Here is a 57671-nt window from a genome sequence, read left to right on the forward strand (position 1 = left end):
AACCGTTCCGGTCCCGACGCCACAACCGCTGGACACCTCGCCGCAATAATAATTGCGAGGCAATAAAAAACCCGGCATGTCCGGGTTTTTTATTGCCTGGCGTTTATCCGCGTCACTGATTCCGCGTCTTGGCCTCGGCCGCCTTGGCGGCGCGCAGCCGACGAATTTCTTTCGGATCGGCCAGCAGCGGCCGATAAATTTCGATGCGATCCCCTGCCTGAACTGCACGACTGTCCGGATCGAGGATCACCTTTGCGAAGATCCCCACAGGACAATTGGCCAGATCCAGTTCCGGAAACTCCTCGCCGACACCCGACTTCTGCAAAGCTGCTCGCACTGTAGTCCCCGCAGGCACCGTCACAGCGAGCAGCACCTGACGATCAACGGCGGCATACACCACCTCGACCTCGATCATTGCCTCAACCATGCATCTGCCTGGCCCGCTGGCAGAACGCATCCACCAGCGTATTGGCCGCCTGATTGAACAACGGCCCCAAGGTCGCGCGAATGATCGGCCCGGCGTAATCGAACGACAGATCCAGGCTGATCTTGCACGCCTTCTCGCCCAGCGGCTTGAACACCCACACGCCGTGCAACTGAGTGAACGGACCTTTTTCAAGGTTCATTTCGATCGACTGTCCAGGCACCAGGGTATTGCGCGTCACAAAGTGCTGACTGAGCCCGCCCTTGGCTACGCCCACACTGGCGCGCATGTGCTCGGGGGAGCTTTCAAGGACTTCGGCCGACGAGCACCACGGCAGGAACTCCGGGTAACTCGCTACGTCGTTGACCAGGTCATACAGCGCTTGCGCGGGGTACGGCAGCAGGGCCGAACGTTGAATGTGTGTCGTCATGTCAGCGTCACTTCCACAGCTGGGCGGCAAACACTACGAGAATGCCGATGGGCGCCACATAGCGCATCAAGAACAGGGACAGGGCGAACAACGTCGGGCTGCGGATCGACAATTCGTCGCGTACCGCTTCCCGACCCATCACCCATCCCGCAAACACCACGAAACATAATCCACCGAGTGGCAACATGATTCGCGAGGTGAAGAAATCGATCACACCAAAGAAGTCCAGGCCACCGGCCGCACCCCATTGGTAGAGATGGAACATCCCGCCTTCGTTCACGAAAAACTTGGCTTGCTTCCAGATATTGAAGGAAAAGACCGTGCCCAGGCCGACAAACCAGCAAGTGAATGCCAACCAGAACGTCACCCAGGCGCGCCTGACTTTAGTGCGCTCAACCAGGTAAGCCACCATCGGTTCGAGCAAGGAAATCGCCGAACTCCAGGCGGCAATCGCCACCAGTACGAAGAACACTACGCCCATCAACTGGCCGAAGGCTACGTTGCCAAAGGCAAATGGCAGGCTGACGAACATCAGCCCCGGCCCTTCGCTCGGGTTCAGGCCCGCGGCAAACACAATCGGAAACAACGCCAGGCCCGCGACCAGGGAAACGAACGTATCCAGCAGCGCCACGCCGACGATGGTGCCGGAAATAGACGAATCCTTCGGCATATAGGCGCCATAGATCATGATCGAACCAACGCCCACGCTCAGGGAAAAGAACGCGTGTCCCATGGCCGGCAGCAAGCCGTCCAGGACTTTTTCCGGGTGGAAGTCGAACATGAAATGCACGCCCTCCATGAAATGGCCGGTGGTCATGCTGTAGCCCAGCAACACCAGAATCATCACGAACAGCAGCGGCATCATGATGCGCAGGCTGCGCTCGAGGCCGGCCACCACGCCCTTGGCGATCACGATGGCGGACAGCAGCATGAAAATCGTGTGCCAAAGTGTCAGGCGCCATGGATCGGCGATCACATTGCCGAAATACGCGCCAACCTGGTCTGCCGTCGCCCCCTGAAAATCACCGCGCCCCATGTCGATGATGTAATCCAGCGACCAGCCGCCGACCACACTATAGAACGACAGGATCAGCAGCGCCGTGATCATCCCGGCGAAAGCCCCCCAGGACCACTTCGCCGAATGCCCCGCTTCGAGCGCCAACACCTTCAAGGCATTGGCCGGGCTCTGCCGGGCGCGACGGCCGATCAGGGTTTCCGCCAGCATGACCGGCACACCGATCAGCGCGATACAGGCCAGGAACATCAGCACGAAGGCGCCGCCGCCGTAGACGCCGACCATGTACGGGAATTTCCAGATACTACCCAGGCCCACGGCCGAACCGGTCGCGGCGAGTATGAAGACCCAGCGGCTAGCCCAACTGCCGTGGACAGAAACCTTGTCTGTCGACATCGTTATCACGCCCAAGCGTTCAAAAAAGAGGCCGCATTGTCCGGGATTCAATCAACCTGCTCAAGCACGTAGCGATACCGTAGCCGACTAGCGAGTAACTCCCTATAATGCCGCCCCTATGGCTAAACAGAAGAAACACCCAACAGGGACCATCGCGCAAAATAAAAAGGCGCGACACGATTACTTCATCGAGCATAAGTTCGAGGCTGGTCTGGTCCTGGCCGGCTGGGAAGTAAAAAGTCTGCGGGCAAGCAAGCTGCAACTGGTTGACAGTTACGTGCTGCTCAAGGATGGCGAAGCCTGGCTGCTTGGCAGCCACATTACGCCGCTGATGACCGCCAGCACCCACGTCATCGCCGATCCGACCCGCACCCGTAAATTGCTGCTCAACCGACGCGAGCTGGAAAAGCTGGCCTCGGCCGTGCAGCAGAAAGGCTACGCCTGCGTGTGCCTGTCCTGGTACTGGAGCAAGCACATGGTCAAGTGCGAGATCGCTCTGGGCAAGGGCAAGAAGGAATACGACAAGCGTGATACCGAACGCGAACGCGACGCCGGTCGCGAGTTGCAGCGTGCGGTGCGGAACAAGGGCAAGGAAGATTGATCTTCCAGCCTTGAGGTCCCCATCGCGGGCAAGCCCGCTCCCACAGGGTTCCGGGTTTGCCGCAAACATATCGGCGTCCACGGACCTTGTGGGAGCGGGCTTGCCCGCGAATGCAATCGCATAAACGATACAAAACCCACTGACTACATCCCCTTGCGCCGCTCCGCCCGAGCCATGCGCTGCACTTCCTGACGCACCTCCTCCAGCACTTCCTGCACATACAAAATGTGCCGACTGGAGACTTCCCGCGCCTGCTCCGCCCTGCCTTCGATAATCGCCAGGTACAACTCCCGATGCTGTGAAATCAGCATGTCGCGGGTTTCGGTGCGTTGCTTGTACATCCCGCCGATGTTGGTCACCACATTGCGCTTGAGCAGATCGAACAGCCCGCGAATCGTGTGCAGCAACACCGCGTTGTGACTGGCTTCAGCGATCGCCAGATGGAATTTCGCATCCGCTGCGCCCTCTTCCGCACGGCTCACCTCATCGTGGCGCGTGTAGCAGTCCTGCAATTCGTTGAACGCCGTAGCCAGCCGTTCGCGATCGACATCCGTGGCACGCAACGCTGCGTAATAGGCGCAGGACGCTTCCAGGGTGTGACGAAACTCCAGCAGGTCGCGCTGGGCTTCAGGGTTGCTTTCCAGCAGATGCAGCAGCGGATCACTGAACGTCGATCCCAGCGACTCCACCACATAGTTGCCGCCGCCCTGGCGACTGACCAGCAAACCCTTGGCCGCCAGTTTTTGAATCGCTTCACGCAACGAAGGGCGTGACACACCAAACTGCTCGGCCAACGTCCGTTCGGCCGGCAGACGCTCGCCCGCCTTCAGCGTGCCCTCGAGGATCATCCCCTCGAGCCGCTCGACAATATCGTCAGACAAACGGCGCTGACGTATCTGATCAAACCCCATAACTCACTTCTCCACGATCCCGGCAGCTCGCCGAGCCTTCTATTCTGGCCGATCAGCGCTGAGTCGGCACCCTGGCAGATGGCATTGGACCGACCGCATCAGACGACCTGCGCGCCGGGTATTCGACAAAAGTTGCAGGGTGACAAATTGACACGCCGCCCATAAGGCTTTTACCCTAGCCAACAGCGATTGTAAATTGGTATTACCAATTAACCAAGAACGCTGACCAGTGCCTGACCAACAACAATTAGGGGCCACCCCATATGCAAACCTGGCAACAGCTCTATAGTCCGCTCGGCAGTCTCGGTCTTTCCGCGCTCGCCGCCGTTATCCCCATCGTATTTTTCTTCCTGGCCTTGGCCGTGTTCCGCCTCAAAGGCCATGTGGCCGGCAGCATCACCCTGGCCTTGTCCATTGCCGTGGCCATCTTCGCGTTCCAGATGCCGGTCGACATGGCGTTCGCTGCCGCCGGCTACGGGTTCGCCTATGGCCTGTGGCCGATTGCCTGGATCATCGTCGCGGCGGTGTTCCTCTACAAACTCACGGTCAAGAGCGGCCAGTTCGAAGTGATCCGCAGCTCGGTGCTGTCGATTACCGATGACCAGCGCCTGCAAGTGCTGTTGATCGGCTTCTGCTTCGGTGCGTTCCTGGAAGGTGCCGCCGGTTTCGGTGCGCCGGTCGCGATTACCGCCGCACTGCTGGTGGGACTGGGTTTCAACCCGCTGTACGCCGCAGGCCTGTGCCTGATCGCCAATACCGCACCGGTCGCATTTGGTGCCCTGGGGATCCCGATCATCGTCGCCGGGCAAGTCACCGGCATCGATGCGTTCAAGATCGGCGCCATGACCGGCCGTCAATTGCCGCTGCTGTCGCTGTTCGTGCCGTTCTGGCTGGTGTTCATGATGGACGGCTTGCGCGGCGTGCGGGAAACCTGGCCGGCAGCGCTGGTGGCGGGCCTGAGCTTTGCCATCACCCAGTACTTCACCTCCAACTTCATTGGCCCGGAACTGCCGGACATCACCTCGGCCCTGGCCAGCCTGATATCCCTGACCCTGTTCCTGAAAGTCTGGCAGCCGAAACGTGCCGCTGGCCAACACATCGTCGGCGCCGTCTCGGCTTCGGTGGTGAGCGCCAGCGCCGGCGGTTTCGGCCTGCCGCGCAGCACCGTGGCGTCGCCCTACAGCTTCGGTGAAATCCTCAAGGCCTGGTCGCCGTTCCTGATCCTCACCGTGCTGGTCACCATCTGGACATTGAAACCGTTCAAGGCAATGTTCGCCGCTGGCGGCTCGATGTACAGCTGGGTGTTTAACATCGCCATCCCCCACCTGGATCAGTTGGTGATCAAGGTCGCACCGATCGTGACCGCCCCGACGGCCCTGCCGGCGGTGTTCAAGCTCGACCCGATTTCCGCGACCGGTACAGCGATCTTCTTCTCGGCGCTGATCTCGATGCTGGTGCTGAATATCAATGTCAGAACTGGTCTGACCACTTTGAAAGAGACCTTCTATGAGCTGCGCTGGCCGATTCTGTCCATCGGCATGGTGTTGGCGTTTGCCTTCGTCACCAACTACTCGGGCATGTCCTCGACCATGGCCCTGGTACTGGCAGGCACCGGCGCGGCGTTCCCGTTCTTCTCGCCGTTCCTCGGCTGGCTGGGCGTGTTCCTGACCGGTTCCGACACTTCGTCCAACGCCCTGTTCAGTTCGCTGCAAGCGACCACTGCGCACCAGATCGGCGTCAGCGATGTGTTGCTGGTTGCGGCGAACACCAGCGGTGGCGTGACCGGCAAGATGATCTCGCCACAATCGATCGCCGTCGCCTGCGCCGCGACCGGGCTGGTGGGCAAGGAATCGGATCTGTTCCGTTTCACCCTCAAGCACAGCCTGTTCTTCGCAACGATCGTCGGCCTGATTACCTACATCCAGGCCTATTGGCTCACCGGCATGCTGGTGCACTAAGTACTACACGAAAAAAGCAAAAACCGACGCCGGACCACGATTCCGGCGTCAGCTATTCACAACCCGGTCTGTAAGGCTGCTGAAAGCTTGCCTCTCTATATTCAGCAGCCTCAACAGACGGATAACCGGGACCACCCGGAGACACGCCTGATGAGCGAGCTTTTTTACAACGCTGTGCCGAATGCGACCCGCGTCGCCCCGCCACTGTCCGAGCCTCGGCAATACCCCAGCGAGAAACCATCACGGGTCTACCTGTTCGGGACCTGCGTGGTGGATTTGTTCTACCCCGAAGCCGGGATGGATGCGATCCACTTGCTGGAACGCGAAGGCATTCGTGTCGAGTATCCGCAAGGGCAAAGCTGCTGCGGACAGCCGGCCTACACCTCGGGTTACACCGAGCAGGCGAGGACCGTGGCACGCTCGCAACTGGCGTTGTTTGCCGGGGATTATCCGGTGGTGGTGCCGTCAGGCTCTTGTGCGGGCATGTTGCGCGAACATTACGCCGACTTGTTCAAGGACGAGCCGGACACGCTGAAACAGGTTAAGGCCCTGGCCGCCCGGACTTATGAACTGGCCGAATTCCTGTTGTTTGTCTGCAAGGTGCAGCTCAAGGACAGTGGCGAGCCAGTCAAAGTCGCGTTGCACACCTCGTGTTCGGCGCGGCGTGAGATGAACACCCACCTGCATGGCCGCGAGCTGTTGGCGCAGCTAGGCAATGTGGAGCGAGTCGATCACAGCCACGAAAGCGAATGCTGTGGCTTCGGTGGGACTTTCAGCGTCCGTATGCCAGACATTTCCGGCGCGATGGTGGCTGACAAGACCCGCTCGTTGAAGGAATCCGGCGCGCATCAGGTACTCAGTGCCGACTGCGGTTGCCTGATGAACATCAACGGCTCGCTGGAGAAACAGCAGGAAGCGTTGCGCGGCCAACACCTGGCCAGCTTCCTTTGGCAGCGAACCGGAGGTGTTCTATGAACGCCTCCGCGATTATTCCTACGGTCGCCGTAGAAGAAGATTTTCGCACCCGCGCTCACGAGGCTTTGGGTGACAAGCAATTGCGAAACAACTTTCGCACGGCGATGGATTCGCTGATGACCAAACGGGCAGCGTCCTTCAGCGATGCCCATGAAAGAGAACACTTGCGAGCGCTGGGCAATGCCGTCCGCGCCCGTGCGTTATCCAAGTTGCCCGACCTGCTCGAGCAGCTTGAACAAAACCTGACCCGCAACGGTGTGACAGTGCACTGGGCGGAAACGGTGGACGAGGCCAATGGCATCGTCCTCTCGATCATCCGCGCTCACGAGGGGCGGCAAGTGATCAAGGGCAAATCGATGGTCAGCGAAGAGATGGAGATGAACCATGTCCTCGCTGAACAGGGCATTGAATGCCTGGAATCGGACATGGGCGAGTACATCGTCCAGCTCGACCACGAGAAGCCTTCACACATTATTATGCCGGCGATTCACAAGAACGCCGGTCAGGTCGCGTCCTTGTTCCACGACAAACTTGGCGTGGAGTACACCAAGGACGTTGACCAACTCATTCAGATCGGGCGCAAAGTCTTGCGCCAGAAATTCTTCGAAGCGGACATCGGCGTCTCCGGCGTCAACTTCGCCGTGGCCGAAACCGGCACCCTGCTGCTGGTGGAAAACGAAGGCAACGGACGCATGACCACTACGGTGCCGCCGGTGCACATCGCCGTCACCGGCATCGAAAAAGTCGTGGAAAACCTGCGCGATGTCGTGCCGCTCTTGTCGCTGCTGACCCGCTCGGCCCTCGGCCAGCCGATCACCACCTACGTCAACATGATCTCCGGCCCGCGCAAGGAACACGAACTCGACGGCCCGCAGGAAGTGCATTTGGTCCTGCTGGACAACGGTCGCAGCCAGGCGTTTGCCGACAGTGAATTGCGCCAGACCCTGAACTGCATCCGCTGCGGCGCCTGCATGAATCATTGCCCGGTCTACACTCGAATCGGCGGTCACGCCTATGGCGAGGTTTACCCAGGGCCTATCGGAAAAATCATCACCCCGCACATGGTCGGCCTGGCGAAAGTCCCCGATCACCCGAGCGCGTCGTCCCTGTGCGGTGCCTGTGGTGAAGTCTGCCCGGTGAAAATCCCGATCCCCGCCTTGCTGCGACGCCTGCGGGAAGAGAACGTCAAAGCGCCGGACAGCCCGCATCAAGTCATGCGCGGCCAGGGCAGCAAGTACTCGCGCAAGGAACGCTTTATCTGGAACGCCTGGGCCAGGCTCAACAGTTCGCCGACGCTCTATCGCCTGTTCGGCTTCTTCGCCACTCGCTTGCGCGCCCTCGCGCCGAGCAACGTCGGTCCGTGGACGCAAAATCACAGCGCACCGAAACCCGCTGCCCGCTCACTGCATGACATGGCCCGCGAGCATCTGGCCAAACAGGGAGACCGTTGATGAGCGCCAAGCAAACTATCCTCGCCAAGCTGCGCAAAAGTCTGACAGGCACCACGCCGGTGCCTGACGAGTTCGACGTCGAACTGGTGACCCAGCCCTACACCTACACGCCCGAACAACGCATCCCGCAACTGCGCAAACTGATGGAAGCGGTGCACACGGAAATCCATCTCACGACCGACGCCAGTTGGCCCGAATTGCTGGCCCAATTGCTGCGGGAGCGTCAGCTGCCGAACCTGCTGATCGCGCCGACTACGCCCCATGGTCAAAAGGTCACTCAACACTGGGCGAAAAATCCCGGGCTGCCGACACTCAAGTCCTACGACCGTCCGGTTGAAGAATGGAAAGCCGAGCTGTTCAACGACACCGCGGCCAGCCTGACCACCACCCTCGGCGCCATCGCCGCGACCGGCAGCCTGATCCTCTGGCCGACGCGGGAAGAACCGCGCCTGATGAGCCTGGTGCCGCCGGTGCATTTTGCCCTGCTCAAGGCCAGTGAAATCCGCGACAACTTCTATCAGGTGCAGCAGGAATTCCAATGGGCCCAAGGCATGCCGACCAACGCGCTGCTGGTGTCCGGCCCATCGAAAACCGCTGACATCGAACAGGTCCTGGCTTACGGCGCCCACGGCCCGAAAGACCTTGTGGTGCTGATCCTGGAGGACCAATGAGTCTACCGACGGCTTTTCTGCGAGATGCACAGCAACTGATTCCCCAGGCACGCCGTTTCGACGACCCGTTGTCGACCCTGGCCTTCGGCACTGACGCCAGTTTCTATCGGCTGATTCCGCAACTGGTGATTCGTGTCGAGTCCGAAGACGAAGTGGTGGCGCTGCTCAGGCTCGCGCAACGGGATCAGGTCCCGGTGACCTTTCGCGCCGCGGGTACCAGCCTGTCCGGCCAGGCCATCAGCGATTCGGTGCTGATCGTGCTGGGGGATAACTGGAATGGTCGCGAAATCCGTGATCAGGGCATGCAAATCCGCCTGCAACCGGGCGTGATCGGCGCTCAGGCCAACGCCTGGCTGGCACCGTTCGGCCGCAAGATCGGCCCGGACCCGGCCTCGATCAACGCCTGCAAAATCGGCGGCATCGTCGCCAACAATGCCAGCGGCATGTGCTGCGGCACCGCGCAAAACACCTATCACACCCTGGCCGGCATTCGCCTGGTGCTGGCCGACGGCAGTCGGCTCGACACCGAAGATGCGGCCAGTGTTGCCGCGTTTCGCGACAGCCACGCTTCGCTGCTTGAACGCTTGGGGGCTTTGGGCCGCGAGACCCGCGCCAACGCCGAATTGGCCGCGAGAATCCGCCACAAATACCGTCTGAAAAATACCACCGGCCTGTCACTCAACGCCCTGGTGGATTTCGACGAGCCTGTGGATATCTTGAGCCACTTGCTGGTCGGTTCCGAAGGCACCCTCGGCTTCATCAGCGCGGTGACCTACGACACCGTGATCGATCACCCGAACAAGGCGTCGGCGCTGATTGTGTTCCCGGACGTGGAAACCTGCTGTAACGCGGTGACTGTGCTGAAAAGCCAGCCGGTGTCCGCCGTGGAACTGCTGGACCGCCGCAGCCTGCGTTCGGTGCAGGACAAACCCGGCATGCCGGCTTTCGTACAACACCTGTCGAACAATGCCTGCGCGTTGCTGATCGAATCCCGCGCCGCCTCGTCCACCTTGCTGCACGAACAACTGACGCAAATCATGGCGTCGTTGACCTCGTTCCCTGTGGAGAAACAAGTCGACTTCACCGAAGACCCGGTGGAAAACGCCCGGCTCTGGGCGATCCGCAAGGACACCTTCCCCGCCGTCGGCGCCGTGCGTAAAACCGGGACCACGGTGATCATCGAAGACGTGACCTTCCCCGTGGAACAACTCGCCGCCGGCGTCAACCGCTTGATCGAGCTGTTCGACAAACACCACTACGACGAAGCGATCCTTTTCGGACACGCCCTGGAAGGCAATCTGCACTTCGTCTTCACCCAGGGCTTCAACAACCCGGAAGAAGTCGCACGCTATCAGGCGTTCATGGACGACGTGGCGCAGTTGGTGGCAGTGGAGTTCGGTGGTTCGCTGAAGGCTGAACACGGCACCGGCCGCAACATGGCGCCCTTCGTCGAACTGGAGTGGGGCAGCGACGCATACCAATTGATGTGGCAGCTCAAACGCCTGCTCGATCCCAACGGCATTCTCAACCCGGACGTGGTGCTCAGTGAAGATCCGCAGATCCACCTCAAGCACCTGAAGCCACTGCCGGCCGCCGACGAGATTGTGGACAAGTGCATCGAGTGCGGCTTCTGCGAGCCGGTCTGCCCCTCGAAAGGCCTGACCCTGAGCCCGCGCCAGCGCATCGTCATCTGGCGGGACATCCAGGCGAAGAAACGTGCCGGGGTGGACACCACAGAACTTGAAGCGGCCTACGAATACCAGGGCATCGACACCTGCGCCGCGACCGGTCTCTGCGCGCAACGTTGCCCTGTCGGCATCAATACCGGCGACCTGGTGAAAAAGCTGCGCAGCCGTAACGCGACCCATACGAAAACCGCCAACTGGCTCGAAGGCAATTTCGCCAGCGCACTGCAAGGCGCACGTTTCACCCTGCACGTGGCCAACGGCGCGCGGATGCTGTTGGGCGCGCCACGACTGGCGAAACTCTCGGCCACGCTGACGCGATTATCCAAAGGCCAGGTCCCGCAATGGACCAACGCCATGCCGCAACCGGAAAAGGCCATTCGCTTCAGCCCGAGCGTGTCGGACCAGCGCCCGCGGGTGGTGTACCTGGCGGCCTGCGTGTCACGGGTCATGGGGCCCGCGGCCGGTGATCAAGAGCAGATGTCGTTGTACGACAAAACCCGTGGCTTACTGGAAAAAGCCGGTTACCAAGTGGTGTTTCCAGACAACCAGGACAGCCTCTGCTGCGGTCAGCCCTTCGCCTCCAAAGGCTACGCCGAGCAGGCCGAACACAAACGCCAGGAGCTGATCGGCGCGTTGCTGCACGCCAGTCGTGGCGGGCTCGACCCGATCTACTGCGACACCAGCCCCTGCACCTTGCGCCTGGTTCAGGACCTGGGCGAAGTTCGGCTGGACCTGTACGACCCGGTGCGTTTCATCCGCACGCACCTGATGGATCGCCTGGACTTCACCCCCCAGGAAGCGCCGATCGCGGTGCATGTCACCTGCAGCACCCAGCACCTGGGCGAAAGCCAGGCACTGATCGATCTGGCACGCAAATGCAGCCGGAACGTGGTCATTCCCGAAGGCATTCACTGCTGCGGATTTGCCGGTGACAAGGGCTTCAGCACACCGGAGCTGAACGCTCACGCCTTGCGTACGCTCAAGGATGCCGTGCAGCACTGCAGCGAGGGGATTTCTACCAGCCGCACCTGCGAAATAGGCCTGACCCAACACGGCGGAATCGACTACCACGGGCTGGTGTACCTGGTGGACCGGGTCACCCGGGCGAAGGCGACCTGAAGAAAAAATAGAACCCTGACGCACCGCCGCAGTCCACTGATCAAGCCCCGCAAAACGCGGGTCTTCCCCACACTCGGCAGCCCGTCCTGATGGCCAGCGAGACTGGACCCTCAGCTCAAGGAGATACACATGAAACGTTCTGTACTGTTAGGTCTGTTCGTTACTGCTTCCATGATGGCGTCCACCTCGTTTGCCGCTGAAGACCTCTGTGCGGTCAACTTGAAAACCATCGAAAATGCCAAGGCACAGATTTCTCCAGAGATGACTGACCAGGTGGCGGCCTCCGTCAAGAAAGCCCAAGCCGACCACGCATTGGGCACCAAGAAAGGCACTGAAGATTGCATCGCCGAGACTACTCAGACCATTCAGGATATTCAGAAGTCCAGTGACGGTGGCAAACAATAACCCAGCAAAATGCCAACCTTCGGGTTGGCCTTATGGGAATTGTTGGCTCTACCCAGATACGAAGCACACCAAAACCCGCCAATTTGCGGGTTTTGTTGCATCTGGGGGTTGGGTAATCCTCTATAGTGCCATTGCGCCTATCAAACAGCTTTTTCATAGCCCCTTTTTCAACAACCGAATTCCTGCGCAGCGCCGTAGTCTTTTAAGTAGGCCCCATCAATCGTGGCTGGTTTTCCGACCTCGGCCGAGCCCCCGCCCATACGGCAGCACCGAGACCATCAGCTCAAGGAGATCTCCATGAAACGTACCGCACTCGCTGGTCTGTTCATTTCTGCTGCAATGTTGGCCGCTCCCGTATTTGCTGCAGACAACAACCTGTGTACGAGCAAGCTGCAAGAGCTCAAAAGCAAAGTGAATTCACTGCCAGCGAACTCCAACAGCACCACAATGGAGATCAAGCGACTGATGTCCAGCGCCGAAGCGTCCCAAGCCGCCGGGGACGACAAAAAATGCGTCACCGAGGCCACCCAGGCATCGGCACTCGCCGACCAAGTGCGCAACCAGCCCACCCCATAATCTGCGGTGGCCAACCTTCGGGTTGGCCTTCTCGCGCGCGTTGGCGTACACTACGCAGGCTTGTTGCTCACCATGATTCACAGAGCAACAGGCTCGGGGCCGTTTAGGATTCGACGCCGGTTGCGAAACTTTAGGTGCATGCCGAGTTGGTAACAGAACTCGTAAATCCACTGTTGCAACTTTCTATAGTTGCCAATGACGAAACCTACGGGGAATACGCTCTCGCTGCGTAAGCAGCCTTAGCCCTTCCCTCCTGGTACCTTCGGGTCCAGCAATCATCAGGGGATGTCTGTAAACCCAAAGTGATTGTCATATAGAACAGAATCGCCGTGCAGTACGTTGTGGACGAAGCGGCTAAAACTTACACAACTCGCCCAATGCACCCTGCCCTTCGGGTCGCTGAGGGTTAACTTAATAGAAACGGCTACGCATGTAGTACCGACAGCGGAGTACTGGCGGACGGGGGTTCAAATCCCCCCGGCTCCACCACTTCATCATCTAAAGACGTCCACGGACGTCTTTTTTTGTGCCTGAAATCCAGCGAAATCAAGGGTTTCCAGCGCTTCTGGGGGCCAACGAGGTTTTTGGAGTTCCAGACAGTTTGGTATCCCAGGTGGTATCCCGGGCTACCCGGTGCTATTTTTAGGATACCAAAACGGTGCCCGAGGTAGCTCCCATGCCTACTCAAGCAAGCCGTCTCTCCGATCGCCAGCTCAAGGCGGTCAAGGCAACTGGTAAAGACTTCGTCCTTAGTGACGGCGACGGCCTACAGCTTCGAGTACGCGCCAGCGGCTCGATGATGTGGAATTTCAATTACCGCGAACCGTTGACCAGAAGCCGAATCAATATGGCACTCGGTCCATACCCCGACCTCTCGTTAGCCAACGCCCGGAAGAAAGCCGCAGAAGCGCGTGAGTTGCTCGCTCTGGGTATTGACCCCAAAGCTCAACGCGATGAGGTAAGGCAAGCCAAACTCGCTGAGACCGAGCACACCTTCGAGAAGGTGGCCACCGCCTGGTTCGAGCTAAAGAAGGACTCCGTGACGCCGGCATATGCCGAAGACATTTGGCGCTCGCTAACGCTGCATGTTTTTCCCGACTTGAAAACAACGCCTCTCTCGCAGATCAGCGCCCCGATGGTTATCAAGCTCCTTCGCCCCATCGAAGCCAAAGGCAGTCTCGAGACAGTGAAGCGACTGAGCCAACGGCTCAACGAGATCATGACCTATGGGGTAAACTCCGGGCTGATTTTCTCTAACCCCCTCAGTGGTATTCGAGCGGTATTCAAGAAGCCCAAGAAAGAGAACATGGCCGCGCTACGACCAGAAGAGCTTTCCGAGCTCATGATCGAAATCGCGAATGCCAGCATCAAGCGGATCACCCGCTGCCTGATCGAATGGCAACTGCACACCATGACCCGTCCTGCCGAAGCGGCTACCACCCGATGGGCAGATATCGACTTCGACAAACGCATCTGGACCATCCCGCCGGAGCGCATGAAAAAGCGTCGTCCGCATACCATCCCACTGACCGAACAGGCACTCGCGTTACTGGAGGCGCTCAAGCCCCACAGTGGTCACAGGGAATACGTGTTCCCGGCAGATAGAAATCCGCGCACCCACGCCAACAGTCAGACCGCCAACATGGCGTTGAAACGCATGGGCTTCCAGGACCGCTTGGTCAGCCATGGCATGCGCTCCATGGCCAGCACCATCCTGAACGAGCATGGCTGGGATCCGGAGCTGATCGAAGTCGCGCTGGCGCATGTCGACAAGGACGAAGTCCGAAGTGCTTACAACCGAGCGGACTACATCGAACGCCGGAGACCGATGATGGCTTGGTGGAGTGAGCACATCCAGAAAGCGGCCACTGGCAACCTGTCGGTATCTGCGATCAATCAAACCAGGGACCACAACGTCGTGCCGATACGGTGAGCGCTCACCGGACGCAGCCGGTAACCGAAAATGACTCCCCAGATGGAGTGATGGTTGATTTGGCGACACCGGCGACACCGGCGACAACCCGCGCAAAACCTGGCCTGCAGCATGGCGACAGAAGTGGCGACTGTCGCCGTTGCAAGCCTCACTCTTGGGGCTTTCTCGGCCAAGCCCACGCGAGCGGGAAGGCTCCGCATTCCCACTCGCATGGGCTCCACGTAATTGAATCTCACTTGACCACCTAATTGGATTGCCACTGACCAGTTGTTTGCATTCGCGCTGACCAGCCGTTTGCAGTTGATGGGTGTCAGCGGGTGCCACTCAGCGCGAGTGTGTCAGCCAAGCACTGAAGGACTGCAACCGACCGATTGTGTTGAAAAAGTCGGCCGTGTTTTCGAAAGCAGAAAAGTACCCGTCGGAGATTGAAATCCTGAATGTCCGCAGAGCCTTCTAGGTGTTGCCGCTGACCGAAAACTGACCCAGTAAAGGCTGTTCTGCCGAAGAAAACCCAGTGCGAGTGGTCGACGTTTCGTAGATGAACTCTCGGGTGCACTTGGGTTTGTAGGTGTTGATCCTGCTGCAACGGGGTGTCCGGCCTAACCTTCCCGCAATCTTGTTGAAGATCTATATCTACGGCTATCTCAATCGGATTCATTCCAGTCGCAGGCTTGAACGTGAGGCCGAGTGCAACGTCGAGTTGATGTGGCTGACGGGGCATTTGGCTCCTGATTTCCAAAGCATCGCCGACTTTCGCAAAGACAACGGCAAATCCATTCGCAGCGTCGCCGTCAGTTCAGGCAACTCTTCTACAATCCTGACGTGCCTAAAATCATCGAGCCAGAGGGCATGCGCTTGTATAATAATTGTGCCCACCGGTTCGCCGTGAATGCCACGGTATCAGCCATTTCTAATGGCGAACCGTCTGCCGCCGGGACGGATCTATCTAAAGAGCTACATCACTAGCAATATGACCTTTTCGGTTGTTAAATAGCGCCGAAAGGTAGCCATAAGCAAACATCCCCAGAATCAGTAGCTGGAGCCAAATCCCTGAACCCGGCTCGCCATTGGTTAGTAGATGAAAATTCACTGTCGTCATGAGCGTAAAACCAGCGATGCCGATAAGAGCAAGCAGTGGGCATACGGTAGTTTTGAAGCTAAAAGCTCTACGCTTGATAAAAAAGTAAAGAACCGCGCCGCTAGTCAAACTCATAAGAATAAGCATTGCATATGTACCAACACCACCAACTTGGGCGTACAGGACAGAGGGGTCGGCTTTGATAAAAATCGTGGTAGCAATCGCCCAGCCCACTGTGCATGTTAAACTAGCTACGTGAGGTGACATGTGCTTAGGATGGACTTGGCTAAATTTACGGTGGATCGCACCGTTTCGACTTAACGAATAGATGTAGCGGGCTAACGCATTGTGCAGCGAAAGCAAACAGGCTATCGCAGAAAGGATAAGTACACCTCGTGTGATGTCGACGCTAGTTTTGCCCATATAGGTAGCCATGGCATTCAGAAATAGGCTTGATGCATCTTTAGATGCGGCAGACATAACCTCCTCTGTCCCATACGCCGCAATCGTCATCCAAGCGCTAAAAGCGTAGAAAATACCGATAAATAGTACCGCAGCATAAGTAACGAAGGGAATCGTCTTTTTGGCGTTATGTACTTCATCTCGGTAGACAGCTGTCGATTCAAAGCCAATAAAAATGATAATTGAAAATAGGAAGGCCACAGTAAAGTCCCCATCAAATAGGTGGGTAGGCGAAAGCGGCGCCAAAGAAATATTGGTTACTCCTTGTGTGATAGGGACAATTAAATTAAACGCAAGGACCAATGCAATCTCTACGAACATGGTAATAGTTAGCACCTTTGCGGATAGGTCAATCCGGAGGTAGGATAATACACCGCTGGTTGCAAAGGCGAGTACGCTGCCTATATACCAAGGTATACCTGTAATGCCAAATACGTCAGAAAGAAAACTCGAAAGCACTGGGCCAATTAGGGCAATGGTACAGAAACCTAGCGTAAAATAAGCAAATATGGCGACGAACGCCGTACCTTGTCCTATATTGACCCCGCATGCATGGGTCACATAAGCATAGAAAGCTCCAGGCCTATAAACATATCCAGACATCGCTACAAAACCAATACTAAACATCAGCATTAAGACTGTAGCGGCAAGAATGAGAGCGGGGGCGCCGATTCCGCCGCCTTGGATTACAAATGGAATCAAGCTGGTTACCGAAGTTACCGGTGCGGCAAATGCCAGAACTGAGCAAAGCAGCTCCCAGCTCGACATCTTTCCTTTTAGCTGCTTAGTCTCAGGTGCGTATTGTTCACGCTCTGCCATTGCATTTATGGGCAGTCTGGTCCCGTCTGAAGTTGTCATTAGCATCACCATCGATTATGCACGAAAACTGGCAGCGTTGGTATGTGGAGTAAACCGCTTTAGAAGAATAGTTGTATAAGCGAACCATCATGCCGTCAGATGACTATCCGTGCTTTTGCTCTACGCCACATCAACCTTAGGGATGAGATGACTTACAAGATGACCTATCCAGCTAGCGCTGCCCATTTTCTATTGCCTACAGCCGTACAGGCGTTCAACTTCATTGCACACCGCTTAACAGTGCAATTGCCTTAGCTCTACTTTCAACTTGAAGTTTTTGAAATATGTGCAATACATGCGTTTTTGCCGTTGGCAACTCCATATCAAGCCGGGAAGCTATAGCTTTATTCGGCTCGCCCGCAACCATCAACTCGGCTACCGCCCTCTCTTTAGGTGTAAGCTTATATCGTAACTCCAGCTCACTATTTAAATTTAAGAGCCGGACTGCTGGCAGAATGGAAAAGGTATACTGTAGATAATTGTAGACCTCTCTAAGATATGGGGGATTCAATCTGTGCCCATCCTCTTGTTGAAGCAACGCAGCGGAAGCAACGGCTGTTCCGCCGGCCCAGAAAATTAAATCCATTTCCTCATGGATGTTATATTTATGAAGAAATGGCTGATATTCTTCTAGAAGATATTGATCGTGGGTTGTTTTGGCATTGGAAAGCGTTTCAAAACAGCTGGAGCTCTGAATTAATAATTCTGCACGGAGAGGATCTGCGCCGTGGTAGCGATCATAATACTCGGTGATCATGCGTTCGTCAGCACCAGCTTGCACATGTGGGGGCTTGGTTTTGTGATTTTCATACCAAGTAAAGACGACGGCGGTGCAGCCACTTGTGTTCTTTAGGAAAGAGACAGTTTTCTGAGCAAAATCATGACATCTTGTACCGAACTCTGCCTTCTGCATTCTAACACCTCAATATATTGCACGGTTTTGGGGCGCAGCGTAAGCGCTTGCCTTATTATGGAGCTTAATCGCTGCGTTATGTATTGCAGTCTTTAGCTTATGAAGGTAAGCACAACCCGTGCCATTCGATGAGTATTAATATTGCCTCCTCATCCTTTAGGTTGATGTATCACGTAACATGTTCACATAGGCTTATCAACAGCTTATGTGAAAATTCAAATATACGTCATTTTTAGAACTTCGGAGAAGTTATGTCTCTTATCCACCTCCCTGCAAACTGCTCCATTGATGAAGTAATAAACTGTTTAGATTCGGATGGGTATTGCATTATCGACAATGCCGTAAGCGATGAAATCGTAGATACAGTTAATGATCAAATCCAGCCGTATCTAGAACGCACACCCGAGGGAGAGAATAATGCTGTAGGCAAACTCACGCGTCGCTGCGGTGCCGTTCCTGGAAGATCAACAGCATCTCACGCGATGGTCATGCACCCCACCGTACTCGGCGCAACTAGGAAATTTTTGTGCAGAAACTCGTCTAACATCCAACTCAATCTCACACAGGTCATTTGCATAGATCCTGGACAGAAAGCGCAGTTTTTGCACCGAGATGAGGGCGCGTGGGACTGGTATGATCATTTTCCTGTGAACTTCCATATTGAAGTAAGTACAATCTGGGCGATGGACGATTTCACTGAGGAAAATGGCGCCACCCGGGTTATACCAGGTAGCCACAAGCATAATTTGCTTCCACTTAGTTTCACACAAGCCGACTCGCTTGCTGCCGAGATGAAGAAAGGCTCTGTATTGGTTTATACCGGTAAAACTATTCACGGGGGCGGAGAAAACAAATCCAAGGCAAGCCGCCGAGCGCTGAACATTGATTACTGCGTCGGCTGGGTTCGTCAAGAGGAGAACCAATATCTTTCAATCCCAATAGAGGTTGCTAAGACCTTTCCCGATGACCTTCAGCGATTAATTGGCTACGAAATGGGTGCGGCAAGTATGGGCTACGTTAGGGAGTTTGAGGATCCGCGTGTAGCGCTTTATCCTGAAGAACCATTTGATCAGAAATTCTTTATTGAACTTCTGGAAAAAAGCTCACATTTTTCTAACATTGCGAAAAGCGTATATAATTACGTTAAAAAATAAGCAGTCGTTAGTGACGGTAGCGCCGGTTAAATGTGGCATGGCAATAAGCTCGGGGGTATAAGTCCCCCATTTGAGCTCGACGGTAGCGAGCGCACGCAGATCCCCTGGAGATGGTTTCAATTCGGGGTATTGATGTGCTGAATTACACTTGGTTTTGGCGAAGAAATCTCGCGTTTCCGACCTCAATTCACCGAGCTAATGCGCGGGCCATCGGCCTCGACGTGCATGACATGGATGTCGGTGCTTGGTGCAATGTTGTAGCGTTGGATATTGACCTCTTCATTTTGATGCCACTTGGAAGCGGGTCGGAAGATCATTGTTGAACGGCTGGACGAAGCCGCACTTCCTCTACCGCTTTTCATTGGCTGCATCCTTACGCAGCCTTCCCATCGTGTACAAGGCACGGCGGTGTTTCTTACGGCCAGGGCCGAAGCCGTTCCGCATGCGCTGCTGCACAACCGGCTTCATAACCAGGTTTTGCAGGAGCAAGTGGTGTCGCTCACTCTGATGTCTGAAGACAGCCCTCGTGTCAGTGCTCACCGTCGGTTTGAGGTTGAAACGTATGGCGAAGGGTTCTTACGGGTCAGTCTGCACTTTGGCGTTATCGAGGAGTCCGATGTCCCCTTGGCGTTGAGTCTCTGCCCCTTGGCTGAACTGGACTTCGGTCCGATGCGCACGACCTACTTCCCTCAGTCGAGAAGCGGTGATCCCGACCAAGCGCGTCGGTATGGCCCGCTGGCGAGAAAGCCTGTTCGCCTTTTTACTCAAGAACGCCAACAGCGACCTGAAGTACTTCAATTTGCCGTTGAATCAGGTGATAGAACTGGGCACACAGGTCGAAATGTAAGGAACTGACAAGGCCGCACTGGTGGTCTTGTTTGTACGCAGAGCAAGAGGCATGAAGACCACTGTGATCAGCATCTGTTTCATCAGTTGATCCCGGCCATTATGAATGTCAACTCCTGGCCCGTTCTCCGCCGGTCGTCACTACGGCGTGTGCTGGTCAGGTCGAATGCAATTCGACTGGTCAGTGACAATGCAAATGGTCAAGTCCATGCAACTACGCAGGCTCACATTAAAAACCGACGAACGACCACCTGACCATGGAAAGCCACCGGATTCCAAGGTTTTCTAGCACTACCGATTGGCGCAAGAGTCGCCCCTAAAATACTGTTGACCGCGAGCAGAACGAGCGCTAAACCAGAACTGTACAAGCGCTGTCCTCGACAGCACCCAGGTAGCCAGAACCTTTGAGGCTACGCCACATTGTGGTGGTTCACCCCAAGTGCGATTAGCGTTCGGCGGCTCGCACGGTCACAGCCATGTGATGGATGCCACTTCTTCCAGAATGCCCACTGCGGCAACTCATGTCCCCTCCTGGCTGCTCTGCAGCAACTTATCGACTTGGCCATTTCTTGCGCCAACCTTTTGCCCGTCTCTTTGCCCCCTAAAGAGACGGGCGCTCGTACGGTTGCTGCAGCCCAACTCGTACAAGGCTTTTCGGCATTCCCCCTCGTGACAATCGGCGTGACAAACACCGAAGTCACCAGCAACAGCGATGCCGATGACGGTGCCGCAGCCCAAGGAATGGACTGCACCTGACTGACAGTCAGGCATGCCCCGGTCATCGCCTCACTGCCTTCACCCGACTCAGGATCTCGCCGCACCGGTCTCGTCAGCCAGTGCAGCCTCCACCCGCCCACTTCTTCGGAAGTGCTCAGGAGGCCAGATCATGAGATGCCCAAGCTCTCGGTCGTAAGGAGCCGTCAGTCCCGCGCTAGCGGACAACCCTCACAGGTCGCAGGGGCCTTGATCCCTGATAACACTCAACAACCGTGGCGGGATGAGTGAGGACGAAGTCGATAATCTCAGGAGAATAGCGATGCAACTGTGCGAAGCGTTCGAGCCACCACAACCCTTGCTGGAGTACCAGCAGGCACCACTGCCCTACCCGGTCGAAGCACTCGGGGATCTGTTGGGTCTTGCGGTCGAACGACTGGCCGAGGTGATCGGCGTGCCCTGCGCCATGGCTGCACAATCGGTGCTGGCCAGCGCTGCCCTGGTAAGCCAGGGTCATGCCAATGTTCAACTCGACGGTCGAACCTATCCGCTGTCCCTCTACCTACTGACGGTGGCGTCCTCGGGTGATCGCAAAAGTGCAGTGGATCAGCTCGCACTGAAAGCGGCGCGCGACTGGGAACGACAGCAGTGGGCCCTGTATGCGGAAAAGCTCAAAGCCTATCGCGCAGCCAGCAGCATCATGGCCAAACCCACAACCGCAAAGAGACACGCGGCGGCGGAAGGCAGCGAACTATCCGAGCCGGTACCGCCAAGGCTGATCATTGCCGAGCCCACCATTGAGGCCCTAATCAAAAGTCTGTGCCATGGCTTGCCCAGCATGGGCTTGTTCAATGATGAAGGCGGCCAGTTCTTGGGCAGTAGCACCATGGGCAAAGAGAATCTGCTCAAGGCAATCACCACCTTGTCGCTGCTGTGGGACGGCAGCCCGATCGACCGGGCCCGCTCCATGACCGGCGAAAGCCTACGGGCCTATGATCGCCGCCTCAGCCTGCATCTGATGCTGCAGCCCTACCTGGCCAACCAGCTGCTCAAAGACCCGGTGATCAATGGTCAAGGCATTCTGGGCCGTTGCCTGATCAGTTGGCCCGAGCGCCTGGCCGGCCAGCGACTCTACAAGGCGATCGACCTGACCCGGGATGCCCGAGTCCAGCGCTACCAACAAAGGATCACGGCCTTGCTGCAAAAGCCCTGGTCGCTTCACCAGGATGGCTCACTCAATCCAGCAACACTGGAGCTGACTGCCCGGGCCCGTCGTGCCTGGATTGATATTCACGACACCATCGAGTGCCAGTCCGGCGAGTTCGGCGAACTGGCCGGCGTCCAGCCGGTCGCGAGCAAGGCCGCGGCGAATGTACTGCGTATCGCGGGCGTGCTGGCCATGGTTGAAGAGGCCAGTGCGTTGGACGAAGCACACATCCAGCGCGCCTCCACGTTGATGGATTACTACCTGGCCGAGATACAGCGCTTGACCGAACAAGCGCCGGTCAATAGCCGACGCGAGGAAGCGGATCGGCTGCTGCGCTGGTTGGTGCAGAAAGGCTGGACCCACTTCACCGTCCGCGACGTCAATCGCAATGGTCCTCGTTTTGCCCGCAAGAGCGCTGACCATACCGCCTCTTTATTGGTCGAGCTGATCACGCATCGCTGGCTGAACAGCCGCGACGGAAAAACGTTCGAGGTCCGCCATGTTTCGCCTCAATGACGCGGTGCGCCGCTACCAGGCACAACATCAATTACAGCCAGAATCGCGGCGTGTCGCCACCGCTGTCGCCACCCTGTCGCCACGCGCCAGGCCAGCGACGACGCGGGTTGTCGCCACTGTCGCCGCTGTCGCCACATCACCCCTGGACCCTACCCACATCGCCCGACTGATCGAGCAATTGCGTGGGGAAGGAGCACTGCTGCAACACCATGAGAACACCCTCCTGGTCCGCCCGACACATTGGCAGCAGGTGGACAGGCTCAGCCCCCACTGGAAAGCCCTGCTGCTCTTTCTACAAACAAACGAAAACGGTGATGAAGATGGCTCTGATCGGTCGGCGTGAGGGTCGCAACTTTGGTTACGGCCGCCAGCTAAGCTACGCCGGCCCACAAGCGCTCAAGGATCTGTTTGCCGGCGGCCACTTCGCCACGGTCAAAGCGCATAGCGATCGCTGGCAAGCATTCGTGCGTTGGTGTCGGTCAGAGGACGGTCCGGGTTACAACGATGCACGCCAGATCGATCGACACACGCTGCACGACTACGCCGCGTATCTGCGCCAGCAGATCCAACAAGGTGAACTGGGCATCGCCACCGCGCAGAACCGCCTGAGCAGCGTCAACCGCACCCTCGCTGCGCTGCGCGGTGATCAGGACGTGAGGATCGCCAGTCCGAGCCAGGCGTTAGGACAGCAGCGCTCGAGCGTACGCACCCGCGCACCGGATGGCCAAGACCAACAACAGGTGCGGCGAGTACTCGAGGCGCTTGGCGAACAGCAACACGAGCGGGTGGCCGCGATTGTCCTGTTGGCCCGAACAACCGGTATGCGCTTGCGCGAAGCAATCCTGGCTGACCTGCCACGCTTGCACCGCGAAGCCGAACACTTAGGCCGCATCAACATCCAGGACGGCACCAAAGGCGGCCGTTCAGGGGCATCGGCGCCGCGATGGGTTGTGGCCAATGAAGCGGTGAAAGCGGCCCTGCAGTTGGCTCGTCAGGCGTCGCCGCCCCATAGCCGCAACTTGCTAGCCCGCGACGAAAGCTATGCCGCGTTCCTGCAACAGACCGTGCTCCCTGCCCGCGAAACGCTGCATGAACACGGGCTGAAGGGCTTTCATGAACTGCGCGCGGCCTACGCCTGTGAGCGCTACGAACAGCTCACGGGCCACGCCGCACCAGTCAATGGTGGCCACGGCTATCGCATTGACCGCGACCTGGATCGACAGGCGCGACAACAGATCAGCGCTGAACTCGGGCATAACCGGATTAATGTGGTGTCGGCCTACATTGGTGGTCGAGCGTGACCAAACCGTTCGATATGGCGCTGTTCCTGAGCGGCGTACTGACTGGGTCGAAGGTCACCCAGCAACGCCACCTCCGGCAAGCCCGAATCATGCAAGCGGCCATTCAACAACGCTGGCAGCGAGACAATCCCTGGACCTGGCAGCTCAAGCATGTGCGCTGGTTTCTTACTCAGCACCTGAAAAACCACTCCGACGCCACTCGGTATTACTATCGGCTAACCATCCTATTGATCTGGAAACGATTAGGGGATGACCGAGAAATGCTGGTCTAACTCTCGAATCATGGATACGCAACCGTCCAGGCGCACTTATCCGCCTTCATCTATCTCAGCATGAATATTCTCTTGCGGATAAACCTGCTCGAAAACACCACCGCAATGACAGAAAACGGCCGTTTCTGTTGAGAACAGTCGACTCGGCTTAAATATCCAGATGGGTAAGCGGTGGGGAGGCCTTTTCCGCACGCTGTTACGTCAAATCTGAGCCCAGAACCTTTTGCGTAAACACACGGATTTCAATTTCAGACGCGTGCTTTCTACAGCGAAAATCCAATCTAACTATTTCAACAGAATCGGCCAATAGCAGCCACTCAATGCATTTACGAAGCCCGCATAGGTGATTTACGGTTCAAGTTATTTCCATAACCATTTCAATGAGAGTGTTCACGATTACTACCAGCCATAGTTCTCTCTCTTATTTTTTCTAAACCTTACGCGGTAAACGCAAGAACAGCAGTGTTGACATAATGGTTAACGCACCCAGACTGAGATAAGCCATGGAGAAGGCATCCATGACACTCGGTTGTGCCAACGCCCCCTCACCCGGATTAAATGCCACCAACAATCCACCAGCCATCGAAACAGCCAGGCCAATCGACAGTTGGATAGTTACCGACATCAAGCCGGTGCCGCTGCTTGCCTGATGATCACCCAGTTCGGTCAGGGTCACAGTGCCCATGGCCGTAAACTGGATGTAGTTAGCGACACCGATCAGCGACAGCAGAGCGATAATCAGCCACAGCGATGTTTGCGGGCCGACAAGTGCCATGCTGCAAATCAGCCCCCCTTGAGCCAGGGTGTTGCAACTGAGCACCGCACGATAACCGAAACGCCGAATCATCCCGCTCATAAACGGCTTGGTGGCCATACCGGTCAAGGTCAGCGGGATCATGCTCATCCCCGCCACCGAGGGCGAATGGCCCAGGCCCACTTGCATCATCAACGGCGTCAGAAACGGCATCGCCCCACTGCCCAAACGCGACATCAGGGTGCCGCTGATACCGACGGAAAAGCTGCGCAGGCGAAACAGCGACAGAGCAAAAAGCGGGTGTTTGCTGCGTGAGGCATGCAGCGAATACAGCGTCAGCGCGGCCACCGCAATGCCAAGCAACCAGCCCGGAGCTAGTAGCGAATCCTGGGACAGGCTTTCAATACCAAGAATGATCGACAGGGTGAATGCACCGAACAGTACGAAGCCTGCCACATCAAAGCGCGGACGCTTGGCTGGGCGAAAATCCGGCATCAGCTTGCGAGTGGCGTAGGCGCCAAGCAAACCGATGGGCAGGTTGATGGCAAATATCCAGCGCCAGCTGGCGTACTCCACCAGCCATCCGCCGATGGTTGGGCCAATCAGCGGACCGACCAGTCCAGGCAGTGTGACAAAGCTCATGACCCGCACCAGGTCGCTGCGCGGATAGGCGCGCAATACCACCAGCCGCCCAACGGGCATCATCAGCGCTCCGCCCACAGCCTGGATGATGCGCGCAATGATCAGCGAATCCAGAGTATCGACCTGGGTGCACAGCAACGAGCCTAGGCAAAACAACATGATCGCCGTATAAAAAATCTTGCGGCTACCAAAGCGGTCTGCCAACCAACCCGAAGCCGGGATCAGTATGGCCACGGTAATTAGATAGGCGATCAACACGCCATGCATGCGCAGCGGGTTTTCTCCCAAGTCGATGGCCATTATCGGCAATGCGGTGTTGAGAATAGTGCCATCCAATGCTTGCATAAAGAACGCCACCGCCACCAACCAAGGCAGTAAGCGTGCTGTACGAGGGTCGAGCACAGCCTGTGTGGTCACTTATCACCTTTGTGTGTTTTATTACCGTCGGTAAAAGCGAAACAGGCCACGCACCATTAGAGTTGCGTGGCCTGCGATTAGCGCAGCGGCGTCTTAATAACCGGAACTGGATACCGGTGTTATTGGCGCGACATCTTTGAACTTCGCCAGCAAACCTTTGGCGGCGGCGTTGAGCAGCGAAGTATCGACGCCCACGGCTACAAACTGCGCGCCGAGCTCAAGGTAGTGTTTGGCGAGCTCTTCATTGGCGCAGAGGATACCCACGGCCTTACCTGCTTTACGGATACGTCCAATAGCCTCGTCGATAACCGCACAGACCTGTGGGTGTGACGTTTGGCCAACGAAACCCATGGATGCCGACAGATCCGCCGGACCGATAAACACGCCATCCACCCCTGGAGTCGCCGCGATCGCATCAAGGTTGGCGATGGCCTCGCAGGTCTCCACCTGCACCAGTAGACAGACCTGCTCGTTGGCCTCGCTGACATAGTTGCTAAAGCGGTGCCAGCGCGAAGATCGGGAAATTCCACTGCCCATCCCACGAATGCCTTCTGGCGGGTAGCGCATATAACTCACGGCGTCAGCAGCCTGTTCGGCCGTATCGATCATCGGCAGCAGTAGGGTCTGCGCGCCAATATCCAGGTACTGCTTGACCAAGGTGGCATCGGCCACCGGCAGACGTACGACCGGATGACTATCAACGCTACCAGGAACCGCATGCACCGCGCTGGCAATGCCCTGCATCTGAGCCAGCGACGTGCGCAGGTCATTGGGCACATGCTCATTGTCGATCAGCAGCCAGTCATAACCAACACCACCGAGCAGTTCGGCTGCATACGCATCGGCCAGACCGACCCACAACCCGATTTGCGGTTTGCCGTCGCGCAGGGCTTGCTTGAACGCATTATGTAACCGTGGCACTTGGCTCATGCTTCACCTGACTTAAACAAAGCGGAAGGAAATGCTGCCCAGCGGACCGTAGTCAGCGTGGATGTGGTCACCCGCAACGCAGCCAATCGGACGGGTAAAGGAACCTGCCAACACCACCTGCCCTGCTTCCAGGCTCTCGCCGTAAGCTGCGAGTTTGTTGGCAAGCCATGCCACACCGGTCGCGGGGTGGTTCAGCACGGCCGCTGACACACCGGATTCTTCGATCACGGCGTTTTTGTACAACAGTGCGCTGACCCAGCGCAGATCGACGGCATCGGGTTTGACCGGGCGACCTCCGAGGACGATGCCAGCGTTAGCCGCGTTGTCGGAGATGGTGTCAAACACCTTGCGCGGTGCTTTGGTGTGGCGATCGAACTGCTCGATACGCGAGTCGATGATTTCCAGCGCCGGAACCACATAGTCAGTGGCAGCCAGCACGTCGAACATGGTCAGATTCGGACCTTTCAGCGGCTTGGCCAGGATAAAGGCGAGCTCCACTTCAACCCGCGGGGCAATAAAACGCGAAACGGGAATGTCGCTACCTTGGGAGAAGAACATGTCATCCAGCAGAGTGCCAAAATCCGGTTCGCTGATCTGGCTACTGATCTGCATGGCACGCGAGGTCAGACCGATTTTGTGGCCTTTGATCACGCGGCCTTCAGCTAACTTGAGTTTGACCCACTCACGGGAGATGGCATAACCGTCTTCGACGGTCATCTCCGGGAAACGCTTGGAGAAGTGTTCGATTTGCACGCGGCTTTGCTCGGCACGGTGCAGCTCGGAGGCCAGTTCGATAATCAGTGCTGGATTCAACATGGTTCTTATCCTTATTACGCCCGCAACTCGGTGGGGGCGGGAAATAATCAGGCTGTTAAAAATGCGATTACAGCGCTATGGAAGGCTTCAGGCTGCTCGAAGTGCGCCCAAATACGGCATTCAGGGATTTCTACCAGCGAGGCGTTCGGCGCGATCTCGGCGATCTTTCGCGCATTGTCGACAAACATGTGCTGGATGCTTGACGCTGCGATAACCAGTATCGGGGTTTGCAGAGCGCGCCACTCGTCGTGGCTCAAGAACTGCTCCGGTTGCGCCGAGGACATCATGTTGGCCATGCGGGTTTTCAGATTGTCGCCTTGGTAGCACTCCAAACGCGTGCTGACCATATCGGGCATGAGGCTTTTTTCTGGATTGAAATACAGCGCCGAAACGATCTTCTCGACGTTTTCCCAAGTAAGGCTTTCAGTAGCAGCACCACGGCGCTCTTTCACCCCGGAGATAAACTGGCCGACTTCGGCCTCATTCACCACAATGGCGCCCGGAGACACCATCACGACTTTCTCCACCCTTTCCGGAAAGTGATGAGCCAGGTGAATGGCAATCGCCGACCCCAAGGCCACACCGATGAAACTGGCACGCTCGATCTGCATGGCATCCATGAAATTGCGCACGTGATGGCGGTATACGCTTGGGGTGTAGGGGTAATCCGGTGCTTCGCTCAGACCATTGCCCATCATGTCCAAGGCGATCACTCGGAAGTGCTCAGCCAGCGGCGCTATGTTGGCGCAGAAATACTCCAGGCTGCCGGTAGCACCGTGCAACAGGATGAGTGCCGGGGCGTCTGGCTTGCCAGCTTCCAGATAACGCGTACTGACGCCATCGACGTCGATCCATGCCAAGCGATGCGGTGTGCGGAACAGGTGTTTCCAGATGCTTTGGTAATCCGTCATTTTTTATTCTCATTCACCATCGGCACACTTCGCGCATTCAAGCTCGCCAGCATTTCACTGGACCACTCGGAACGTAGTCGTGTACCCGGCGTTTCCTGGATAAGGGCCTGGGTTTTGGCAAAAAGGATCGCGGCCTCATCGGTCAATAAATCCAGCGACCACCAGGTCGGCTGGCTAACATGCCAAGGCGTTGGGCAATAGAGTTCCAGCCGGTTGCCTTCTGGATCGGCAACATAAAAGCTCCATGCGTTGCCATGATCCTTCTGTTCAATAATCGTCACGTCAGCGGCGTGCATTTCCCGCGCAAGCAAGACCAACTGCTCCAGGCTGTCGATGCGGAACGACACCTGGTTAAAGGCCGACAACGCTGTATTTCGACCACTGATGAGCGCGATCTGATGGTGCTCATCGGCGTCTATCGTCAGGTAAACCACCTGAGCACCGGATGAAGCGATTCCGTGGTCGGAGATCAACATGCCGAACCAACGTTGATAAAAAGGCACGATCAGGTCTAGTCGGTAACAGTAGATACCCACATGAGTCAGGCGGGGCCGTGTATTCCATTGGCTCACTGGGTGTGTCCTAAATCAGGTAAATAAATGCCACGCTGGCACAACTCGGGCAAGCAAACGACGACTGATCAGGCCAGCAAGAATTCAATACTGATCTTATTGAACGCCTCAGGCTGTTCGAATTGTGCCCAGTGATCACAGCCCTGCATTTCCACCAAGGTGACGTTAGGTGCGGTCTCTGCAATAGCGTATGCATTGCGCAGGAACATATTCGGCGCTTCGACTGCGGCGATGCTCAGAATGGGCAATTGCAGAGCTCGCCACTGTTCAATGGACAGATCCTGGCCACCGAGGCAGAAGGCCAGCAGATGAGGCATGGCGGCCTGCATACGGGGGTCTTGGTAGATGTCCAGACGAATACCGATCAGGTCGTCGATCAAGTCGTCCGGCTTGAGCATCAACCCACCCATGGCGGCACGCACGGTTTCCCACGTTGGACTGCTAGCGGCCACGCTGCGGCGCTTACGTACGCCTTCAGCCACACGGCGCTCTTCTTCGGCATCAACAATTATTCCGGCCGGAGCGACCATGACGAGTTTCTCAATGAGCTCCGGATATGTTTGTGCAACGGCTGCACCCACCCAAGACCCCAACGACACCCCCACAATGGAGGCACGGCCGATGCCTTTGGCCTGCATAAAACCTTCTACATGTGCGGCGTAGTGTTCGATCAGGTAATCATGGTCAGGCTTGTCAGTGGCCCCGCAGCCCAACATATCAATCCCAAACACATGGAAATGCTCGGCATAGGCTTGATAGTTGGCGCAAAAATTTTCCAGGCTGCCGGCAGTGCCATGCAGCAGAATCAATACCGGAGCACCTGCCTTACCTGCTTCCAGATAACGGGTGCCGACCCCATTGACATCAACCCAATCCAGACGATGAGGGGTTCGAAACAGGTATTTCCAAACGCTTTTATAATTATTCATTCTGCACCTTGAGAGGAGCGGGCTAACCATTTTCTTGGAGTGGAAACGGCCTCGTTAGATCGAGACAAGTACCACTGAAACCAGGCTTCAACAGTAGCCAATCGCGGTTTGCAGAAGCAACGGAAAACGACAATGTCGTGCACTAAGTGCACACAGGGTCTTAGGGAGCCAAGATCAAAGCCGACGGGTCACCCGCCTCAAACTGCCTCCAGCGCGTTTCGATCTGGTCAACGGTTTCACGCATCATGGGTAAATAGCGCTTTGCTGCCTCCTGAATAGGCATGGCTTTGGCGATGTAGACCAGACCGAGACAGCCCAAGAGATGTTCCTGGTTGTGAATGGGCAGAGCGATAGCCGCAATACGATTTTCTACCCGCCAGTGTGCGTAGTTTTCCCCGTATCCCGCCTTTCGCGTGTGATCCATCAACCGGTTGATATAGCTGCGGTCTCTGGCCAACGCGCCCTCCTCATCGTCGCGCGCGGCCAAGAGTTTCAGAATATTTTCGCGTTCTTCATCCGGACAAAAGGCCAGATAAGCCCGACCCACGGAGGTATGAAGCATTGGCAGTCGACGCCCGACCATCGCACTGTGAAACGACAGTCGACTAAATTTATGAGTGGTTTCGCGTATCAGCATGGCGTCACCGTCCAGGGTGCATAAGTCAGTAGGCCAGAGCACCTTCTGCAAAAGATTACCCAGCAGCGGCGCCGCCAACGCCGAGATCCACTGCTCATCACGAAAACCTTCGCTCAGCTCACGCACCCTCAATGTCAGCTGGTAAAGACTACTGTCTGAGCTGTTGCGCTGTATGTAGCCCTCTTGCTGAAGGGTTTCCAGCAATCGGCGCACAGTCGTGCGGTGCAAACCACTCTGCTGTGACAGTTGATTAATGCTCAATTCACCGCCGCTGTGGCTCAGCGTATTGATTAACGCCAGTCCACGGATAAGCCCGCGTACCGCCTTGTATTCCGTTTCTTTTTCTTGGGTCATGGAATTTACGGCCTCATGCTGATGTGCACTCAGTGCACACGAAATAGCTTTCCCATTGCTGGCAGTTTTTTCTTATTCCTATACTCGATCACACAAAAAAACAACGGCAATCGTTAATTGACGCGGTGTTTTATTTAAAACGCGCAGCACTTGCAGCTATGGGGTTAACACCTGAATCAGGTGCAAGGAGTGCACAAGCTAGCGGCCTAAATCCCGGCGGAGCTTAATTTCAAGATGGCGGAGACCACACATGACAACAACACCCAACGAAACTACCGCTCACGCGCAAACCATCGACTACCAAGCCGATGTCGTTGTGATAGGGGCTGGCCCCGTTGGCTTGGCTATCAGCAATTACCTTGGTCAAATGGGTGTTGAAGTCCTGGTGATCGAAAAGCTCGACAGCTTGATCGACTACCCGCGCGCCATTGGTATCGACGATGAGTCGTTGCGTACCATCCAGGCGTTCGGCCTGGTCGATCAGGTGCTGCCGCACACTACGCCTTGGCACGCGATGCGCTTCCTGACCCCTAAAGGCCGTTGCTTCGCCGACATACAACCGATGACAGAGGAGTTCGGCTGGTCGCGCCGCAACGCCTTCATTCAGCCGCAAGTAGACGGCGTCATGTTCAAAGGCCTGCAGCGCTTTGCCAACGTGCGCACACTGTTCTCCCGCGACCTGATCGATTTCAGCCAAACCGGTGATGGCGTCAGCCTGCGCATGAAAAAAGCCGACGGTAGCGAAGAAACCGTGCGGGCCGGTTACATGGTCGCTTGCGACGGCGGTAACAGCTACGTACGCCGCACCCTTAACATCAGCTTTGACGGTAAAACGGCGCCGAATCAGTGGATTGTCGTCGACATTGCCAACGACCCTCTGAGCACGCCCCATATCTACCTGTGCTGCGACCCAGTGCGTCCTTATGTCTCCGCTGCCCTGCCTCATGGTGTGCGCCGTTTCGAATTCATGGTCATGCCCGGCGAAACGGAAGCTGAGCTGAGCAAACCGGAGAACATGCGCAAGCTGTTGGCCAAGGTGCTGCCCAACCCCGATCGCATAGAACTGATCCGCAGCCGCGTCTATACCCACAACGCACGCCTGGCCGGTCAATTCCGTCAGGGGCGGGTGCTGCTGGCTGGCGATGCCGCGCACATCATGCCGGTATGGCAAGGCCAGGGTTACAACAGCGGGATGCGGGATGCCAGCAACCTGGCCTGGAAGCTCGCGTTGGTCGTTAAAGGACTGGCAGGGCCAAGCTTGTTGGACACCTATGAAGTGGAACGGCGTGATCACGCAAAAGCGATGATCGATCTTTCTGTACTCGCCGGGCACGTCCTGGCGCCACCCAAGCGCTGGCAGGGCACCTTGCGTGACGGCGTGTCGTGGCTGCTCAATTATTTGCCGCCGGTTAAGCGCTACTTCCTGGAAATGCGTTTCAAACCGATGCCCAAATACACCAAAGGCGTGGTGGTCAGTGACGAGATCAAAAACTCGCCAGTGGGCCGCATGTTTATTCAGCCAATGGTTGAACTCGAAGACGGCCGCAAGGTACTGCTTGATGAAGTGATTGGCGCGAACTTCGCAGTGCTGTCTTGGGGCAGCAATCCAAAGTGGGGACTGACGCAAGAGCAAATCGCGGCCTACGAGCAACTGGGTACCCGTTTTATCCAGGTTCTGCCTGCCGTCCAACTGAAAGCACAGCGCCCTCGGGTGGAAGGGGTGATCAGTGTCGGCGACTTCAACAACAGTCTGAAAACATGGTTCGCACAGTACCCCGCCTCGGTGGTGGTGCTACGTCCTGATCGTTTCATCGCCAGCCTCTGTATCCCGCAGACATTGGGCAAGGCCAGCACGCTAGTACTGAGCAAGTTAAGCGCCACCCCGGTGGCCGTTAAGAGCCCAGCACAAAGCGAGGTGGCCTGACATGACTGTGCTGCTGGAGTGTTTGTCGCACACCCCGCTGGTCGGTCATGTCGACCCGAACCAGGATGTGCTGGATGAGGTCGACGTGGTAGTGAAGGCTGCGCGTGAACGTATCGCCACCTTCGATCCAGAGCTGGTCATTCTGTTCTCGCCCGATCATTACAATGGCTTTTTCTATGACGTGATGCCGTCGTTTTGCATTGGTATGGGTGCCCACGCCATCGGCGATTTCGGCACCCTGGCCGGCAATCTCAACGTGCCCCAAGTGCTGGCCGAGGACTGCGCCAGCTTTGTGCTCGAGTCCGGGGTTGATGCCGCGGTGTCTTACGATATGCAGCTCGACCACGGCGCGGCACAACCGCTGGAGTTTTTCTTTGGTGCGCTAAATAAATGCCCGGTGATCCCGGTGTTTATCAACTCGGTCGCCGTTCCGCTACCTAGCTTCCAGCGCGCACGCCTGCTCGGCCAGGCGATTGGCCAGTGGGCGAGCACTCTGAACCAACGGGTATTGATCATCGGTTCGGGCGGGCTGTCGCATCAACCTCCGGTGCCTGAGTTGGCCACCGCCAATGCCCATATGGCCGATCGCCTGAAGGGCAGCGGCCGTGTCCTTCCGGAGGATGAACGTGAAGCGCGCACCCAGCGGGTGATTCAAGCGGCACGGCGTTTTGTCGAAGATCAGAACTCGCTGCACCCGCTCAACCCCGAGTGGGATCAGCAGTTCCTTGACACGTTGAGCCGCGGCGAACTGGCCGAGCTCGATAGTGTGAGTAACGCTCACCTCTCGGCCCTGGCCGGCAAGTCCACTCACGAAGTCAAAACCTGGGTCGCCGCGTTCTCCGCCCTTCAAGCCTTTGGCCCTTACGAGGCCAGCAACCGTTATTACCGCGAAATCCCGGAGTGGATCGCCGGCTTTGGCGCCCTGAGCGCCCGCCTGCGTTAGGACCCACCGGTTTACGCATCCCATTTAGAGGACACTTTGATGAGCCGCTTCAACGAAGAAAACACCAGCCATTTCGTTAACATTGAAGACGCAGGCCGCACGCTAAACATCCATTACAACGATATCGGCGACGGTAACAACGTGGTGGTCATGCTGCACGGCTCTGGCCCCGGCGCCACCGGCTGGGCCAATTTCAACCGCAACATCGATCCACTGATCGACGCCGGTTTTCGCGTATTGCTGATCAACTGCCCGGGCTGGGGCAAGACCGACACGGTCGTCTGCGCCGAGTCGCGCTCCGAGCTCAACGGCCGCGTGGTCAAGGCCGTGATCGACCAACTGGGCATCAACAAGATCTCCCTGCTCGGCAACTCCATGGGCGGCCACAGCGCCGTGGCCTTTGCCTTGGCCAACCCGGACAACGTCGACAAGCTGGTCCTGATGGGCGGCGGCACCGGCGGCGTGAGCTCGTTCGTGCCGATGCCGACCGAAGGCATCAAGCTGATCGGCGCGCTGTACCGAGAACCGACGCTGGAAAACCTCAAGCGCATGATGAACGTGTTCGTCTACGACGCCAGCGACCTGACCGAAGACCTGATGCAAGCGCGCCTGACCAACCTGCTGGCTCGCCCGGACCATCTGGAAAACTTCGTCAAGAGCCTCCAGGCGCATCCCAAGCAGTTCCCCGACCAGAGCGCGCGCCTGGATGAAATCAACGCCGAAACCCTGATCGTTTGGGGCCGTAACGACCGCTTTGTACCGGTCGATACAGGCTATCGCTTGAACGCCGGCATCCTCAATTCGCAACTGCACGTGTTCAACAAATGTGGTCACTGGGCGCAGTGGGAGCACGCCGAGAAGTTCAACCGCCTGGTGCTCGACTTCCTGACCCACTAATCCATAAGTTGTCGGCCTGACAGGCTTCTCGTCAGGCCTCCGAGGTGAACATGAGCGTATCGAAAAAAACCATAGAATCACTCGCCGCGGCCCTTCGCAGCGCCGAAGCCAGCGGCTTGGGCATTGCTCCGCTGCGTGAAGAGATTGGTATTGAGTCGGCGGATGCCGCTTACGCCATTCAGCGCTTGAACGTGGCGGTGGCACAAGCCGAGGGACGCCGCATCGTCGGCCGAAAGATCGGCCTGACCAACAAGAAAGTCCAGGCTCAACTGGGTGTGGATCAGCCGGACTTCGGCACCTTGTTTGCCGACATGTGCTACGGCGACGGCGATACAGTGCCCTTTGGCCGCGTGATGCAGCCCAAGATCGAAGCGGAAATTGCTTTGGTTTTGAATAAGGACTTGCCGTCTAGCGACACCACCTTCCTTGACGTACTGGCCGCCACCGGCTGGGTGCTGCCGTCGTTGGAAATTGTCGGTTCGCGCGTTAAAGACTGGAACATCCGCTTCGTCGACACCGTGGCTGACAACGCCTCCAGCGGCTGCTTTGTGCTCGGTGGCCCGGCGCGGCGACTCGAAGGCATCGACCTGCGCAATGCACGCATGAGCATGACCCGTAATGGCGAAGTGGTTTCTGAAGGCACCGGTGCCGAATGCCTGGGCCATCCGTTGAACGCTGCCGCCTGGTTGGCCTCGACCATGGCACGCCTGGGCACGCCATTGAAGGCCGGAGACGTGATTTTGACCGGCGCCTTGGGCCCGATGGTACCGGTTGCGGCGGGCGATCATTTTGAAGCCTTGATCAGCGGGATTGGCCAAGTCGCCGTGCAGTTCAACGCTGAGTAATCAGCATCACGCGAGAACAAGAGAACAACACCATGAAAAAACTCAAAGTCGCGATCATCGGTCCGGGCAACATCGGTACCGATCTAATGATCAAAGTGATGCGCAACGCCAAGTACCTGGAAATGGGTGCCATGGTCGGTATCGACCCCAAGTCCGACGGTCTGGCCCGCGCTCAGCGCCTGGGCGTGGCAACCACTGCTGAAGGCGTACAAGGCCTGATCGATTTGCCCGAATTTGCTGACATCGACTTCGTCTTCGATGCCACCAGCGCTGGCGCACACGTGCAAAACGACGCCTTGCTGCGCGCCGCCAAGCCCGGTATCCGCTTGATCGACCTGACGCCTGCGGCCATCGGCCCCTATTGCGTGCCAGTGGTTAACCTGGAACAGAACCTGAATCAGTTGAACGTCAACATGGTCACCTGCGGTGGCCAGGCAACCATCCCGATGGTCGCTGCAGTATCCCGCGTGGCCAAGGTTCACTACGCCGAAATCATCGCCTCGATCGCCTCCAAATCGGCCGGCCCTGGCACGCGTGCCAACATCGACGAATTCACCGAAACCACCTCCCAGGCGATTGAAGCCGTGGGTGGCGCCGCCAAGGGTAAGGCGATCATCGTCATGAACCCGGCCGAACCGCCGCTGATGATGCGCGACACTGTGTTCGTGCTGTCTGAAGCCGCCGATCAGGCGAAGGTTGAAGCCAGCATCGAAGAAATGGCCGCCGCGGTTAAGGCTTACGTGCCGGGCTATCGCCTCAAGCAAAAAGTGCAGTTTGACGTCATCCCTGAAGACGCGCCGCTGAACATTCCGGGCCACGGCAAGTTCTCGGGCTTGAAAACCTCGATCTTTCTGGAAGTTGAAGGCGCCGCCCACTACCTGCCTGCTTACGCGGGCAACCTGGACATCATGACCTCTGCCGCGCTGGCTACCGCCGAGCGTATGGCTATCTCGATGATCAACGGCTGAGAACACGACCATGATTTTTGATCCAAGCAAAAAAATCTACATTTCCGACGTCACCTTGCGCGACGGGAGCCATGCAGTTCGCCACCAGTATTCGATCCAGAACGTGCAGGACATCGCCCGCGCCCTCGACCAGGCCAACGTGGACTCTATTGAAGTCACTCACGGTGATGGTCTGCAAGGTTCAAGCTTCAACTACGGCTTTGGCGCCCACACCGATCTGGAATGGATCGAAGCGGCGGCCGATGTGATTGAAAATGCCAAGATCACCGTATTGCTGCTGCCCGGTATCGGAACGGTTCATGACCTCAAGGCCGCTTACGACGCTGGCGCTCGCTCCGTGCGCGTGGCCACCCACTGCACCGAAGCCGACGTGTCCAGACAGCACATCGAATACGCGCGCTCGCTGGGCATGGACACCGTCGGTTTCCTGATGATGAGTCATATGATCCCGGCCGAACAGCTAGCCGCCCAAGGCAAGTTGATGGAAAGCTACGGTGCCGAGTGCATCTACATGGCCGACTCCGGTGGCGCTATGAGCATGAACGACATCCGTGACCGCATGCGGGCCTTCAAGGCCATGCTGAACGCTGAAACACAGACCGGCATGCACGCCCACCACAACTTGAGCCTGGGCGTGGCCAACTCCATTGTCGCGGTCGAGGAAGGCTGTGACCGTGTCGATGCCAGCCTGGCCGGTATGGGTGCAGGTGCTGGCAACGCGCCCCTGGAAGTATTCATCGCTGCCGCGGAGCGCATGGGCTGGAACCACGGCACCGACCTGTATCGCCTGATGGATGCTGCCGACGATCTGGTACGTCCGCTGCAAGACCGCCCGGTAAGGGTTGACCGTGAAACCCTCGGTCTCGGTTACGCAGGCGTGTACTCCAGCTTCTTGCGTCACGCCGAAATGGCTGCGGCCAAGTACGGCCTCAAGACCCTGGATATCCTGGTTGAACTGGGACGCCGCCGCATGGTGGGTGGCCAGGAAGACATGATCGTCGACGTGGCGCTGGATCTGCTCAAACAACGTTAATCCCCTGGCTTACTCCGTAGCGGGCCAGCTGCAAAAGGGCCAGGTCTTCAGTGCCGGGGCAAGTTGGCTTTGGCGCCAGGAAATGTCATCGCCTCGCAGGAGATTTTTTCCTGGTCCCTCGGCGCAGCCACCCTTCTACTGATTAACCCTTCGCCCCCCCGTTACGTCGAGCCTGTCACGACTTTTTCTATCTGCAGGGATACCTGCGCGCTGGAGTCTGATGATGCAATTGATAGACCCTTCACTGTTCCGCCAGCAAGCCTATATCGACGGCGCATGGGCTGATGCCGACAACGACCAGACCCTCAACGTCAATAACCCGGCGACCGGTGAGATACTTGGTAGCGTGCCGAAAATGGGTCGTGCCGAAACCGCTCGCGCCATTGAAGCGGCCAACCGCGCCCTGCCGTCCTGGCGTGCCCTGACCGCCAAAGAGCGTGGTGCCAAATTGCGCCGCTGGTACGAGCTTATGCTCGAACACAAAGACGATCTGGGCCGTCTGATGACCCTGGAGCAAGGCAAGCCGCTGCATGAGTCAGTGGGCGAAGTGGTGTATGCCGCCTCCTTCTTCGAGTGGTTCGCCGAAGAAGCCAAGCGCGTCTACGGTGACACCATTCCAGGGCACCAGGTCGACAAGCGTCTGCTGGTTATCAAGCAGCCTATCGGCGTGACAGCGGCCATAACACCGTGGAACTTCCCTTGCGCGATGATTACCCGCAAAGCCGGTCCAGCGCTGGCCGCCGGTTGCACCATGGTGCTCAAACCTGCCTCGCAAACCCCCTACTCGGCCCTGGCACTGGCCGAATTGGCTGAACGGGCTGGTATCCCCGCAGGCGTGTTCAACGTGGTCACCGGCAGCGCTGGCGAAGTTGGCGGCGAACTGACCGGCAACCCGATCGTGCGCAAGCTCAGCTTCACCGGCTCCACCGAAATCGGCCGCCAGCTGATGGCTGAGTGCGCCAAGGATATTAAAAAGGTGTCGCTTGAACTGGGCGGCAACGCGCCCTTTATCGTGTTCGACGACGCCGATCTGGACGCTGCCGTTGAGGGCGCGCTGATCAGCAAATTCCGCAACAACGGCCAGACCTGCGTATGCGCCAACCGCTTGTATGTGCAGGACGGCGTATACGAACTTTTCGTAACCAAGCTAGCCGTGGCGGTGGCCAAACTGCAGATCGGTAACGGCCTGCACAGCGGCACCAGCACCGGCCCGCTGATCGACGCAAAGGCCGTGGCTAAAGTGCAGGAGCACATTGATGACGCAGTCGCCAAGGGTGCGCGTGTGCTACTGGGTGGTAAACCTCACGCCCTGGGTGGGAGCTTCTTCGAGCCGACCATCCTGGTCGACGTACCGCATCACGCCTTGGTGTCAAAGGATGAAACCTTTGGCCCACTGGCCCCGGTATTCCGCTTCAAGGACGAAGCTGAAGTTATCGAACGCGCCAATGACACCGAGTTCGGCCTGGCTTCGTATTTCTACTCCCGTGACATTAGCCGCGTGTTCCGGGTGGGTGAAGCCCTGGAATACGGCATGGTCGGTGTCAACACGGGGCTGATCTCAAACGAAGTGGCGCCGTTCGGCGGCATCAAAGCGTCGGGTCTGGGCCGTGAAGGCTCCAAGTACGGTATCGAGGACTACCTGGAAATCAAATACATGTGCCTTTCGATATAAGCGCAAAGGCAACAAAAAACCCGCACTGGTTGCGGGTTTTTTGATGCGCGCTGTTTGAACGCTTAACGCGCTAAGGTAGGTTGCGGGTCTGCTTGTTGAAATTTGGCTTCAGTTGCGGCCGCTTCATCATATTCCCGGGCTACCTTGTCCATCTCCGGACGCAGGTAGCGCAGGGAGAAACCCAACACCAAGATCGCCAGAACTACACTGGTAGCCGAAACACTGACAAGTGAATAGCCAAGCATGGCCTGATCCTTGAACACGTGCTCGGTAATGATCGCTACCAATGTCGGAGAAATGGTCGGCGCCACAGTACCCACTACAAGAATGAACATACCCATGACTCGCCCACGCAAGTGGCTAGGCGCCATTAGTTGAATGGTTGCCGAAACGTAGAACACCGAGTTCAGCAGGATGATATCCAGTACCGCATAAGCAACAACAAACACATTAAAGTCATTGGTGGTAAAAGCAACGCCCATGGCAGGCAGCGAAAGGACGAGGATAAAGGTGTAGAAACGGATATGCGCGTCCTTGTAACCGCGCTTGACCATCCAGTCAATGAACAGTCCTTTGAGGATCATTGAGAAAGCCCCGACGGCGTATAGCATGCTCAAAGCTGGAGCATACTCCTTGGGAGACAACCCAAAATGGCGGGTAATATATGTCGGGCCCCAAGCCAGAGATGCCATTGCCGCCAGGGTAGTGCAGGAAAAACCCAGAAGCAGCAAACTGTACAAGCCCTTTCGTTGCGTTACATAGTCTTTAAAGGCGATCTCGCCTACTTTGCACGCGACGTTTTTTACTCGCAGGCTGACATCCGAGGCACCTTTACGCAGCGGTTCGGAAAAACTGAATACCAGCAACGCCAGCAGTACACCCGGCGCCCCTAGCAGAATGAGCGCCGAACGCCACGCATTCATTTCACCAAGCAATGGAAAATTTATGCTGCCGACGCTGGCGGTATAAGCGATGACCCAGCCACCAACACCGAACGCAAAGGCATTGCCCAATTTGGGCCCCATGCCGAAAATCGACATGGCCGTGGTCATGCGGTGGCGCGGCACACGGTCGGCAATCATCGAATACGCCGCAGGCATCAATGATGCCTCTGCAGCACCGACAGCTACCCGGCTGGCAAACAGGGCCGGAAAGGATTTGGACAGACCTGCACACACGGTAGCTATCGACCAGATAGCGAAGCCGCCGAATAGCACCTTGCGTCTAGAAAAACGGTCACAGGCCCAGCCCAGCGGGTAAGCAAATAAACCGTGGGCGACGGCAAACGCTGGTCCGATAATCAGGCTTATTTGCACATCGGTAAAACCCATGTCCTGTTGGATCGGCACCACCAGCATGTTCAGCACCAGTCGATCAAGTATCGACATGACGTAAAACATCAGCAATACAAGCACCATCCACCAAGGCTCGATCCTTTCCCACCAGTGCGTGGAAAATCGATTGGTATTTATCATGTTCATCAGCAGTCACCATTTTTTTATTTATTAAGTGGTGTTGAAGGAAGGCCCTCATTTGGCTTGCTGATTTAAGCGGCGTTTTTCAAGAAACGATAGGACCAACTGCCATCTCGTGCACTGAGTGCTCCTCCATGCATTACTGCCTTGCGACGAAGCGCGGACAATCGCTAATTTAGGTCGTCCTTAAAAAAACAACACAGAGGCCTCCCATGCTTGTTCGCCGAATCGCTCGTCACATCCTCGATACCCGCTATGAAAACCTCCCGCACGGAGTGATCCATGCCGCTAAGTTGCGGCTGATTGATGCACTGAGCTGTACCGTGGGAGGGCATGTATCACCCAGCAATGCCATTTATTTGAATTTGTTCAAAAGTTGGGGAGGTGCGCCGCAGGCCAGTGTTCTGGGTTTCGGGGAGAAACTTCCGTTGCCCCAAGCAGCACTAATCAACTGCCTGAGTACCCGCTCATTTGATTTCGAGGTAACAGGCCCGGAAGCCGAAGGTATCAACAAAGGCAAGATGGTAGGTCACGTCTGCAGCACCACGGACCCTACCGCGCTGAGTGTGGCTGAGTTCATGAACAGCAGTGGCCAGGAGCTTTTGGTCGCAGTGGTATTAGGCGGGGATGTGGGCGCACGCTTGGCCGTTTCAGAAGAGTTCAACTTCGATAAATGCTTTGAGGTTTGCGGAACCGCCAACGCTATTGGCGCCTTGGCAGTTGTTGCCCGATTGATGAAACTGGACGAAGACCAGATCGTCAATGCCTTCGGCATTTTGCTGCACATGATGTCAGGCTCGTACCAGTCCCTTTGGGATGGCGCCGACACCTTTAAACTACCCGGCGCCCTGGCTGCATACAACGCGGTGACCGCGGCGCAGTTGAGCCTGGGAAGTTTCGGCGGAGTAAAAGATGCGCTCACCAGCAAACTGGGGTATTACAACCTCTATTCCTATAATGCGTCGCCGGAGAATTTCGCTGCGGATCTGGGCACTACCTTCTACGTTCAAGGTATGCACAAGCTGCACCCATCCTGCTACGGCAATCACAACCCAATCGAATGCGCGCTGGAACTTGTAAACGCCCATCACTTCACGGCAGATGATGTGGAAACGATCACCGTGGATGTGCCGCCTCACCGGGTCAATCATTTCCTCAACCAGACCATGAGCGCTGAGGATGGCCAGGCCCGCGCACTGTTCAGCATCCCTTACGGCATTGCCAATGCACTGGTGAATAAAGAAGTGCGAATCGAGCATTACACCTCGGCCCACATTCATGACCCAATAGTCATGGCCTTGACCGAGCGCGTGGTTCTGCAGGCGGCCGAAGACGTCAACATCAACCAGTTGATGCGCCTGGCCATTCACCTTAAAGATGGCCGAGTCTTGAAATCTGAACGTGACAAACTGCCCCTCGGCTGGGCGGCCAACCCGGTCTCCGACCAGGACATCGTGAACAAATTTTGGCGCAACATTCATTTCGCGAAGAATGTCAGTGACGAGCGCGCCCAGCGCGCCCTAGAGGCAATTCAGAATCTCGAACAACTGGACAGCGTCGTGGCAATTACAGACAACCTCCGATAATCACTGCTCACTCCGTTGCCAAAGCAGGTCCACCCAGGAGGGCCTGTTCGGCATCGTGACACGCTTATGGCGTGTTCCTAGAGCGCGGACAAGCGCTTTTAAATACCACTCCAGTGAAAACAGATGTCTTCTCATCGCGACGATCGGCAGGGGGCCAACCTCTATGAGAGCTGATTCTGCTCGACTTGGAAAACCAATCAGGTAATCGATAATCTGCGAGTTCCAGGCATGCCTTCGACTGTTAAAGACCTGACTTCAATACAGGACTGAACTGTTAAGGGCCAGAGCACGACAAAGCCCCACCCCGTTACCGGGATGGGGCGTGGGTGCAACAGCTTTAGAATGCTTCGAGATTAGCTTTCACACCCGCGCGAATTCGCGCCTGCCATTCCTCACGACTGCAGAAGCCCGGCTGCGTTTTGGCCTTCTCCTCAGTGCGGGTATAGATTTGCTCTACCGATTCGGTGACCAGGTCGACATCCCACCAGGTAGGCTGCTGCACGTACCAAGGCGACGGGGTGTAGCATTCAATACGGTTACCCTCTGGGTCCGAGATGTAAATACTCCAGGTGTTGCCGTGATCCTTTTGCTGCAAAATCGGAACCCCAGCTTTATGGAACTCAACCGCCATCTGCTTGAGCTCCTCAAGGCTGTCGTAGACAAAGGAAATCTGCTGCATACCGGGATGACCTTCACGACGCAGATTGGCAAACGCAATCTGGTGATGCTCATCAGGATCACCGGTCATGAATACCACGCGGGCACCATCCGCACGTCCAGTACCGGTGTCAGATATTACGAATCCAAACCAACGAGTGTAAAACTTACCCAGCTCATCTGGTTGGAATGCGGGAACGCCAATGTGGCGGAATCGGCCTTGAGGAAGCGGCATGGTATTAAACCTCTTGTTAAGGTGGATAGGTGCAGTCATCAGTATCCGAGACACCGATATTCAGTCTTTGCCCAAACGAGCAATAATGGTGCACCCAGCGCTCATATTTGAGCTTTTGCACGGTGCACCTGATTGAAAAAAGCCCTTAGTTTGCATGCAGCCGTTACCCAGGCATTCACTCGCTATTGGCTCAGCACAAAGCCGCATTCCAAATGAGATCACCGCCTGAAATCGGCCTTTGTAAGTCCCTCTACAGCCGACAATCGACTTCTCATTCTCGCTCCGACAAACGCCGACCAAGCCCCCCGCATCCCATCGGGGTTTTCCCGCTGACCAGCGCTCTTCAAAAAATGGAAGCTCGTGGGAGCATCGATTGCCTGAGTGTATTGATATCAGTTCATGGCGATAATGAAGCAAAATTTCGAAACCGCGTGCACTTGGTGCACGCAACGCGAGCTTTCCGTTGCGCTTCTCTGGGGCGCTTTTGATACTTAGCCCATGCCCTCCGCTTGCATTGTCAGGGCCAGCCGGAATCCAGATTCCGAAGCACAATTACAAAAACAAGAGATCAAACATGTCCAGCACTAAGCCGTCGCTTGGAAGAGTATTGCTGTTCGCCTCCATGAACGCAGCACCTCTGCTTTGCGCCACAACGCAAGTGGTTGCCGCGCAGGGTTTTTTAGAAGACTCCAAAGCCACACTTCGTATGCGGAACCTTTATTACGATAATGACTTTCGCTCTGGACCGGGCGTGTCGCGCCTCACCGAGTGGGGACAGGGTTTCGCACTCAATGCACAATCGGGATTCACCCAGGGAACCGTTGGTTTTGGCGTTGATTTATTAGCGTTTTATGGACTGAAACTTGATTCCGGTGGCAAGGTTGGTGATCCTAACTCCTCTCGTCAACCCGCACTCCTATTTCCCCGTGCATCCGATGAAAGTTCTGTCGACAATTTTTCCTGGGCTTATTTGAACCCAAAGATTCGCTTCTCGAAAACTCAGATAAGTTATGGCGCTCATCTACCGCGCATGCCGATTGTCCAAGCCTCTACTGGCAGCATTGCCCCCCAGTTATTTGAGGGCACAGTGGTTACGTCCAACGAAATCGAAGGCCTGACCCTGATGAGTGGGCTGTACGAGCACTCTAAAGGCCGCGCGTCTAGCGATGGCATTTCCATGTCCATTAGCGCCTCGTCACCTGCACGAGGCCCTGGTAATCCTTATAACCGAGCGGTCTACGGCGCGAATATGCCAGGCACACCACAAGACAGTAATCACTTCTGGTTCTTCGGCAGCGAGTACGCCCTGACCCCCGGCCTGACCCTGCGTTACTACTACGGCGAGCTGGAAGAGTTCTACCAGCAGCACATGATTGGGGCGTTGACACAAATGCCTCTCGGTGCAGGCAAACTGTCTGGCGACTTCCGGTATTACGACAGCTCTGGCAATGGCAAAAACAGCAGCTTTGCCGGACGCAAAGAGGGCTACCTCGCAAGCGGCTACTATGGCAATGGCGTCACTGTGGGTGAAGTCGATAATCGGCTGAGCAGCGCATTATTCAGCTACAAGTACGGTGCCCACACCTTCGGTTTCGGCTACCAATATACCGAAGGCAAAAGCGACTTCGTATGGCTGAACCAAGGTGATGGCAGCATTGCACCCATCACAAGTGATATTCAAGTTAACAAGTTCACTCGGGCTGGCGAGCGCACCACGCAAGTGCGTTACGGTTACGACTTTGTTGCTCTTGGCATACCTGGGCTGGAAGCAAACTGGATCTATCTGAAAGGGCGAAATGCCCGCTCAGTTCAAGGGCCGAAAGAGGAAAATGTGCAAATCGTTTCGCTGAATTACGCAATTCAAAGCGGAGCGCTCAAGGGACTCGCCTTTCGCTTCGATAAAGGCATTCTCCACAGTGATGTGCCTGGTGTACGCGATATGACCGAAACGCGCCTGATCACCGAATACAGCATTCCACTGTTCTAGCACTGTTTACATTGGGCAACGCTGCCGCAACTCGAAGGGCTCTGGTCCCGCAATAATTACAATTCAGGAGATGTCCCATGCCTAACAAACCGTTGCCCCTTCTACACAATACCTGGTGGTCAAGGATCGAGCCTTGGTGGATGGTAGGGGTACTGTTGTTATTTTACGTGATTTCGATTCTGGATCGCCTGGTCATCAATATGCTGGTGATTCCGATTCAGAAGGATCTGGGCCTGACCGACTTTCAGATCAGCCTGTTGCTGGGTCCTGCATTCGCGATCTGCTTTGGCCTGTGCGGCTATCCATTGGGCTGGGCAACGGATCGCTTTTCCCGCCGTCGCGTCATATTCGGCGGTATCGTGTTCTGGTCCATAGCCACCTTGGCAACCGGCCTGGCGAAGTCGTTCCCGATGTTGTTTGCAGCACGCATGGGCGTTGGGGCCGGTGAAGCCGGTCTGCAACCTGCAGCCTACTCACTGATTGCAGATAAGTTTCCGAAAGAGCGCATGACTACGGCTCTATCAATTTTCGGCATGGGGCCAAAAGTCGGTACTGCGCTGGCCTTCGCCGTGGGTGGCTGGGTAATAGCCTACTCTGCCGCCCATGAGGGCCTGGTACTGCCGCTGATTGGTGAAGTCAACTCATGGCGGCTTGCCATGATCTTGATTGGCACTCCGGGCATCTTGTTAGCGCTTCTTGCCTTCAGCTTTTCCGAGCCATCACGCAAAAATCACGTAAAACCAGCGGCTTCCGATGTCAGCGTATTTGCCTATATGGGTCAAAACAAACCGCTGTTCGTTAGCCTGTTGCTGGGTTTTGCCTGTGCTGCTGTGGCTGCTGCGAGCCTGGTCAGTTGGGTACCAACGTACATCACCCGCGAGTTCGGGTGGACGCCGAAGGAATATGCGCCAATCATGGGCGTGGTCAACGTCATTAGCGCTTCGAGTATCATATTTAAAGGTATCATTATCGATTGGCTGTACAAGCGCGGCATCCGCGATGCTCACGTACGTTTCTATACCTGGTTACTGGCTATCACTCCGCCGCTGGCCATCCTGGCTTTCAGCGTTTCCAGCCCTTACTGGTTCATGGGCGTGTATGCTGTGGTCGATGTCGTGCTGGTTTCCTTCCTGCTTTACATCGCCGCGACCGTACAGCTGCTAGTACCCAACCGCATGCGCGGACAGACTACGGCGATTTTCATGTTCGTCACGGCAACGATCGCCGCAGGGATTGCCCCAACCATCGTCGCGTCCCTCACTGACTTCCTGTTCCAAGACCAAAAGCAGTTGGGCAAGTCGCTTATGCTGGTGACCACCACTGCCAGTCTGGTGGCTTTCATTGTCCTACGGTACTCGCTGCGACACCTGCGACCTGCGCTGGAACGACAGGACCTGGCTCAGCGCCAATCGGAATCCTCGAACTCACAACTTAACCCGGCCTGAAGGCCGCCCAGGTCGCCGACGCCCCCTCGGCATTGCCCAGGGGCGTTTTGCTTACATTGTAGTTGTGACTTGGGCAACGGTATGATGCCCCATGGATCGATTACCCTCTCTAAACGCCATCCGCAGTTTTGTGGCAGCTGCACGCTCACAAAGCTTCACTGCCGCCGCGCAGGAGCTGCATGTCACCCAAGGTGCGGTTAGTCGCATGGTGCAGGCGCTAGAACTTGAGTTGGGTATCCAGTTGTTCAACCGCAACGGACGTTTTATTACTCTCACCCAAGCTGGACAGACTTATTACCAAGAGGTGAGTCTGGCATTGCAGCGAATCTCCGACGCCACTCGCAAAATCCGCCAGGAAGAAGCAGGGCAGGCACTGCAGCTAGTGGTGAACTCAGGATTCGCCATACGCTGGCTCATGCCACGCCTGCCTGCTTTTCAACAGCAATACCCTAATATTGAAGTGCACATCCTGGGTGGCGAGACCGACACGGCCAATACAACCGACAATGCTCAACTGATTATTCGTTACGGTAACGGCGTCTGGCCGGGGATGAATGCAGATGCACTGCCGGTAGGAACCTTAATGGGTGTGATCTGCTCACCTCAGCTTAAAGCCTCCCGCGAGCTCAACCGCCCGGCGGATCTGCTACAGGGACCGCTGCTCACTCACACTGCAACTGCACGGAGCGGATTTTGGGGAGACTATTTTGCATCCTTCGGCCTGCCCCAGCCTCAGCTGGATTTGGCTCCCCGCTTCTATCAGCTGTTGCTATTGGCTGAAGCAGCCATGGGCGGGTTGGGTTTTGCCTTGGTGCCGTTATTTCTGTTCCAGCCCGAGCTTGAAAGTGGGCGCTTGGTTAAGGCTATCCCCCACACCTTCACATCAACCCGTGGTTATTACGCCACTTATCCTCCCGGCGCCGATCACGACCTTAAGGTCAATGTGTTCAAGCGCTGGCTAATGCAGCAAGCCGAACAGTCTCGCCTGCATACCGAAGCGCTATGGCGCTATCCTGAGCAGTAAGATGGCCTGAAATCGAGGACCGAAGAGCAAGAACAGAAAAGGCCCTGGAAAGGGCCTTTTAATACAATCGCAACTGAACGCGACCGCAAATGCCTCAATGCCCCAATAGCTTTTGCAGTACTCTACTGGCCGCCGCAATATCGGCATCCGAAACACCTGCCAGTTGCTCTGCGGTGAACTCCTTGGCTCGAGCAGTCAACGCCTGACGCTTCTGTAAACCTGACTCAGTAAGCGAATAATCGCCGCTGTTGAGCTGAACGAAGCCCTGATTTTTCAACTCATTCAATGCATCTTCGATCGCGCCTCGGCCAAGCAGTGAGTCATGCTCCAGCGAATCGATCGTCGCCGCGCCCTGCGCCAGATGGCTAAGCACCCGAGAGGTCGCCATCGTGACCCCAAGTGCTTGCCTATGCGCCTGGAAGAGCCGCGACATATGCTGGCTGGTACTGGTCAGCAGACTGGTAAACAGTGGATCTTCAAGGGTAGGTTTCGAGGTTGCACCCTTTTGTACACCGACGGCCACTTGTGGATGATTCTGCGTAACGGCGTACTGCCCTTGAGAAAAAACCAAGGGCTCACCGGCAAAACGCGCGTAATGCTCGACTTGCCCCACCAGGATCCAGTGATCACCACCTTCGTAGACCTTGGCCAAACGGCATTGCAAGTGGGCGATGGCGCCTTTGATCAGCGGAGCCCCTGCGGCATCCGGCAACCATTGCACCAGCTTGAAACGATCCTCATGACCGGAGCCAAACAGCTGAGATACCTCCACTTGGTCCGCCGCCAGGACGCTAATAGCGAAGTGACTGGCCTCGATAAAAGTGGCAGCACTGGCGGATTCACAGCGGATTGACCACAACACCAATGCAGGATCGAGAGACACGGCTGCGAAAGAATTGACGGCCATCCCGACCCGCTTATCGCCCTGCTGGGCAGTAATGATCGATACGCCTGTGGGATACTGGCCCAAGCAGCGTCGGAAGGCCCGACCATCGATGAGAGGATCACCCTGTTCAAGCAAGCTTGAATCATCCTCGTACATGTTTGAATTTGTCATCTGTATACCCTAGCTCTGCTCAGAGCCGATTCATTTAATTTAGGTAGTTGACGCCTACGCACGAGACGAGCGATGTCAACGAGGAGGCGCCCTGTTCGGCGCCCCCAATTAGGCTGAGCTACTTGTAGTAGGCGAGAGTACCGAAATCACTGAATGGAGCGGGCTCCATACCAAACATGGTCTTGATGTACTGACCGGCAGCCAATTCACGTCCGGCGGAGCCATGGTTACGAGCCGCCATCAGATCGCGGAAAACCTGCTGCAAAATGTTGTCCGAGGCAGATGCCGCCGCGCCAGCGATCGGCCACAGTGAAGCAATGCTTTCAAAACAGGTGGCATTCCCATCCGCCGATTCGAAGCGCACGCGCATTCGATCCAAAGGGGTCGACACTTCGCCTTGGCACGCCGTGTCGAACAAGGTCTTCCAATTGTTCAGATGACGCTCACGCACACCGCCAACCTTGGTCAATACATCGGCCAACTTCAAATGTAGGAACGGATTCTGCGCAATTGGCGCGCCTGTGCCCTGACGGGTAAGACGGACTCGGGACTGCTCGATAAAGGTATTGATGCCGCACATTGCAGTGCCAATTACGGTGTTGGTCGCAGTTGAGTTGAAAATTCCGAGAAATGACATCCAGTACAGCGGACGGTTGTTGACCTCCCAACCAGGGTTGGCGTCGTTGTACGTATCGACTAGCTCATGGATACGGTAGCTTGGTACAAATACATCCCTCAATGTAACGGCCTTGCTGCCTGTACCTTTCAAGCCTGATACATCCCAGCTTCCGTGATCGATACTGACGTCGCTAACCGGCACTACAAAATTACGCGCAGCTCCGCCGAGAATGACCCACTGAGCATGGTCCACACCACTGGAAAAAGTCCAGGTTCCATTGAGCAGGTAACCGCCTTCTACCTTTTCAGGCCTACCAATTGGAGCATAGGAACTCGAAGCACGAGTGTCCGGACCGTTGGCCCAGAATTCGTCCTGCATGCGCTTATCCATCAAGGCAATTTCGAATGCATGGCAGTTCAGTTGGCCGGCGATCCAAGCAGCCGAACTGTCAGCTTCACCAACCTTCATGATGCCTTCGAAGAACGATGCTGGGTCAATTTCCAGGCCTCCGTACTGCATTGGAGTAAATGTACGGAACACTCCCGCATCGACCATGGCTTGAACTGTGGCATCAGGTACGCGCCCTAATGATTCGGACTCGAAACGTCTTTGTCGTATCGCTGGAACCGCCTCATCGACAGCTTTGATAAACGCCTTACCTGCATTCAAGGCGCGCTCGCGATAGTCATACCAGCACGCCTTGCGAACATTAGAAGAATCGGAAACTGGCAGTTGAAGATTCGCTGATGTGGGCATGAAGCTGTACCTCAGGTTGTTTTTGTATGCGCAGAATTTATGCGCAGCACCCGAGCCTTCTCAAACCATATTTATGAACTGTCCATGAGGTGAAGTCATGCTGGTCCGGAAGTGCATACACGACGAGTCGAAACCAAGTTGATTGCCACCTGTAGCGTGGGGCTGCAATGGAACGTTCGTAGCGTGAGCACATGTGTTGCGGTGTCGCGGAGATCCGCCGCGCCACATCACGCACCCCTTCGTGGACGCTAAGGGCGATTTTCCGGAACGAAGTATTCGGGAAACAAGCGCTCTTTCATCGAGCATTCAGCGCAGTCGATCTGCCGTGATCGAAAGAGGATGGTGTCGACTTTCGTGACATGTGAGCGCCGGTTCTTGCAAGCACGCCTCTCGCTGCGAAGGGCATATTCAGTGGGGCAGCGATACTCCTGCTTCTCTTCGTTCTATTGAAAATCGCTACTCGATAGACTGTTATTCTCGCGCTCGATTTTCCCTAACTATCACATGTGGCTCGGAATCTTTTTCGTCCACCATCCAGGCAACACCGGCGCGGTCCCATAAGCAGTATCTTCTCGATAAAATCTACCGATTGCCAGTTGTCGCTACCGACAGCTACTGAAAACTCTCTCTCGATCATGATGCTGGTCGAATCAAATACAATCGGGCGGTCCGCTGGAGAATAACTTCGCACGGCATTCCAATTGGTATTCCAACCAAAAATAGAAACAGTTATTGATGTTACATATCAATAATTTACCAAACCGATTCAAATTACCCCGGCCCACCAGATTTGACGGTGGGGTCATCGCTGGATCGCACGGGTGGTTTGGGAGTGAGGCTTTTCAAGCACACCGTGACCCTGGATGAACTACAGCAGATCTAGTGTCGGGATGCTTGGCGCTACCCTCTCTATGCTGCTGTCTCATCTGCATGGACAACGTCACCGAACAGAAGCATTGAGGAAGATGTACATGATTGCCCGTATTTCAGCCGCCTTCGCCGTTATGGTTTCTTTGGTTGCCCATGCCAACGCTGGGGTCGCACCTCGTGTCGAAATCGCCTTCAATAACGGCGCCGAAACCGTGACGGCTAACCATTCCATCAAAGAACCGCTCGCAGCGCAGCACCTGTCATCGAGACTTGTCGATGATGCCAAGAACAGCATCCAGCCGTTCGACCAAACGCTCAAATTGCAGGGCATTCGTTTTCATGTGACGACGGCGTTGATCGATGGAAATCCCGTGCTCTACATCACACCCCAAGGGCTGGAAATCGATAATTCGAAGTTGACTCACCCACTCACCGGCAACATCGTTCGGGCGCAGGTCGCGGACCTTGATAGCGACGGTTCACCCGAGATTTACGTCTTCGTCAGATCATCGGGGCGTGGGATGGCGGGTGAGCTCATTGCCTACTCCGCTAACCGCAAGAAATCGCTCAGCACGATTTATCTGCCACCTGTCAGTGACAACCCGAAAATTGCAGAGGGTTACCAAGGCGAGGATGAGTTTGCTGTGACGGAAAATTCGTTGGTGCGGCAGTTTCCGATTTATGACGGTGCTGACGCCGAGGCTGGGCGGACGGGAAAAATTCGGCAGGTTCAATACAGGTTGATCCCAGGGGAAGCTGGGTGGCTGGAGGGTGTCCCTGATTTTGTGTAAACGGGATTTCTATTAAACCGTTAACAGCCGGTCTTCAAACTGGATATTGAAGCGATTCAACGCCGCTTTCCAGTCCCGGATCGGCATCGTCCACTTCTTGCTGATGTTGTTCAGCGCCAGGTAAAACAGCTTCATCACCGCCTCGTCAGTGGGAAATGACGCACGGGTTTTGATCACTTTGCGCAGGCTCATGTTGATCGATTCGATGGCGTTGGTGGTGTAAATCACCTTGCGGATCTCGGCTGGATAGTCAAAAAACGGGATGACTCGAGCCCAGTTTCGACGCCACGACAGGCTGATCGACTGGTACTCGGCGTCCCACTTGGCTTCAAATTCGCAGAGCCGTTGCTCGGCCAATTCGGCGGTGGCCGAGGTGTAAATCAGCTTGAGATCAGCCGCGACTTCCTTCTGCCGTTTCCACGATACGAAGTTCAAACTGTTGCGCACCATGTGCACGATGCACAGCTGAACGACGGCTTTCGGGTAAACCGTTTCAATCGCCTCTGGGAAGCCTTTGAGGCCGTCCACGCAGGCAATGAAGATGTCCTGCACGCCCCGATTCTTGAGTTCGGTTACCACTTGCAGCCAGAATTTGGCGCCTTCGGTTTGCGCGATCCACAAGCCCAGCACTTCCTTGTGACCCGCCATATTGACGCCGATGGCCAGGTAAACCGCCTTGTTGCGCACGGCGCCGGCATCGCGCACTTTGACGTGAATGCAGTCCAGGTAGAGGATCGGGTACAGCGCGTCCAGCGGTCGGGCCTGCCAGAGCTTGACCTCATCACTCACCGCGTCGGTAATGGCCGAGATCAGGCTGGGAGAGACCTCTGTGCCGTACATTTCCTGCAAGTGCGCCTGAATTTCTCTGACACTCAAACCGCGAGCGTAGAGAGAAATAACTTTGTCATCGAAGCCCGTCCAGCGGGTTTGATGCTTGGCCACCAGCTGCGGCTCGAAAGACGCCTGCCGGTCGCGAGGGATGTCGAGCGGCAGTTTGCCGAAGTCGCCCTTCAGGGTTTTACCGCTGTGACCGTTGCGCGCATTGGCGGCGGTGTTGGTGATTGCTGCGCTTTTGTCGTGCCCCAGGTGTTCGGTCATCTCAGTTTCAAGGGCCCGCTCGACCAGCATCTTGGTGAGCTGTTTGAGCAGGCCATTTTCACCGATAAGATCTTCGGGCTTTTTGTAATTGGCCAGCAGACTGTCGGCCAGTTTAACCAGTTCAGGATCAGGCTTGACTCGTTTGGCTCGCTTGGGTTTTGGCTCGGTCATTGGATTTCCTTGGGGTAGGCAGTCTCCTGCCAAATGACCGTTTACACAAAACTAATTACACCCTCGGTGGCTGTTGAGAGTTTTTCAGGTGACGGATACTGAGGCAATCTTTTGAAGGAGAAAGTCACTCTCCGTCCTAGGAAATTTCCTGCAAGACGCGTCGCCTTCCATGAACTAGCGAACTCTGCCCGTCATAGATAGCCTTCAGGTGTCGCTGCAAATCAGCGATCGGCTTTGACAGGCTGAAAACCGGAACCTTCCACTCTACCTAATAAAACGGCATGCTTGCGCGCGTGCAGTTTTTTCATGGCGGCTGTGCGTGGGGCATCTTTGGATGCACCGGTTTCCTGTGTTTCCGGTCTGTCAACCTGCGTACAGCTGCCACCCTCCCTGTTTGACAGCAGGGGAATGGTAGTTCCTATGACAAACCAGGAATTAGACCATGAAAAAACACAGCCCCAATCCACCGGACTCCTCGCCGGATTTGGCAACAGATACCCCCGATTTATCCAAGCTCTCCGAAGTCACTGAACCCCTCGTAAGCGCTCGCCTGCGCAACCCACGCCTCCCCGATCCCGTCAGCCACGTCTTCACCATCCTCCCCGACATCGACACCCCCTCCCTGCTCGCTCACGCCTGCGAAACCCTGGCCTCGCTCAACGTCATGAGCACGGACCTTGCCTGCGATCTGGAAAGCTCTCGCCGCAACGTAGCGCTGGCGATCCAGCAACTGGCGGTGGTGGCCGAACTGTTGGTAAACCGGGCGCTGGACAACCTGGACCCACCCGATGGATTGCCAGAGAACCCGTCCGCCAGCCACCCTTGAGTGGCCGCGCGCCTTTGTTACCGACTGGAGGTTTTTGTCATGGCTCGATACATGCCGGTCACCGGCATCGATTGCAGCATTGCGGTGCTGTTGATCGACACCGAAGCGCCACTGGACGTATTGCACGAAACCGCGGCCTACCGCATCCGCACGGCAACCCAATTGCTGGAGAGCTTCGCTGCAAACGAAAATGTTCACAGTGAACTGGCGCGGGTGTTGGTCACTTCACTGCGCGACGGCTGCGATTTGTTGGACGTCGTCGGGCGGCGATTGCAGGCGCAGGTTTTGATGTAGAAAGAAAATGGGCGATCGCTGAGGTCGCCCATTTTTAGACTGTCATCCAACGCGGCTTCATGCACAACGACTCAACAGAAGGTTTCACTTTATGTAACTTTCTGTGGAGTCCGCCTCCTCACATTCATTCAGAAGAGCTCCGCAAGTTCTTCAAGGGTCGGCATGGCCGCTGGTATAACCGTGAGCTCACAATCCAAAGCGCCTAATACACGTGCATACGCCACCATGCTCACGCATAGAGCACCTTTTTCCACAGCAATGATTTTTTGCCGCGTCAACCCTGCGAGCTTTGCCTGGGTGTAGCCACGATTGATACGCTTTTCACGTATGTGTTTACCCAGCCGCCAGGCCAGTAGGCTGTAGTCCATGTTCAGTTACCGTGACATTTATCGTCAGATGTAACGAATACATAACATCGAAGCAATTCTAAGCACTCTCCCGCTTCAGAAGACGCATCGCGCAGATGAATTTTTCTTCACCCCACCGCCCCTCTCCAACCGGTACATTGCACTCGCTCTTCAAGAAACTACGGTTTGCCCGCCCTCCCGCGGGCTTTTTTTTGCCTTTTGAACGGTCAGCTTCATTCAGTCATCCAATAACCGCCCTCCTCTGACGCATTCCCCTCCCAATACCCTTATTGGGTGTACCATCGAAAACTGTCAATCAGATATCAGTTAGCCATGTCCACGCTAAGCGAAGAGAGCAGTCAGATCGTAGCTTCTCTGACGCACCGTGTTGGCCCCAACGCTGACGTTTCAGCCACAGCCGATGCCCTGTTTTTCGGTGAAGTGTTGCTGACTACTTTCTACCAGCTGCTGACTACCCTGATCGGGCCCTCGCTCACCGCACGTTTGCTTCGTGGCGGGTGGGATCATGAATGAGGCTAACAGCAAGAACGAGCAAGCAATGGCCACTGCCGCTCGCGAATTGTTCCTGCTCGGCCAGAAAACCGTCGAGGCGCGAGCCGTACTGGCGGCACTGCAAAAGGAGCTGAGCGAGGCCAACACCCGGCTCGTCAATATCCAACAGGTCGAGCAACTGATCGGGGCCAATCAGCAATTGGTCCTGGCGATTCTGCTGGCTCAGTCGGATGCGGAAAAACCCCAACGCTCAGCCGAAGAACACCAGCGTTACCTGGAGATGCGCGACACCAACGAACAATTGGTGCGTGCCGTGCTCAGTGCGCAACACCTGCAAGCCTCGGCGGAGCACAGCCTGGCCCAGCAACAAAATATCCTCACCCTGGTGGCTCACGAGCTGCGCAATCCTTTGACTCCCATCAGCATGATCGCCGGTCGACTGGTGCGGGTACCGAAAGAAGAGCTGCCCCGAATGCAGGCACTGATCGAAGGCCAGGTGCAGCACATGTCGCGGCTGGTGGACGATTTGCTCGACGTCTCCCGCGTCAGCACCGGCAAGTTGCGCCTGGATCGTCGTATCGTCGATATGCTGCAAATCATTCAGGAGGCCGTCGCCGTGTGCAGCCCGGTGATGGCCGCGCAGCATCTGCACTTCACCGCCGAGTTGCCTGAAGGTGCGCTCGCGGTGAACGGCGATCCGGTCCGGCTCACGCAAATCCTTGGCAACCTGCTGGGCAACGCGGCCAAGTACACCCAGGCGGGCGGCACGGTCACGCTGTCGGTGACCGCCGAAGACAATCTGCTGCAGATGAGCATCGGCGACAACGGCATCGGCATTTCTGCCAAGGTACTGCCTTTTATCTTCGAGCCCTTCGTGCAGGATGTTCACGCCGTCGACTTCAACCGTGCAGGCCTGGGCATTGGCCTGACCGTGGTCCGCGAATTGGTCGAGGCTCATGGCGGAACGGTCATCGGCATGAGCGACGGCGACGGCAAGGGCAGTACCTTTATTGTGACGTTGCCGTTGGCGGTTGGAGCGTAAACCGCGTTGCGCCAGGTTGCACCGCGAAGCCAATAGTGCAGACGACAAAAAACCCGCAATCCCTTTCGGGACTGCTGGTTTTGTCGTTCTGAATCCGTATCACCACAATGCAATGTCATACGTCAGATAAAGCCGCCAGTTGTCCCGATCGCTGGCGTAGGTCGAACGATAAGTCGCCTTGCGCACTTCCATCCCCAGCCCTTTGAAGGCGCTGCTCTGAATGACATAACGAAGGTTGGTATCCGACTCCCACTCGCGGGCTTCCCGTCCCTTGTAATCGCCGTTCTCACCCTTGTAGTAACGCGTCATGAAGGTCAATCCGGGCACAACGGCAGCGAAGTCATAGTCGTATCGCAGCATCCAGGTTTGCTCTCCGCCCTGAATGAATTTTCCGACACCTGCATTCGTGAACGAGTACACCGTGGAGACACTGGTGTAGGGCAACGCTGTGTCGCCGGTGACTTTCTGATACCCCACACCGATCGCTTGAGCGCCCAGGCGATAGGTAAACAGACCACTGAACATGTCGGCATCAACTTCGCCGTTGCGTGCCTCGCCCGCATCGCTACTGATGAAGTAACGCAGGTCGCTGGTCAGGTTGCCGCCGCCCACTGGAAGCTTGTGCACCAGGCCGAGAAATTGCTGGCGGTAGAACTCGCGCATTTCGCCGTAGTACCAGGTGCCGCTGAGGTTTGGGGTGAAGGTGTAGACGGCGCCGGCAAAGTCGAAATCCGTGCCCTTGTCACCCGTGTAGCCCTGAGGGTAAATATCGACACTGTCGGTGGAGTTGCGCTGTTTGAATTTATCCAGATGCCCGGTGTGCAGGTAGAGATTACGGATACCGGAGTATTCCACTTGAGTGCCGCGAAAGGTCTGCGGCAGCAATCGACCGTCGTTGTAGACCAGCACTGGAATCTTCGGCAGCAGATTGCCGGTTTTCACCACGGCATCGCCAATGCGCATTTTCGCCGTCACGCCCAGGCTGGAAAACCCGTCCGCCGCATGGCCGTCATCGTGTACCGGCAACAAACCCGTGCCGGCATGGGTCGGGCTTGAGTCCAGCTTGAGCCCGGCCAGCCCCAACGCATCCAGGCCAAAGCCGACCGTGCCAGCGGTGTAACCCGATTGCAGGTTGAGCAGAAAGCCCTGTGCCCACTCTTTGCGGTCGTTGCCGCCATCGCGGTAATCGTCGTTGAAGTAATAATTACGCAGGGAGAGTTTGCCGTGCGAATCCTCCAGAAACCCCTGAGCCATCAGCTCCGGGGACAGGCTCGCCAGTATTCCCGCGGATACAATCGCGCCTCTCGTGAACAGCTCACGCATCGCTTTTCCTCAGTGCCGTATTGTCGATTTTTATGGGCAGTAGCAAGGGTCCCGTTGCCGGGATTTGTCTCTGTGTTGTGGTGGTGTGGCGCTGGACTCAGCGGCGCATTGGGGCGGACACTAACGGCTCGCCAGCACGTTCACAACGTTATGCGAGAAGCGCATCAGGCTATGCGCACGCTCGTGATACGGCACCTCACGTCGCTGAAAAACCAAGGGGATCCCTGCGTGAATTTCAAGCAACTCGAAGCTTTCAAGGCAATCATGGCCACCGGTTCGACCATCGGCGCGGCAACGCGAATGGGCCTGTCTCAATCGGCGGTCAGCCGCTTGCTGACGCAGCTGGAAGAGGCCCTGGGGTTTGCCTTGTTTCTGCGTAAAAAGGGCCGGTTGATGGCCACGCCTGAAGCCGAAGAACTGCTCACCGAAGTGGCCGG

General features: G+C 56.5%; 51 protein-coding genes, 1 other RNA gene and 4 pseudogenes (2 of these 56 cut by a window edge). 35 read left to right on the forward strand and 21 right to left on the reverse strand.

Going from position 1 to position 57671, the window contains the following annotated elements; translation table 11 throughout:
* Window positions 1-49, forward strand: the 3' end of a protein-coding gene (locus ELQ88_RS30215) for an outer membrane protein assembly factor BamE (protein WP_128871912.1). It extends 479 nt beyond the left edge of the window; 49 of the gene's 528 nt are visible here — the last part of the coding sequence; its start codon lies beyond the left edge, outside the window; the stop codon is at window positions 47-49.
* A 63-nt stretch (window positions 50-112) separates the two neighbouring features.
* Here ELQ88_RS30215 and ELQ88_RS30220 read toward each other — a convergent pair whose 3' ends face one another.
* From ELQ88_RS30220 to ELQ88_RS30230, 3 genes are read right to left on the reverse strand one after another with little or no spacing between them, the layout of a single operon-like run.
* Entirely contained in the window at window positions 113-427 is a 315-nt protein-coding gene (locus ELQ88_RS30220) for an RnfH family protein (RefSeq protein WP_138969139.1), read from the reverse strand.
* Window positions 420-854: a type II toxin-antitoxin system RatA family toxin gene (locus ELQ88_RS30225; protein WP_128871910.1), complete on the reverse strand. Its 435-nt coding sequence runs from the start codon at window positions 852-854 to the stop codon at window positions 420-422. The genes ELQ88_RS30220 and ELQ88_RS30225 overlap by 8 nt, the downstream gene beginning before the upstream one ends.
* A 7-nt stretch (window positions 855-861) precedes the next feature.
* Window positions 862-2265, reverse strand: a complete 1404-nt coding sequence (locus ELQ88_RS30230; RefSeq protein ID WP_128871909.1) for a sodium-dependent transporter — start codon at window positions 2263-2265, stop codon at window positions 862-864.
* A gap of 118 nt (window positions 2266-2383) precedes the next feature.
* Here ELQ88_RS30230 and smpB point away from each other — a divergent pair, with 118 nt between their 5' ends.
* The gene (smpB, locus tag ELQ88_RS30235; RefSeq protein WP_123405120.1) at window positions 2384-2866 is read left to right on the forward strand and encodes an SsrA-binding protein SmpB; all 483 of its coding nucleotides are present in this window, start codon (window positions 2384-2386) and stop codon (window positions 2864-2866) included.
* 143 nt (window positions 2867-3009) lie between these two features.
* On the opposite strand, the gene ELQ88_RS30240 is transcribed toward smpB, so the two are convergent.
* A complete protein-coding gene (locus ELQ88_RS30240) occupies window positions 3010-3777 on the reverse strand; it encodes a GntR family transcriptional regulator (protein WP_128871908.1) in 768 nt (255 codons plus the stop codon).
* Between the two features lie 263 nt (window positions 3778-4040).
* Between ELQ88_RS30240 and ELQ88_RS30245 the strand changes: the two genes are divergently transcribed.
* From ELQ88_RS30245 to ELQ88_RS30290, 10 genes and pseudogenes are all read left to right on the forward strand, one after another.
* Window positions 4041-5735: a lactate permease LctP family transporter gene (locus ELQ88_RS30245; RefSeq protein ID WP_138969140.1), complete on the forward strand. Its 1695-nt coding sequence runs from the start codon at window positions 4041-4043 to the stop codon at window positions 5733-5735.
* A 150-nt stretch (window positions 5736-5885) separates the two neighbouring features.
* The gene (locus ELQ88_RS30250) at window positions 5886-6710 is read left to right on the forward strand and encodes a (Fe-S)-binding protein (RefSeq protein ID WP_138969141.1); all 825 of its coding nucleotides are present in this window, start codon (window positions 5886-5888) and stop codon (window positions 6708-6710) included.
* Window positions 6707-8161, forward strand: a complete 1455-nt coding sequence (locus ELQ88_RS30255; protein ID WP_128871905.1) for a LutB/LldF family L-lactate oxidation iron-sulfur protein — start codon at window positions 6707-6709, stop codon at window positions 8159-8161. The genes ELQ88_RS30250 and ELQ88_RS30255 overlap by 4 nt, the downstream gene beginning before the upstream one ends.
* Window positions 8161-8832, forward strand: a complete 672-nt coding sequence (locus ELQ88_RS30260) for a lactate utilization protein C (RefSeq protein WP_128871904.1) — start codon at window positions 8161-8163, stop codon at window positions 8830-8832. Before ELQ88_RS30255 ends, ELQ88_RS30260 begins: the two co-directional genes overlap by 1 nt.
* Entirely contained in the window at window positions 8829-11639 is a 2811-nt protein-coding gene (locus tag ELQ88_RS30265) for an FAD-binding and (Fe-S)-binding domain-containing protein (RefSeq protein ID WP_138969142.1), read from the forward strand. Before ELQ88_RS30260 ends, ELQ88_RS30265 begins: the two co-directional genes overlap by 4 nt.
* A gap of 129 nt (window positions 11640-11768) precedes the next feature.
* Window positions 11769-12044 carry a hypothetical protein gene (locus tag ELQ88_RS30270; RefSeq protein WP_128871902.1) on the forward strand — a complete coding sequence of 92 codons (276 nt, stop codon included), beginning with the start codon at window positions 11769-11771 and terminating at the stop codon, window positions 12042-12044.
* A 297-nt stretch (window positions 12045-12341) separates the two neighbouring features.
* Window positions 12342-12620: a hypothetical protein gene (locus ELQ88_RS30275; RefSeq protein WP_128871901.1), complete on the forward strand. Its 279-nt coding sequence runs from the start codon at window positions 12342-12344 to the stop codon at window positions 12618-12620.
* A gap of 95 nt (window positions 12621-12715) precedes the next feature.
* Window positions 12716-13109: a transfer-messenger RNA gene (gene ssrA, locus ELQ88_RS30280) on the forward strand.
* 187 nt (window positions 13110-13296) lie between these two features.
* On the forward strand, window positions 13297-14553 hold the full coding sequence (locus ELQ88_RS30285; protein WP_138969143.1) for an integrase domain-containing protein: 1257 nt from the start codon (window positions 13297-13299) through the stop codon (window positions 14551-14553).
* 499 nt (window positions 14554-15052) lie between these two features.
* Window positions 15053-15340 (forward strand): annotated as a pseudogene (locus ELQ88_RS30290) (transposase); the annotation flags it as partial.
* 159 nt (window positions 15341-15499) lie between these two features.
* On the opposite strand, the gene ELQ88_RS30295 reads toward ELQ88_RS30290, so the two are convergent.
* Together ELQ88_RS30295 and ELQ88_RS30300 are read right to left on the reverse strand one after the other, a co-directional pair.
* Complete coding sequence (locus tag ELQ88_RS30295; RefSeq protein ID WP_161599996.1) at window positions 15500-16951, reverse strand: APC family permease; 1452 nt, start codon at window positions 16949-16951, stop codon at window positions 15500-15502.
* A gap of 220 nt (window positions 16952-17171) precedes the next feature.
* On the reverse strand, window positions 17172-17864 hold the full coding sequence (locus ELQ88_RS30300; protein WP_064679816.1) for a helix-turn-helix transcriptional regulator: 693 nt from the start codon (window positions 17862-17864) through the stop codon (window positions 17172-17174).
* A gap of 251 nt (window positions 17865-18115) precedes the next feature.
* Between ELQ88_RS30300 and ELQ88_RS30305 the strand changes: the two genes are divergently transcribed.
* The 6 genes and pseudogenes from ELQ88_RS30305 (at window position 18116) to ELQ88_RS30335 (ending at window position 23874) form a co-directional block, all read left to right on the forward strand.
* On the forward strand, window positions 18116-19018 hold the full coding sequence (locus ELQ88_RS30305) for a phytanoyl-CoA dioxygenase family protein (protein ID WP_138969145.1): 903 nt from the start codon (window positions 18116-18118) through the stop codon (window positions 19016-19018).
* A 264-nt stretch (window positions 19019-19282) separates the two neighbouring features.
* Window positions 19283-19865, forward strand: a pseudogene (locus ELQ88_RS30310) (KUP/HAK/KT family potassium transporter); the annotation flags it as partial.
* Between the two features lie 1035 nt (window positions 19866-20900).
* Complete coding sequence (locus tag ELQ88_RS30320) at window positions 20901-22301, forward strand: YfjI family protein (protein ID WP_138969146.1); 1401 nt, start codon at window positions 20901-20903, stop codon at window positions 22299-22301.
* The gene (locus ELQ88_RS30325; protein WP_138969147.1) at window positions 22285-22644 is read left to right on the forward strand and encodes a hypothetical protein; all 360 of its coding nucleotides are present in this window, start codon (window positions 22285-22287) and stop codon (window positions 22642-22644) included. Before ELQ88_RS30320 ends, ELQ88_RS30325 begins: the two co-directional genes overlap by 17 nt.
* Window positions 22622-23602 carry an integrase domain-containing protein gene (locus tag ELQ88_RS30330; RefSeq protein WP_138969600.1) on the forward strand — a complete coding sequence of 327 codons (981 nt, stop codon included), beginning with the start codon at window positions 22622-22624 and terminating at the stop codon, window positions 23600-23602. Before ELQ88_RS30325 ends, ELQ88_RS30330 begins: the two co-directional genes overlap by 23 nt.
* Window positions 23599-23874, forward strand: a complete 276-nt coding sequence (locus tag ELQ88_RS30335; RefSeq protein ID WP_138969148.1) for a hypothetical protein — start codon at window positions 23599-23601, stop codon at window positions 23872-23874. The genes ELQ88_RS30330 and ELQ88_RS30335 overlap by 4 nt, the downstream gene beginning before the upstream one ends.
* A gap of 430 nt (window positions 23875-24304) precedes the next feature.
* Here the strand turns inward: ELQ88_RS30335 and mdtD are convergent, their stop codons facing one another.
* The 7 genes from mdtD to ELQ88_RS30370 form a co-directional block, all read right to left on the reverse strand.
* Window positions 24305-25687, reverse strand: coding sequence for a multidrug transporter subunit MdtD (gene mdtD / locus ELQ88_RS30340; RefSeq protein WP_138969149.1), 1383 nt, complete (start codon window positions 25685-25687; stop codon window positions 24305-24307).
* 93 nt (window positions 25688-25780) lie between these two features.
* Window positions 25781-26617 carry an aldolase/citrate lyase family protein gene (locus tag ELQ88_RS30345; RefSeq protein ID WP_138969150.1) on the reverse strand — a complete coding sequence of 279 codons (837 nt, stop codon included), beginning with the start codon at window positions 26615-26617 and terminating at the stop codon, window positions 25781-25783.
* A gap of 12 nt (window positions 26618-26629) precedes the next feature.
* Window positions 26630-27433, reverse strand: a complete 804-nt coding sequence (hpaH, locus tag ELQ88_RS30350; RefSeq protein ID WP_138969151.1) for a 2-oxo-hept-4-ene-1,7-dioate hydratase — start codon at window positions 27431-27433, stop codon at window positions 26630-26632.
* Between the two features lie 47 nt (window positions 27434-27480).
* On the reverse strand, window positions 27481-28344 hold the full coding sequence (locus ELQ88_RS30355) for an alpha/beta hydrolase (protein ID WP_138969152.1): 864 nt from the start codon (window positions 28342-28344) through the stop codon (window positions 27481-27483).
* Window positions 28341-28916, reverse strand: coding sequence for a VOC family protein (locus tag ELQ88_RS30360; protein ID WP_138969153.1), 576 nt, complete (start codon window positions 28914-28916; stop codon window positions 28341-28343). The genes ELQ88_RS30355 and ELQ88_RS30360 overlap by 4 nt, the downstream gene beginning before the upstream one ends.
* Before the next feature lie 68 nt (window positions 28917-28984).
* The gene (locus tag ELQ88_RS30365; RefSeq protein WP_138969154.1) at window positions 28985-29845 is read right to left on the reverse strand and encodes an alpha/beta hydrolase; all 861 of its coding nucleotides are present in this window, start codon (window positions 29843-29845) and stop codon (window positions 28985-28987) included.
* Between the two features lie 160 nt (window positions 29846-30005).
* The gene (locus ELQ88_RS30370) at window positions 30006-30836 is read right to left on the reverse strand and encodes a DNA-binding transcriptional regulator (protein WP_138969155.1); all 831 of its coding nucleotides are present in this window, start codon (window positions 30834-30836) and stop codon (window positions 30006-30008) included.
* A gap of 250 nt (window positions 30837-31086) precedes the next feature.
* Between ELQ88_RS30370 and ELQ88_RS30375 the strand changes: the two genes are divergently transcribed.
* From ELQ88_RS30375 to gabD, 7 genes are all read left to right on the forward strand, one after another.
* Window positions 31087-32760, forward strand: coding sequence for a bifunctional 3-(3-hydroxy-phenyl)propionate/3-hydroxycinnamic acid hydroxylase (locus ELQ88_RS30375; RefSeq protein ID WP_138969156.1), 1674 nt, complete (start codon window positions 31087-31089; stop codon window positions 32758-32760).
* A 1-nt stretch (window position 32761) separates the two neighbouring features.
* Entirely contained in the window at window positions 32762-33703 is a 942-nt protein-coding gene (locus ELQ88_RS30380; RefSeq protein ID WP_138969157.1) for a 3-carboxyethylcatechol 2,3-dioxygenase, read from the forward strand.
* A 39-nt stretch (window positions 33704-33742) separates the two neighbouring features.
* Complete coding sequence (locus tag ELQ88_RS30385; RefSeq protein WP_138969158.1) at window positions 33743-34600, forward strand: alpha/beta fold hydrolase; 858 nt, start codon at window positions 33743-33745, stop codon at window positions 34598-34600.
* A 50-nt stretch (window positions 34601-34650) separates the two neighbouring features.
* Window positions 34651-35445, forward strand: a complete 795-nt coding sequence (gene mhpD / locus ELQ88_RS30390) for a 2-keto-4-pentenoate hydratase (protein WP_138969159.1) — start codon at window positions 34651-34653, stop codon at window positions 35443-35445.
* A 32-nt stretch (window positions 35446-35477) separates the two neighbouring features.
* Window positions 35478-36413: an acetaldehyde dehydrogenase (acetylating) gene (locus tag ELQ88_RS30395; protein ID WP_138969160.1), complete on the forward strand. Its 936-nt coding sequence runs from the start codon at window positions 35478-35480 to the stop codon at window positions 36411-36413.
* 10 nt (window positions 36414-36423) lie between these two features.
* Window positions 36424-37446: a 4-hydroxy-2-oxovalerate aldolase gene (gene dmpG / locus ELQ88_RS30400; protein WP_138969161.1), complete on the forward strand. Its 1023-nt coding sequence runs from the start codon at window positions 36424-36426 to the stop codon at window positions 37444-37446.
* 223 nt (window positions 37447-37669) lie between these two features.
* Entirely contained in the window at window positions 37670-39118 is a 1449-nt protein-coding gene (gene gabD / locus ELQ88_RS30405) for an NADP-dependent succinate-semialdehyde dehydrogenase (protein WP_138969162.1), read from the forward strand.
* Window positions 39119-39180: 62 nt separating this feature from the next.
* Here the strand turns inward: gabD and ELQ88_RS30410 are convergent, their stop codons facing one another.
* Window positions 39181-40599, reverse strand: coding sequence for an MFS transporter (locus ELQ88_RS30410; protein ID WP_138969163.1), 1419 nt, complete (start codon window positions 40597-40599; stop codon window positions 39181-39183).
* A 206-nt stretch (window positions 40600-40805) separates the two neighbouring features.
* On the opposite strand from ELQ88_RS30410, the gene ELQ88_RS30415 reads away from it, so the two are divergent.
* Window positions 40806-42179, forward strand: coding sequence for an MmgE/PrpD family protein (locus tag ELQ88_RS30415; protein ID WP_138969164.1), 1374 nt, complete (start codon window positions 40806-40808; stop codon window positions 42177-42179).
* Between the two features lie 337 nt (window positions 42180-42516).
* Here the strand turns inward: ELQ88_RS30415 and ELQ88_RS30420 are convergent, their stop codons facing one another.
* The gene (locus ELQ88_RS30420) at window positions 42517-43110 is read right to left on the reverse strand and encodes a VOC family protein (protein ID WP_138969165.1); all 594 of its coding nucleotides are present in this window, start codon (window positions 43108-43110) and stop codon (window positions 42517-42519) included.
* A gap of 535 nt (window positions 43111-43645) precedes the next feature.
* Here ELQ88_RS30420 and ELQ88_RS30425 point away from each other — a divergent pair.
* From ELQ88_RS30425 to ELQ88_RS30435, 3 genes are all read left to right on the forward strand, one after another.
* A complete protein-coding gene (locus ELQ88_RS30425) occupies window positions 43646-45058 on the forward strand; it encodes an OprD family outer membrane porin (protein WP_138969166.1) in 1413 nt (470 codons plus the stop codon).
* Window positions 45059-45135: 77 nt separating this feature from the next.
* Window positions 45136-46503 (forward strand): MFS transporter, encoded by a 1368-nt coding sequence (locus tag ELQ88_RS30430; protein WP_138969167.1) that lies wholly within the window; start codon window positions 45136-45138, stop codon window positions 46501-46503.
* Between the two features lie 91 nt (window positions 46504-46594).
* Entirely contained in the window at window positions 46595-47527 is a 933-nt protein-coding gene (locus ELQ88_RS30435) for a LysR substrate-binding domain-containing protein (protein ID WP_138969168.1), read from the forward strand.
* A 94-nt stretch (window positions 47528-47621) separates the two neighbouring features.
* On the opposite strand, the gene ELQ88_RS30440 is transcribed toward ELQ88_RS30435, so the two are convergent.
* The 3 genes and pseudogenes from ELQ88_RS30440 to ELQ88_RS34890 form a co-directional block, all read right to left on the reverse strand.
* Complete coding sequence (locus tag ELQ88_RS30440) at window positions 47622-48584, reverse strand: flavin reductase (protein ID WP_138969169.1); 963 nt, start codon at window positions 48582-48584, stop codon at window positions 47622-47624.
* Window positions 48585-48702: 118 nt separating this feature from the next.
* Entirely contained in the window at window positions 48703-49959 is a 1257-nt protein-coding gene (locus ELQ88_RS30445; RefSeq protein ID WP_138969170.1) for an acyl-CoA dehydrogenase, read from the reverse strand.
* A 172-nt stretch (window positions 49960-50131) separates the two neighbouring features.
* A pseudogene (locus ELQ88_RS34890) lies at window positions 50132-50528 on the reverse strand (IS5/IS1182 family transposase); the annotation flags it as partial.
* Between the two features lie 218 nt (window positions 50529-50746).
* Between ELQ88_RS34890 and ELQ88_RS34895 the strand changes: the two are divergent.
* Together ELQ88_RS34895 and ELQ88_RS30460 are read left to right on the forward strand one after the other, a co-directional pair.
* Window positions 50747-50842: pseudogene (locus tag ELQ88_RS34895) on the forward strand (hydrolase); the annotation flags it as partial.
* Window positions 50843-50930: 88 nt separating this feature from the next.
* The gene (locus tag ELQ88_RS30460) at window positions 50931-51620 is read left to right on the forward strand and encodes a hypothetical protein (RefSeq protein WP_138969171.1); all 690 of its coding nucleotides are present in this window, start codon (window positions 50931-50933) and stop codon (window positions 51618-51620) included.
* A gap of 12 nt (window positions 51621-51632) precedes the next feature.
* Here ELQ88_RS30460 and ELQ88_RS30465 read toward each other — a convergent pair whose 3' ends face one another.
* Window positions 51633-52889: an IS256 family transposase gene (locus ELQ88_RS30465; RefSeq protein ID WP_138969172.1), complete on the reverse strand. Its 1257-nt coding sequence runs from the start codon at window positions 52887-52889 to the stop codon at window positions 51633-51635.
* Window positions 52890-53331: 442 nt separating this feature from the next.
* On the opposite strand from ELQ88_RS30465, the gene ELQ88_RS30470 reads away from it, so the two are divergent.
* Both ELQ88_RS30470 and ELQ88_RS30475 read left to right on the forward strand, forming a co-directional pair.
* A complete protein-coding gene (locus ELQ88_RS30470; protein ID WP_128871143.1) occupies window positions 53332-53715 on the forward strand; it encodes a DUF6124 family protein in 384 nt (127 codons plus the stop codon).
* A gap of 39 nt (window positions 53716-53754) precedes the next feature.
* The gene (locus ELQ88_RS30475) at window positions 53755-54009 is read left to right on the forward strand and encodes a hypothetical protein (RefSeq protein WP_128871144.1); all 255 of its coding nucleotides are present in this window, start codon (window positions 53755-53757) and stop codon (window positions 54007-54009) included.
* 128 nt (window positions 54010-54137) lie between these two features.
* On the opposite strand, the gene ELQ88_RS30480 is transcribed toward ELQ88_RS30475, so the two are convergent.
* On the reverse strand, window positions 54138-54377 hold the full coding sequence (locus tag ELQ88_RS30480) for a transcriptional regulator (RefSeq protein WP_128871145.1): 240 nt from the start codon (window positions 54375-54377) through the stop codon (window positions 54138-54140).
* Window positions 54378-54882: 505 nt separating this feature from the next.
* Between ELQ88_RS30480 and ELQ88_RS30490 the strand changes: the two genes are divergently transcribed.
* A complete protein-coding gene (locus ELQ88_RS30490) occupies window positions 54883-55911 on the forward strand; it encodes a HAMP domain-containing sensor histidine kinase (RefSeq protein ID WP_138969173.1) in 1029 nt (342 codons plus the stop codon).
* 99 nt (window positions 55912-56010) lie between these two features.
* Here the strand turns inward: ELQ88_RS30490 and ELQ88_RS30495 are convergent, their stop codons facing one another.
* Window positions 56011-57234, reverse strand: coding sequence for an OprD family porin (locus ELQ88_RS30495; protein WP_138969174.1), 1224 nt, complete (start codon window positions 57232-57234; stop codon window positions 56011-56013).
* A gap of 228 nt (window positions 57235-57462) precedes the next feature.
* On the opposite strand from ELQ88_RS30495, the gene ELQ88_RS30500 reads away from it, so the two are divergent.
* A protein-coding gene (locus ELQ88_RS30500) for a LysR family transcriptional regulator (protein ID WP_138969175.1) crosses the window boundary here: on the forward strand, window positions 57463-57671 show its start. The gene runs 697 nt beyond the window's last position; 209 of the gene's 906 nt are visible here — the first part of the coding sequence; its start codon is at window positions 57463-57465; its stop codon lies beyond the right edge, outside the window.

The sequence above is a fragment of the Pseudomonas sp. MPC6 genome, from assembly GCF_006094435.1.
Taxonomy (GTDB): Bacteria; Pseudomonadota; Gammaproteobacteria; order Pseudomonadales; family Pseudomonadaceae; genus Aquipseudomonas.

Bases quoted from the DNA above. Each gene is read 5' to 3' on its own strand.
- ELQ88_RS30220 (WP_138969139.1), bottom strand. From the start codon at position 427: ATGGTTGAGGCAATGATCGAGGTCGAGGTGGTGTATGCCGCCGTTGAT.
- ELQ88_RS30225 (WP_128871910.1), bottom strand. From the start codon at position 854: ATGACGACACACATTCAACGTTCGGCCCTGCTGCCGTACCCCGCGCAA.
- ELQ88_RS30230 (WP_128871909.1), bottom strand. From the start codon at position 2,265: ATGTCGACAGACAAGGTTTCTGTCCACGGCAGTTGGGCTAGCCGCTGG.
- smpB (WP_123405120.1), top strand. From the start codon at position 2,384: ATGGCTAAACAGAAGAAACACCCAACAGGGACCATCGCGCAAAATAAA.
- ELQ88_RS30240 (WP_128871908.1), bottom strand. From the start codon at position 3,777: ATGGGGTTTGATCAGATACGTCAGCGCCGTTTGTCTGACGATATTGTC.
- ELQ88_RS30245 (WP_138969140.1), top strand. From the start codon at position 4,041: ATGCAAACCTGGCAACAGCTCTATAGTCCGCTCGGCAGTCTCGGTCTT.
- ELQ88_RS30250 (WP_138969141.1), top strand. From the start codon at position 5,886: ATGAGCGAGCTTTTTTACAACGCTGTGCCGAATGCGACCCGCGTCGCC.
- ELQ88_RS30255 (WP_128871905.1), top strand. From the start codon at position 6,707: ATGAACGCCTCCGCGATTATTCCTACGGTCGCCGTAGAAGAAGATTTT.
- ELQ88_RS30260 (WP_128871904.1), top strand. From the start codon at position 8,161: ATGAGCGCCAAGCAAACTATCCTCGCCAAGCTGCGCAAAAGTCTGACA.
- ELQ88_RS30265 (WP_138969142.1), top strand. From the start codon at position 8,829: ATGAGTCTACCGACGGCTTTTCTGCGAGATGCACAGCAACTGATTCCC.
- ELQ88_RS30270 (WP_128871902.1), top strand. From the start codon at position 11,769: ATGAAACGTTCTGTACTGTTAGGTCTGTTCGTTACTGCTTCCATGATG.
- ELQ88_RS30275 (WP_128871901.1), top strand. From the start codon at position 12,342: ATGAAACGTACCGCACTCGCTGGTCTGTTCATTTCTGCTGCAATGTTG.
- ELQ88_RS30285 (WP_138969143.1), top strand. From the start codon at position 13,297: ATGCCTACTCAAGCAAGCCGTCTCTCCGATCGCCAGCTCAAGGCGGTC.
- ELQ88_RS30295 (WP_161599996.1), bottom strand. From the start codon at position 16,951: ATGACAACTTCAGACGGGACCAGACTGCCCATAAATGCAATGGCAGAG.
- ELQ88_RS30300 (WP_064679816.1), bottom strand. From the start codon at position 17,864: ATGCAGAAGGCAGAGTTCGGTACAAGATGTCATGATTTTGCTCAGAAA.
- ELQ88_RS30305 (WP_138969145.1), top strand. From the start codon at position 18,116: ATGTCTCTTATCCACCTCCCTGCAAACTGCTCCATTGATGAAGTAATA.
- ELQ88_RS30320 (WP_138969146.1), top strand. From the start codon at position 20,901: ATGCAACTGTGCGAAGCGTTCGAGCCACCACAACCCTTGCTGGAGTAC.
- ELQ88_RS30325 (WP_138969147.1), top strand. From the start codon at position 22,285: ATGTTTCGCCTCAATGACGCGGTGCGCCGCTACCAGGCACAACATCAA.
- ELQ88_RS30330 (WP_138969600.1), top strand. From the start codon at position 22,622: ATGGCTCTGATCGGTCGGCGTGAGGGTCGCAACTTTGGTTACGGCCGC.
- ELQ88_RS30345 (WP_138969150.1), bottom strand. From the start codon at position 26,617: ATGAGCCAAGTGCCACGGTTACATAATGCGTTCAAGCAAGCCCTGCGC.
- hpaH (WP_138969151.1), bottom strand. From the start codon at position 27,433: ATGTTGAATCCAGCACTGATTATCGAACTGGCCTCCGAGCTGCACCGT.
- ELQ88_RS30355 (WP_138969152.1), bottom strand. From the start codon at position 28,344: ATGACGGATTACCAAAGCATCTGGAAACACCTGTTCCGCACACCGCAT.
- ELQ88_RS30365 (WP_138969154.1), bottom strand. From the start codon at position 29,845: ATGAATAATTATAAAAGCGTTTGGAAATACCTGTTTCGAACCCCTCAT.
- ELQ88_RS30370 (WP_138969155.1), bottom strand. From the start codon at position 30,836: ATGACCCAAGAAAAAGAAACGGAATACAAGGCGGTACGCGGGCTTATC.
- ELQ88_RS30375 (WP_138969156.1), top strand. From the start codon at position 31,087: ATGACAACAACACCCAACGAAACTACCGCTCACGCGCAAACCATCGAC.
- ELQ88_RS30380 (WP_138969157.1), top strand. From the start codon at position 32,762: ATGACTGTGCTGCTGGAGTGTTTGTCGCACACCCCGCTGGTCGGTCAT.
- ELQ88_RS30385 (WP_138969158.1), top strand. From the start codon at position 33,743: ATGAGCCGCTTCAACGAAGAAAACACCAGCCATTTCGTTAACATTGAA.
- mhpD (WP_138969159.1), top strand. From the start codon at position 34,651: ATGAGCGTATCGAAAAAAACCATAGAATCACTCGCCGCGGCCCTTCGC.
- ELQ88_RS30395 (WP_138969160.1), top strand. From the start codon at position 35,478: ATGAAAAAACTCAAAGTCGCGATCATCGGTCCGGGCAACATCGGTACC.
- dmpG (WP_138969161.1), top strand. From the start codon at position 36,424: ATGATTTTTGATCCAAGCAAAAAAATCTACATTTCCGACGTCACCTTG.
- gabD (WP_138969162.1), top strand. From the start codon at position 37,670: ATGCAATTGATAGACCCTTCACTGTTCCGCCAGCAAGCCTATATCGAC.
- ELQ88_RS30410 (WP_138969163.1), bottom strand. From the start codon at position 40,599: ATGAACATGATAAATACCAATCGATTTTCCACGCACTGGTGGGAAAGG.
- ELQ88_RS30415 (WP_138969164.1), top strand. From the start codon at position 40,806: ATGCTTGTTCGCCGAATCGCTCGTCACATCCTCGATACCCGCTATGAA.
- ELQ88_RS30420 (WP_138969165.1), bottom strand. From the start codon at position 43,110: ATGACTGCACCTATCCACCTTAACAAGAGGTTTAATACCATGCCGCTT.
- ELQ88_RS30425 (WP_138969166.1), top strand. From the start codon at position 43,646: ATGTCCAGCACTAAGCCGTCGCTTGGAAGAGTATTGCTGTTCGCCTCC.
- ELQ88_RS30430 (WP_138969167.1), top strand. From the start codon at position 45,136: ATGCCTAACAAACCGTTGCCCCTTCTACACAATACCTGGTGGTCAAGG.
- ELQ88_RS30435 (WP_138969168.1), top strand. From the start codon at position 46,595: ATGGATCGATTACCCTCTCTAAACGCCATCCGCAGTTTTGTGGCAGCT.
- ELQ88_RS30440 (WP_138969169.1), bottom strand. From the start codon at position 48,584: ATGACAAATTCAAACATGTACGAGGATGATTCAAGCTTGCTTGAACAG.
- ELQ88_RS30445 (WP_138969170.1), bottom strand. From the start codon at position 49,959: ATGCCCACATCAGCGAATCTTCAACTGCCAGTTTCCGATTCTTCTAAT.
- ELQ88_RS30460 (WP_138969171.1), top strand. From the start codon at position 50,931: ATGATTGCCCGTATTTCAGCCGCCTTCGCCGTTATGGTTTCTTTGGTT.
- ELQ88_RS30465 (WP_138969172.1), bottom strand. From the start codon at position 52,889: ATGACCGAGCCAAAACCCAAGCGAGCCAAACGAGTCAAGCCTGATCCT.
- ELQ88_RS30470 (WP_128871143.1), top strand. From the start codon at position 53,332: ATGAAAAAACACAGCCCCAATCCACCGGACTCCTCGCCGGATTTGGCA.
- ELQ88_RS30475 (WP_128871144.1), top strand. From the start codon at position 53,755: ATGGCTCGATACATGCCGGTCACCGGCATCGATTGCAGCATTGCGGTG.
- ELQ88_RS30480 (WP_128871145.1), bottom strand. From the start codon at position 54,377: ATGGACTACAGCCTACTGGCCTGGCGGCTGGGTAAACACATACGTGAA.
- ELQ88_RS30490 (WP_138969173.1), top strand. From the start codon at position 54,883: ATGAATGAGGCTAACAGCAAGAACGAGCAAGCAATGGCCACTGCCGCT.
- ELQ88_RS30495 (WP_138969174.1), bottom strand. From the start codon at position 57,234: ATGCGTGAGCTGTTCACGAGAGGCGCGATTGTATCCGCGGGAATACTG.